Below are 53243 nucleotides of genomic sequence, written 5' to 3'. Positions count from 1 at the left end.
ATGACCACCCCAACCTTGGTTGGGGTACGACAAACATAAAAATAAATGGCACACTATTGAGTTCTCAAACAACATTCACATGCTCGACCGGGGTAATCTTTTGGTTGATTTCCGCTCTCAGCAGCTGAAGATTCACTATATTGCGTTCCGTTTAGGAAGTCAACTTCGATTTCATCTCCTTGTCACCTCGGTTCAACCACCGTCTCCCGTTGGGATGTGGTAGCTGCTCGCTGCGACTTGAACTAATTTACACACGACCGCCAGAACCCACAAACCCGCAGGTCATGGCATTAAAGACCCGCCACAACATTGTTGGGCGGGGATCTTTTCGTCGCAAAGCGCACAAAAGCCCGGGAACCAATGAGGTTCCCGGGCTCTTACCTACTTGATCTTCACGCCGGCAAAGTTCTTCTTCCCCTTGCGCAGCACCAGCCACTGGCCGTGCAACAGATCGGACTCGGAGGGCTCCCAGTCATCAGCGGTGATTCGCTCGTTGTTCACGTACGCGCCGCCTTCAGAGATGGTGCGACGGGCCGCGCCCCTCGAATCGACCAGGCCGGAGGCGATGAGCAGATCCACGATGGTGCGTGGCTCGCCGGCCGGGATCTCGGCGACCTCAGTCTCGGACACCGACGCGGCGAGGGTCTTCTCATCCAGGTCGCGCAGCTCGGCGCGACCGAAGAGTGCCTGCGCGGCCAGCTCCACCGCGGCGGTCGCCTCTTCTCCGTGGACCAGGTTGGTCATCTCGCGTGCCAGGCGGCGCTGCGCCTCGCGCTTGAAGGGGCGCTCGGCAACCTCGACCTCGAGCTCATCCAGCTCCTCCTTCGTCAGGAAGGTGAACCAGCGCAGGTACCGGATGACATCGGCGTCGGCGGCGTTGATGAAGTACTGGTACCAGCTGTACGGGCTGGTCATCTCCGGATCCAGCCACAGGGAGCCGCCGCCGGTGGACTTGCCGAACTTCTTGCCCTCGGAGTCGGTGACCAGGGGCACGGTGATGCCGTGGACGGACTTGCCCTGGACGCGACGGTTGAGGTCCACGCCGGAGACGATATTGCCCCACTGGTCGCCGCCACCGACCTGGAGGGTGCAGTCGAAGCGCCTGTTGAGCTCCACGAAGTCATTGGCCTGCAGCAGCATGTAGGAGAACTCGGTGTAGGAGATGCCGTCTGTTTCCAGGCGACGCTTGACCGTGTCGCGCGCCAGCATGGTGTTCAGCGGGAAGTGCTTGCCCACATCACGCAGGAAGGTGACCACGGACATGTTATTGGTCCACTCGGCGTTGTTGACCAGGCGGGCGGCGTGATCGCCGTTGAAGTCGACGAAGCGGCTGAGTTGGTCGGAGATGCGCTCGGCCCACTCGGCGACGGTGTCGGCGGAGTTCATGGTGCGCTCCCCCACGTCACGGGGATCGCCGATCATGCCGGTGGCACCGCCGGCGAGCACGATGGGATTGTGGCCGGCCTGCTGGAAACGACGCAGCATGAGCAGCGGGACGAGGTGTCCGGCGTGCAGGGAGGGCCCGGTCGGGTCGAAACCGCAGTACAGGGTGATCGGTTCCTGGGTGGCCTCACGCAGGGCGTCGATATCGGTGGACTGGTTGATCAGTCCGCGCCAGCTGAGCTCGTCAATGATATTGGTGGTCATGATGGTGTGGGGTGTGTCTTTCTTGTCTGATTCCGATTAGGAGGAGGGGGTCCACTCGGTGGCCTCGTCGATGAGCAGCACCGGGATGCCGTCGTCGATGCGATAGGCCAGTCCGAGGCGTTCATTCACCAGGAGCTGCTCGCTCTCCAGATATCGCAGTGGGCCCTTGTCCTTGGGGCAGGCCAGGACTTCAAGAAGCTTCGGATCAAGACTCATGCCGAACATCCTACTTGGCCCCGGGCGCACGCTTATCGACGCCTCCCCCGTCGCCGCCATCGCCACTGTCCCCGCGTTCCCCGCGTTCCAGCGGTAGCTGGCCGAACTGCATGTGCAGGATCCGGTTGTGGTCCTCCAGGCGGTTGAGGCTGTTGCGGGTGATGGCGTCATAGATACTGTCCGCCTCCCCGCGCAGCAGATCAAAGGATCCGATGATGTCCCCGATGGCCTGGGCGTTGCGTCGATCCGGGATGGCCAGGTAGGCCTGCACCACCGACGGGATGTAATCGAGGATCATGGAGCGCACCGTCACCTGGTGTTCGGGGAAATCCACCAGATGCCCCCAGTTGTCCAGCACCCGCTCCAGAGCGTGTTCCAGCTCTGCCATGGAGCTGGAGACAGGCTCGGGCACCCGGGTGTCCAGCAACACCCTGCGCTGGTCATGTACGCGCTGCCTGAGCTGATCGGGCTGTACCAATTCGACCCGTGGTGCCCGGTCCAGTGCCGGGGTGGTGCGGGCCGGGGTGAGCAGCACACCCGCGCCGTAACCGGCCACCGCCACCAGGGGCCAGAACACCCCGAGTCCCGTCACCAGATGCACGACGATGATCAGGGTGGCCACGAGCATGCCCACGATGTTTTTGCGGGAGGTGAAAAACCCGCTGTTACTGGTAGGCACGGATCTCCTTGAAGGCCTCCTCCAGGCCACCGTTCATGGCATCGAAGGTCTTGCCACCGGTGAGCCCGGCGAGGTTCTCCATCTCGGTGATGTTGGCTTCGCCGTAGAGGATGACAAAGACGGGGATGCGTTTCTTCTCCGTCGGCAGCTCGGAGTACAGGCGCTGGAAGTGACCGAAGCTGAGGCCACTGGTCTGTTCGCCGTCGGTCATCAACACGATGGAGGGGATGGAGGCGCCGGTTTCCACCTCGTCATAGGCCTGGATCAGTGCGTCGTAGATGCCGGTTCCGCCCTCTGCCTGGAGAGCGACCACCCCGTCGACAAGCTCCTGTCGCTGCGGGCCGCCCACCTCATCCACCGTGGCGGTGATGGACTCCCCGGGGGAGAAATTGAATGGGATGATGGTGACGTTCTCCCGCTCGCGCAGCGAGACATCCCCGGTCAGCGAGGAGGCCTCACCGGAGATCATGTCCAGCATCGTCGAGCGCAGCAGTTCCATCCGTGTCCCCGCCATGGATCCGGACACATCCAGCACGAAGGTGGTGTTGCCGGGGACACGGAGGTCATTGTTGTAGGCGGCGATGAGGGCATCGGTCACCGTCCGGTCGCCGGGGAAGGGCTGCTCGATGACAAACGCCTGGGCCAGTTCCGGTGGCAGGATCGCCATGGGATCCACCGGGCGGCGGAAGGTGTCGGTGAGGTGTTCCGGGTGGTCCAGCATCCAGTCGGCGAGCGCCTCCACCTGCTGGGTTGCCTCCGCATCGGCGGTGGCCAGGGGTGTCAGTGGATAATCGGCGCTCACCACCCCGTCCGCGGGCACGACCACCCGCAGGCCGGCGTTATCCTCTGCGTTGATGGTGTGCAGGACGGATTCATAGTTGATCAGCGCGTTCGCGCGGTTCGGATCCCGGAGGAAGGCATCCTTCAACCACCCGGAGGACCCCGAGGTCATGGTCTGACCCGACAGGAAGGACCGCAGTTCAGGCGCCACCTCATCAACATCCTCCAGGGTCAGGGCCTGACCGGTGTCGGCATAGGCCGTGGCCACCGACACCAGGGCGGAGAACCCGGAGTTGGAGGTGGAGGGATCCGTCATGCCGAACGTGAGCTGCCCACTGGCAGCAGCCGAACCGATCTCAGCCCAGGTGGGTTGCCGGTCAGCCCACCCGAGGCGCCTGGCGTGGTCACCGGCGACCCCCAGCGCCACAGGCGAGGACGCGATCTTGGTGGCCTCACCCAGCTTGTCCGATGCCCCGATCAAGTCCACATAACGGTTGGTGGCAAACCAGGTGGCATCGACATCATCATCGAAATCCCCCTGTTTGAGCCGTTCGCTGTTCTCCAGCGTGCCGCCGGGAAACTCCAGCTCGATGGTGAAACCGAGGTCCCCGGAGGCCTGCTCCACCACCGCCTCCAGATCACGGAGTTCGGTGGCGGCGACGATGCGGAGTGGGTCGTCGTCAAGCACCACCGAGGGCACGCCGGAGGTCTCCGAGGTGGCGGTGTCCGTACCCTGGGCGCAACCGGCCATGACGACGGTGGACAGCACCAGGGCGGCAAGGGGTAGAAGGCTCTTCATCACTGTTCATCCTCCGGAGACGCGTCAGGCCCTCCCGCTGGGCTGTAACTGGCGGAGACCCCCTCGATGAGGACCTCCAGGGTGTCATAGTCGGGCGGGTCGATGCCCAGCACCTGGTCCGGGATGACGTCATCGACATCGAGGTCAGCCATCACGCGGGTGAACACCTGACCATCCTGGGGGCGGAAACCATGGCGCGCAGCCAACTCCTGCAGCTGCGGATCCTCTGCGAGAAGTCGACCCACCTCCGCGCCCTCCTCCGTCAAACCGACGGCGGTGTGCTTGGTGAACACCGTGGGATACGGATACGCCAGCACCTTCCCGTCACCGGGTTCAATGCGGCCATCCTCCGAGGCGAGCTCATTGAGGAACTGGGCCTCGTAGATCACGACCATCGGCTTGGACCCCATGCCCTGGGAGAGATAATCCGCAAACGGCCCGGCGGAGGTGGACTCGGTGTATCCCTGCCCCAGGAAGAACTGGCTGAGCTCCGGCACCAGGGCGGTGGCGTCTGGTGCGCCGACCACCACCGCGCCGTCATTGGCCGCCCACGATAATAGCGACAGATACATGGCCGCCGAGTTGGAGGTGCGCACATCCGTGGAGGACAGCTGCACCCGGCCCGGCGAGGGGAACTCATCCCCCAGATCACGCCACCGCGTCCCCTCCTGCGCCAGCTCAAGATAGGCCACCATATCGATGTACCAGTGGCCGTTTTCCTGCCGTGCCACACCCGCGCGCTCCAACATGGTGAGGACGGGCTCGAAGGTGGCCACCGCTATCGACGAGTTGAAGGGGGTGTACTCACCGGTGGAGGTGACCTTCTCCAGCAACTTCTGCGCGGCAGGTGCCGACGAGGGGAAAGCAAGATCAAACCCGGAGAGATCGGTGTCCGTGGCGACTCTCCGCGACCCCGCGGTGGTCACCTCCACCCGGTAACCGTGCTCTGCGAAGACGTCCCGGACCCCGGGGTCATCGAAGAACGCCTTCTTCTCCGACCCGATCACGGCCTGAACGGTGGTGAGATCCGACTGGTCGGACAGGTGGGCTGCAGCACTGTCATCCTGGCCGAAACCGGGGATGGTGATGGTCCCCCTCCCCGCCAGGACCGCCACCACAGCGAGGACCAGCAGGATGATGCCCAACACAACAGAAACACCCCTGCCACGATTTCTTCCGGATCGCGCAGAGGTGTCAGTCATGGCCTGATGGTAAGTGCGCCCACCGGGGCCCGCAACCGCTCGAAAAAATACTCCGTGCCTGGTTACACCCGTGGTGCTACACCCGTGGCACCACGGCTGGAGCCCGCACCGGCACCGGCTAGGCGTCCGCCACGGTGAAACGGGTGCGGCGGTGCGCCGGGCTCTCGATCTCATCCAGGACAGCCACTGCGAAGGTTCCGGTGGTCACCCTGTCCCCGGCCGGGGCATCGTCGGACAGCACATAGGATTCTGCCTTCTCACCAGGGGCGATCTCCGGCGACGGTGCCAGCATGACCCAGTCCAGGTCCTTGTCTGCGGAACGGTAGAGGTTGAGGACCTCCACGAAACTGCGTGGCTCGTCGGCGTACTCCTCGGGAATGACCCCGGCGTTGATCAGCAGGGTGCCGTCGGGCATCTCCAATCCACCGGCACCGCCCACGACAAAGATGCGGGAGGTGGGGGCGGCGGCGATGAGATCGGCGTGCGCCCGGATGACGGGTCCGAAATCACCTGTTTCCCGGCCGCCGGGCACAGAGATGACCAGCACGTCCGACTCCACTGCGAGGGCCATGACGGCGTCGGTGTCGGTGAGGTCGAGGGCCCTGTAGGTCACGCCCTGGACCGGGTTGCTGGCGACGCCACTCCGGTTGGTGCCGATGACCTCATGGCCACGCTCCTGCGCCTCACGGGCGATGGCGCTGCCGATCATTCCTGTGGCTCCGATGATGCTGATCCTGCTCATGGGGTTCTCCTTCTCTCAGGGGGTTGAATGGTGTGGCATCCACCCTACCTGATTACTAACTAAGGGTAAGTGTTTCACTTACTAGTGGTTAGCTTTGGCGCGGTCCGCGCGATAAGCTGGATCTATGAGCAACGCGTCCCCTCCCTGGAACCCCCACAGTGCACACTGCGCCAGCCGCGACCTCCTTAGCGCCGTCGGCGAGAAGTGGGCGATCCTGATCCTCACCTCCCTGGGCACCGGAGCAATGCGGTTCGGTGAGCTGGGACAGTCCGTGGAGGGAATTTCCCAGAAGATGCTCTCCCAACGCCTGCAGCGCCTGGTCGCCGACGGACTGGTCGAACGCACCATGTATAAGGAGATCCCACCCCGGGTCGACTATGAACTGACCCCCCTCGGCCGTTCGGTCCTCCCCCTCCTGCAGCTGCTCGTCCAATGGACCATCGGGAACATGGATCAGGTGGTGGACAACCGTGAGCGGGTCTCCGAGTCAGAGGATGAGCTCAAGGGTTGATCGTATTCGTTGGTTTGTGGGCTGGGCGTCGGCATAACCCCAGGACGCCCAACGCAAACCAACGAAAACGTTCATGCCCCCACTCCCCCACCGGGACAACCCAGCACACCCGTTGGCAAAAACTGTTGGTTTGTGGGGTGCGCGCCCGCAAAACCCCAGGAGCCTGCACACAAACCAACAGTTTTTGCCACACCCCGGCCCATAGAAAAATCCCCGGTATCTGAACCAACAATGGTTCAGGTACCGGGGATTTACGTCAGTTGACGTTTACGCAGCCAGGAAGACCTAACCCCGCACCGGGGTGGTCGCCCAGGCCAGATGGTCGGCATTGGCCTGGTTGATGCGGTCGCGCTGTTCGCTGACACGGACGCCGGCGGTGCCACCTCGGGTGGCGCGGGAGGCCACGGCGCCTTCGATGGTGAGCACGTCGCGGACCGCGGGGGTCAGTCGGGAATCCACGCCGGCCAGTTCCTCATCAGTGAGGTCGACCAGGCCCACTCCCCTGCCCTCGGCGATGCGCACGCAGGCACCGGAGGCTTCATGCGCCTCGCGGAAAGGCACGCCTTCGCGGACCATCCACTCGGCCAGGTCGGTGGCCAGGGTGAAGCCGGCGGGTGCGAGTTCGCGCATGCGGTCGGTGTTGAAGGTCAGGGTGGAGACCAGTCCGGTCATGGCCGGGAGCAGCAGGTTGAGCTGGGCGACGGAGTCGACGATCGGCTCCTTGTCCTCCTGCAGGTCACGGTTGTAGGCCAGGGGCTGTGCCTTGAGGGTGGCCAGGAGTCCCGTGAGGTTACCGATGAGACGACCGGTCTTACCGCGGGTCAGTTCGGCAACATCGGGGTTCTTCTTCTGCGGCATGATGGAGGATCCGGTGGACCAGGCATCGGACAGCACGATGTAGCCGAATTCCGGGGTGCACCAGGCGATGATCTCCTCGGCCAGGCGGGACATGTCCACGGCGATCTGCGCAAGCACGAAGGCCGCCTCGGAGGCGAAGTCACGTGAGGAGGTGGCATCGATGGAGTTGTCGGCTGCGGAGTCGAAACCGAGTTCCTCGGCGATGGCCTCCGGGTTGAGCTGCAGGGAGGATCCCGCCAGTGCACCGGAGCCGTAGGGTGATACCGCCAGGCGTTTGTCCAGGTCACGAATGCGCTCGAGGTCGCGCAGCAGCGGCTGGGCGTGGGCCTGGAGCTGGTGTGCCAGCAGGACTGGCTGGGCTGCCTGGAAGTGGGTCTTGCCGGGCATGATGGCATCGGGGTGGGCTGCGGCCTGGGTGGTGAGGGCGTCGACAAGCTCGGTGACGCCGACGGCGATGCCACGGACGGCGTCGCGCACCCACATGCGGAAGAGGGTGGCCACCTGGTCATTGCGGGAGCGGCCCGCGCGCAGGCGACCGCCGACCTCGGGGCCGACGCGGTCGATGAGGCCGCGTTCCATCGCGCCGTGCACATCCTCATCGGAGGGCAGCGGGCCGAAGGAACCATCGGCGACATCGCGGCCGAGCTGGTCCAGGCCCTCGAGCATGGTGTTCAGGTCGGCGTCGCTGAGCAGACCCGCGGAATGCAGGACCTTCGCGTGGGCCTTGGAGGCCAGCACATCATAGGGGGCGAGCACCCAGTCGAAATGGGTGGACACACTCAGGGCGAACATGGCCTCGGAGGGGCCGCCGGAGAACCGGCCACCCCACAGGGCACCTTCGTTGGTTCCGTGCTTTTCCACGCGTTGATCCTCTACTTTCCGTCGTGTCAGAAATATTCAGCAACCAGGGGCGAACAGGGCCTAGTTGTCGCCGGCCTCGCGGTCGCGCTTGTTGGCGATCTTGGAGGACAGGCCGTGCAGCTGGACGAAGCCCTTGGCTGCGGTCTGGTCGAAGGTGTCGCCGGTGTCGTAGGTGGCCAGGTTGAAATCGTAGAGGGAGGAACCGGAACGACGGCCGTTGACGGTGACCTTGCCTGCGTGCAGCACGAGGCGGATATCGCCGGTGACGTGCTCCTGGGTGGACTCGATGAAGGCATCCAGGGAGCGCTTCAGCGGGCCGAACCAGAGACCGTCGTAGACCTCCTCGGACCAGCGGGCGTCGATGCCGCGCTTGTACCGGGCCAGCTCACGCTCGATGGTGACATCCTCCATGGCCTCGTGGGCGGTGATGAGGATGATGGCACCCGGTGCCTCGTAGATCTCGCGGGACTTGATGCCCACGAGGCGGTCCTCGACCATGTCGAGACGACCGACACCCTGTGCGCCACCACGGCGGTTGAGCTCCTCGATGGCCTCGAGCATGGTGACCGGACGGCCGTCGATGGCGACGGGCTTGCCGGACTTGAAGGTGATGATGACCTCATCCGGGGCGTTGCCCAGGGCGGGATCCTCGGTGTAGGCGTAGAGATCCTTGGTCGGTGGGTTCCACAGGTCCTCGAGGAAACCGGTCTCGATGGCACGGCCCCAGACGTTCTGGTCGATGGAGAACGGGGAGGCTGCGGACTGCTCGATCGGGACGTTGTTCTCCTCGGCGAACTCGATGGCCTTGTCGCGGGTCCATGCGTAGTCACGTGCCGGGGCGATGATCTCCAGATTGGGGTCGAGGTCCATGAAACCGACCTCGAAGCGGACCTGGTCGTTGCCCTTGCCGGTGCAACCGTGGGAGACGTGGGTGCCACCGTGCTCCTTGGCGGCCTGCACGAGGTGCTTGACGATCAGCGGACGCGAGATCGCGGACACCAGCGGGTACTGCTTCATGTACATGCCGTTGGCCTTGATGGTGGGCAGGCAGTACTCCTCGGCGAACTCATCCTTAGCGTCGATGACGATGGATTCGACCGCACCGCAGTCGAGCGCACGCTGGCGGACGGACTCCATGTCCTCGCCACCCTGACCGAGGTCGAGGGAGACGGCGACAACCTCGCCGCCGGTCATCTTGGACAGGTACGGGATGGCGACAGAGGTGTCCAGGCCACCGGAGTACGCGAGTACGACACGATTGGTCATGAGTTTCTAGCTCCTTATTAAGTGAAAAGTTCTAAAGAATGTGAAGTTGTTCCCGGAAGGCACGCGGTACAGCTCGGATAGACCCGCCTCATACCTTACCTTCCGGCCCGCGGGCCCCGGCACGACCACCCAGTAGTTCGCCGAGGTCGCGTCCGGTCAGGGGTTCGCGGGCGAGGACGAAGACGGTGTCATCGCCGGCGATGGTGCCCACGACCTCCTTGAGGCCCACCCGGTCAATGAAACTGGCCAGGTACTGGGCGGCTCCGGGGGGTGTGCGCAGCATGGCGATATTGCCGGAGTGGTCGGTGGAGACCAGCAGTTCATCGAGCATGCGTCGCAGTTTCTCCTGGGGTCCGCGCAGGTCCTCGCCGATGGTGGTGTCCACCGGTCCGATCGCGTAGAACGCGCGTCCGCGGTCGGGGCGGACCTTGCGGGCGCCGAGTTCATCCAGGTCGCGCGACAGGGTGGCCTGGGTGATGTCGACACCCTCGTCGAGAAGCAGTTCGGACAGCTGCACCTGGCTGGTCACCCGCTGCCGGTTGAGGATCTGCACGATCAGCGCCTGGCGTGCGGTGCGGGTCACCGGGGCGCTTGTCGACGCCCGCCCGTCATCCATGCTCATGGAATCAGTCCTCAGCCCGGCTGGTTTTCCAGAAGCCACACCAGCAGTGCCTTCTGTGCGTGGAGTCGGTTCTCCGCCTCGTCGAACACGCGGGAGGCGGGTCCGTCGATGACGGAGGCCGACACCTCGCTGCCGCGGTAGGCCGGCAGACAGTGCAGGAAGATCGCATCGTCGTTGGCCCGGGCCATGATTTCGTCATTGACCTGGTAGGGCACGAACGGGGTGGTGCGGTCGATGCCGTCGTTCTCCATACCCATGGACACCCAGGTGTCGGTGATCACGACATCGGCACCGGCGACCTCGTCGAGGCTGTCGGTGACGGTCACGGTCGCACCGGTCTCCTGGGCACGTGCCCGGGCGCGGTCGACGAAGACCTGCTTCGGCTGGAACCCTGACGGGGCGATGATGGAGATGTCCATGCCCGCGGTGGCGAAGCCAATCATGTAGGAGTTGGCCATGTTGTTGTCCCCGTCGCCGAGGTAGACGGCCTTCTTCCCCTTCAGCCCCGCAGGGCCCTGCTCGGGGCTGAGGTTCTCCACGATGGTCTGCAGGTCCGCCAGGATCTGGCAGGGGTGCAGGTCATCGGTGAGCGCGTTGACGATCGGCACGGTGGCGGTCTCTGCCATGTCGGTGAGGTTGGACTGGGCGTAGGTACGCCAGACGATCGCCTCGACATAACGGGACAGCACAGCACCGGTGTCCTGCAGGGTCTCCCCCTTGCCCATCTGGGAGCTGCCAGAATCCACCACGATGGCATGCCCACCAAGGTGCGCGATGCCGGCGTCGAAGGAGAAGCGGGTACGGGTGGAGGTCTTGTCAAAGAGCACCGCCACCGACAGTGGCCCCTCCAGCGGACGCTTGGCCAGCGGGTTCTTCTTCAGCTCGGCGGCCAGGGTCAGGACCTCGGCCTGCTCGGCCGGGGTGAGGTCATCATCGGCGAGGAAATGCCGAACATTCAGGTTGGTCATGTTTCAAGCCTTTACTTTAAGCGTTCAATTCGGCGAGCACCGCGGCCAGGGCACGGACGGAGTCCCTGATCTCGTCCTCGGTGATCACCAGCGGCGGGGTGAGACGAATGATGTTATCCGCCGGGGCGTTGAGGATGAGACCGTGCTTGAAGCCTGCGGTCACCGCCTGCTTGGCCACGGGCTGATCCAGTACCACACCGAGCATGAGGCCGCGTCCGCGGACATCAGCGACATCTGCAACCTCATGCAGCTGCTCCACGAAGAGCTCCCCCTTGCGGGTGACATCGGCGCAGAACTCATCATCGATCACCGAGAGCACCGCGCGTGCAGCCGCCGCGGAGACCGGGTTGCCACCGAAGGTGGTTCCGTGCTTGCCGGGGCCGAAGAGCTTGGCGGCCTCACCGGTGGCCAGGCAGGCACCGATCGGTAGGCCACCGCCCAGGCCCTTGGCCATGGTCACCACATCGGGTACGACACCCTCGTGCTGGTGGGCGAAGAAATCACCGGTGCGGCCGATGCCGGTCTGCACCTCATCGACGATGAACAGCAGGCCGTGCTTGTCGCACAGTTCACGCACACCGGTGAGGAAACCCTCGGGTGCGGGGATGACGCCGGTCTCGCCCTGGATGGGTTCCAGGATGATGGCGGCCGTGTCGGTGGGATCGGATTCCACCAGGGTGGTCAGGTAATCCAGGTCGCCGTAGGGGTAGAACTCCACGCCGCTGGGCAGGGGTGCGAACGGGGTGCGTTTGTCCGGCTGGCCGGTCAGCGCGAGTGAGCCCATGGTGCGGCCGTGGAAACCGTTGGTGGCCGCGAGGATGCGGTGGCGACCGGTCAGGCGTGCAAGCTTGAACGCAGCCTCATTGGCCTCGGCACCGGAGTTGCAGAAGAACACCTGCGTCTGGGAGGCAATGGTGGCGTCGTCAAGCGAGAAGCGTCGCACGAGCTCGGCCGCAACCTCGACGACCGGGCGGGTGGCGAACAGGTTGGAGACGTGACCCAGCTGGGAGAGCTGCGTGGTCACCGCCTCGATGATCGCGGGGTGCGCGTGGCCGAGGGCGTTGACTGCGATCCCGGCGAGCAGGTCGATGTAGACATTGCCGTCGACGTCGGTAACGGTGGAGCCCTTGCCGGTGACCAGTTCAACCGGTGGGGTGCCGTAGGTGTTGAGCAGTACCTGGGGCCAGCTGGTGAGCGTGTCCTCCACGGTGGCGCGGTTCTTCATCTATACGTGTCCGTCCTGGTTGTTCTTTCTAAATACGGTGCCCTCCGGGTAGTCCTCCCGGTCGTAGTTGTCGGGCAGCACCATGGTGCCGATGCCACCCATGGTGAGCAGCTCGAGGAGCACCGAGTGGGCGATGCGGCCGTCGATGACGTGAGCGGCACTGACTCCCCCGCGCACGGCGTTGAGGCAGGACTCCATCTTCGGAATCATGCCCGCATCAAGCCCCGGCAGAATGGCGTCAAGTTCGGAGGCGACGATCTTGGACACCAGCGAGCTCTTGTTGGGCCAGTCGGTGTACAGACCCTCGACGTTGGTGAGCACGAGCAGACGCTCTGCACCGATGGCGGAGGCCAGTGCGCCGGCGGCGGTGTCGGCGTTGATGTTGTAGACCTGGCCGTCGGCACCGGGGGCGATCGTGGAGACCACCGGGATGCGACCGGCGTCGATAAGGTCCATCAGCGAGGTGGCGTCAACGTTGACGATGTTGCCCACCAGCCCGATGTCGGTGGGGGTGCCGTCGATATCCACGAGGCGCTTCTCCGCGGTGAACAGACCGGCATCCTCACCGGAGGTACCCACCGCGTACGGGCCGTGGGAGTTGATCAGTCCGACCAGGTCGCGACCGACCTGGCCGAAAAGCACCATGCGAACAATCTCCATGACCTCCGGGGTGGTCACGCGGAACCCGCCCTTGAACTCGCCCTCCAGGCCCACGCGGCGAAGCATGTCGGAGATCTGCGGACCGCCGCCGTGGACCACGACCGGCTTGGCGCCGACGGTGCGCAGGAACACCATGTCCGCGGCGAAGGCGGCCTTGAGGCTGTCATCCACCATGGCGTTGCCACCGTATTTGACCACGACGATCTTGTCGCGGAAATGCTGGAGCCACGGCAATGCCTCAGCGAGCACATGGGCCCGCTCCTCATCGCCGAGGTTCTTGATCAATTCGTTCATGTCCTTCTCCCCACGTGTGCTTGTCGACGTTCCACCTCCCGGACGTTTCCCGTCCGGGGTGCGGTGGTGTTAGGTGCTGTACGCGGAGTTGATCTCCACGTAGGAGTAGCTGAGGTCGGTGGTGCGCACGGTGGCCTGCCCCTCGCCACCGGCACCCAGATCAACACGCACGGCGACGTCCGCGCCGGAGAGATCCACCTCGCGGGCACCCGGAGCGCCGGTGGAGTCAAGGCAGACGGCCTGATCATTGAAGTACACGGCGATGTGATCCGGGTCCATGTCCGCATCGGCCATGCCGACGGCAGCCAGGACGCGGCCCCAGTTGGGGTCGGATCCGAACATCGCGCACTTGAACAGGTTGTCGCGGGCGATGGTGCGTGCGGCGTTGATGGCCATCTCATCGGTGGTGGTGCCCGTGACGGTGACGCTGACGCGCTTGGTCACGCCCTCCGCATCGGCCTGCATCTGATCGGCCAGATCGGAGCAGGCGGCGAAGACCGCGTCATTGAGCTCCTCCTGGGTGGGCTTGATGCCGGTGGCGCCGGAGGCCAGCAGGAACACGGTGTCATTGGTGGAGGTGGAGCCGTCGATGTCGAGGGTGTCGAAGGTGACGGCGGTGGCCTTGGCCAGGGCGGTGCGCGCCATGGCCGGGGTGATGGAGGCGTCGGTGGTCAGGCAGACCAGCATGGTGGCCAGGGACGGGGCCATCATGCCCACGCCCTTGCCCATCGCGCCCAGGGTCCAGCCGTCGGCGAAGACGACGGTCTCCTTATCCACGGTGTCGGTGGTCATGATGGCGTGTGCGGCGGCTTTACCGTTGTCCCCCAGTGCGCCCTCGGCGGTGAGGGTCTCGATGCCGGCGGTGACCTTGTCCATGGGCAGCAGCTCACCGATGAGACCGGTGGAGCACACCCCGATGTCCTCCGGCGCGAGGTTCAGTTTCGTGGCGAGGGTGTTGACGGATTCGCGGGCATCGACATCACCCTGGGTGCCGTTGCAGGCATTCGCGTTGCCGGCGTTGTAGAGCACCGCCTTGAGCTGTCCGTCGGCGACGTTCTCGCGGCTGACCTTGACCGGTGAGGCGATGACACGGTTGCGGGTGAACACCGCGGCGGCGGTGTACTCGGGTCCCTGGTTGACCACGAGGGCCATGTCGGGCTTGCCCGAGGGTTTGATACCCGCGGTGGTCGCCGAGGCGACGAATCCCTGGGGTGCGGTGATGCCGGTCTGGGCCATCTGGTGCTCCGATTCCTGTTACTGGTGTGGTGGGGTTGTTAAGGTGCGACGCCGGTGCGTGGGAGACCGGCGGTCTCCTCGAAGCCGAGTGCGAGGTTCATGCACTGCACGGCCGCGCCACCGGTGCCCTTGGTGAGATTGTCGATGGCCGAGGTGACCAGCACCTTGCGGGCCACGGTGTCCACCTCGATCTGGACGTGGCACATGTTGGATCCGACCACGTTCTGGGTCTGGGGCTGAACCCCCTCTGGCAGGACGAGCACGAAGGGCTCATCGGCGTAGAAGTCCTCGTAGACCTTCCGGGCCTGCTCCTGGGTGACACCGTCGATCAGCGGTGCGGTGGCGGTGGTGAGGATGCCACGCGGCAGTGGTGCCAACACCGGGGTGAAACTGATGGTGACGTCCTTGTCGGTGACTTCCTTCAGGTTCTGGGTCAGCTCCGGGGTGTGGCGGTGCTTGCCGGAGGTGTTGTAGGCCTTGAGTGAACCCATGGTCTCCGAGCCGAGCAGCGGCACGGATGCCTTCTTACCGGCACCGGAGACACCGGTGATGGAGACCACCGAGATATCCGGTTCGATGAGGTCGGCCTGCACCGCCGGCAGCAGCGCGAGGGTGGCTCCGGTGGGGAAACATCCCGGGACAGCCACACGCTTGGAGCCCCTGAGCTGCTCGCGGTGGCCGGGCATCTCGGGGATGCCGTAGGGCCAGGAGCCAGCATGCTCGGAACCGTAGAACTTCGACCAGTCAGCGGCGTTGGTGAGACGGAAGTCGGCGGCACAGTCGATGACGGTGACATCCGGGCCCAGCTGATTGGCGATCTCCGCGGAGAAGCCGTGTGGCAGACCGAGGAAGACCACGTCGTGACCGGCGAGGACCTCCTTGGTGGTGTCCTCGATGACCCGGTCCGCCAGCTGCGGGAGGTGGGGCATCAGTTCGGCCACCGTGCTGCCCACCGTGGAGGCGGCGGTCAGCGCGCCGATCTCCAGTTCGCCTGATGCGTAGGCCGGGTGACCCAGGAGGAGGCGGAGAATCTCGCCGCCTGCGTATCCACTGGCTCCTGCTACTGCAACCTTGATCGTCATAGGCACCAACCTTACACGTTATGCATAACTATGCAAACTATTCATGCATTGGGGTGAGGTTTATGCAGACCTCACCGGATGCATCTCCTTCCCACCGATGGTATCGGCAAAACCCGCCCGGTGTCGCGGTTTATCCTCTCCCGACTACTCCCCCGCAGCCAGATCCGATAACGCATCACTGTCGAGGATGGACACCCACTCCCGCCCGGAGTCGATCACCCCGTCCTTCTTCATCTTCGACATCACCCTGGAGGTGGATTCCACGGTGGTCCCGGCCATGCCCGCGATATCCTGACGGCGCAGACGCACCTGCAGCAGGACAGAACCGTCGCTGAGCCGCTGCCCAATCTTCTCCGCCAGGTCCTCCAGCACGGCCGCCACCCGCTGCTGCACGGGATGCACGGTCTGCCCCACCTCCCTCTCCCGCGCCTGACGCAGACGCTCCTGCTGCATCTGGAGGATCTCCAGGGCGAATTCCGGATACGTGGACACCACCTCCGCCAGCGCCGTCGCCGGGATGAACAGCGCGCAGGTGGTCTCCATCGCCCAGGCGGAGTCAACAGCGGGTGTGGGCTCCGTGGACACCGGCCCCACAATGTCACCGGGTGCTGCGATGTCCAGGGTCAGCTCCCGGCCATCGATGGTGTCACGGGTGATCCGAGCCCGACCGGAGGCGATCATGTAGCTGCCGTCGGCCTCCTCGCCTGCCAGGAGCAGCGGGTCCCCCTCGTGCCAGGACCAGGCATCAAGCCCACTGGCGAGCGACACCATCTGTTCCTCGGACAGTCCCCGTGCCAGACGGGATCTCTTTATCACCGCGATGCGGGTATCAATCCCACACGGGTGTGGATGGGCGCAGTTGGAACGGACAGGATGGATCGACATACGGCCGAGTCTATCCGGGAACGGGAAGATCCCCCAGGGTTGGAGAAATCATCCAACCCGGGGGGATCATCGAGAATACTAACTCATGGTTTAGTAACCGGCGTGGCCGCCGCCACCACCGGGCAGCTGCGGTGGTGCCTGCTCTGCGGGGGCTGGTGCGGGTGCCGGAGCCGGGGCAGGTGCCGGAGCTGGCGCAGGGGCTGGTGCGGGTGCCGGAGCTGGCGCGGGCGCTGGTGCGGGTGCCGGTGCCTGCTGCTGAACCGGAGCGGGTGCGGGCGCCTGTTCCTGGACAGGAGCCGGTGCTGGCTCGTCCACGATGACCTCTTCTTCGATGATGACCTCAACCTCGGTGGTGGTCTCCTCCTCGGAGGTGGGGGTCGTCGAGGTGGTCGACGTCGTGGAGGTGGTGGAGGTGGTAGTCTCCTCGGCGTCATCCTCGGAGTCGCCACAGGCCACGAGGGATGCGGACAGTGCCAGGGCCGCGGCGGTGGCGGCGAGCTTACGGTAGGTGATCATGGTTGTTCCTTTTCTCAGCAGATAGTTGTAGTGAGTGTGGTTAGAGGGTTCTGGTCGCGGGTTCCTGGGTGACCGCGCCGGTGGCATCCACGGGCAGTCCGGTGGGTGCACCGCCGACCGGTGCCAGGTCCTCGGCCTCCACGGGCTGTCGGGGTTTGACACCGAAGAGGATCTTGAGGTCACGGACCAGGATGTTCTCCTTTCGCCCCTGCCTGGATTTGCGATACTTCTTCGCCTTGCCGGATCTCCGGGCGGTGGCCTTCATCAGGGGATCATCGACGAAGGTGAACAGCACCCAGCCGAGGATCACCGAGAGGATGAAGCTGAGGATGGAGACCATCAGCCAGCCAAGGAAACCCCAGGACTGCCCGGCGACGATATAGCGCTGGACGGCCACCATCACCGGGAACTGCACCATGTAGAAGGCGAAGGAGATATTACCCAGCAGCACCGCACGCGGTGAGGCGATCTCGCCGGAGACGCCCTTGATGTCCCGCACCGCGAGGGTGCAGACCACAAATGCCATCGGCAGGGACATGATGACCGACATCTTGAATGCCAGTGGGACGAACCAGGTGGCGATGTACGCGACCAGCAGACCCACCAGTGGCCACTTGATGTTGGTGTTGCGGAACATGCCCTCGGCCACCAGCTTGGCACCGAACACACCGAGGTAGAACTCGATGAGGCGGGTCAGCGGGAAGTAGTAGGACAGCCAGTAGGACTCCAGGACCGGGATCTCCCACTGCATGAACCAGACGGGGTCGGCGTGGACATCGGCCACCGGGGAGACATCGGTGTCCCACAGGCGTGGCACGAAGAAGTTCTCAATCCCCTTCGGCCCCTCGGCGAAGAAGTGGATGAAAGTGATCGCACTCAGGGACAGCAGGAAGGTGATGCCGAAGGCCCACCAGTTGCCCACTCCCCTGACCTTGCGCACCAGGGGGATGAACAGCGGGAAGGTCAGGTAGAACAGCATCTCCGCGGCCAGTGACCAGGAGGGGACGTTCATGCCGGACAGCGATGCCCAGTCGGGGTTCCAGGTGTGGATGAGCAGGGCGTTGGGCAGCCAGAACTTCAGGTCGGCGAAGTCGAGGACCCACTGCACGCCGGAGGCGGTGATCTTGGCCGAGGCCAGCAGGAACATCGCCAGGGCGATCAGGTGCATGGGGTAGATCTTGGTGATGCGCCGCTGGCAGTAGTACAGCGTGTTGCGCACCCCCTTGAGTTCACTGTTGGACCAGTAGATCAAAAAACCCGACAGGATGAAGAAGAAGGTCACACCGGCGGATCCCAGCTGCATGGGGATAAACGAGTGGATCGTAGCAAACAGATCCGACTTCTGGAACGGGTACACGTTGAGGAATACCAGCGCATGCAGAACAAACACGGCCACCGCGGCCAGCCAGCGCGCACCGGTCAGCGACGGCAGGTTGGGTCGCCGGACCTTCGCGCTTTGCGACGTGTGGTTACTCATTGTCTAGGCGTTGACCCGATCCCGGAGGATGCCGGCGGTGACGGCGTCACCCTTACCCGATGGGTGCCAGGGCCCACCGAGCATGTCGGTGCGGGCATCGAGCACACCGATGACCCAGGGGTCAGTGGAGCAGCTGGAGTGCCCCTCAGTGGCGGAACGCAGATCCACGTGGGAGACATCGAGGATGTCGGCTGCGCCGGCGATCGCCATGTCCAGGCGGTTCATGAAGTCCACGAGCGCGGGTGCGTCGTTCTTCACCAGGGGTGTGCCGCCGAGACGGACGCAGACCTGGCTGCCGCCGCGCGGGGTGTACTCCTGGTAGCCCACCAGGGTGATCTCGGCGTTGGGGGCGTAGTACTTCAGGTAGTCGACAACCGGCTTGACGCGCTCGGCGTAGTTCTCGGGCGTGACAGTGTCCGGGTTCTGCATCCGGCCGGCAGCCACGGCACGGTCACCGCAGCCGACACCCAGATCGAATAGGCAGGTCTGCACGGAGTCGAGCAGGTTCATGCCGTTGCCCCAGTGGTCGTTCTTGCCCAGCTGGACGAAGATGTGCTCGGTGCGCTCCCCGATGGCACCGCGTGCCTCGGCGTGGCGGACCTCATCGGAGAAGTGGAAACCATCGGAGTTGATGGAGGCTCCGGAGCAGGAGACGTCGATGAGCTCACCGCGCGGCAGACCGAGGTTGGTCTGCAGCTGCTCCGGCCAGGAACCGGTGCCCTTGATGCAGTTACGTTCATCGGTGCGCCACGGCATGGTGGTGCCGGAGGTGTGGGAGTCACCGAAGACGACGACCTTCGCCCCACCCTCGGGTGCGTGGCTGTCGCTGGCTCCGAGGCTGGAGGTGAGTGCCCGTCCCACATCGTTACCGCTGCTGCCACTGCTCTGGGCGGTGGCGGCCGGGGCGAACCCGGTGGCGAGCAGGGCGATGGACGCGGCCGCGGCCCCGACTTTCAAGGCCAGTTTGCGCATAGCCATGTTCTCTTCTCCTTCTGCCGCGCACATCGTTGACACAGGTGATGCCGGAACGCTGATGTGACGCTGGTAATTTGACCCTGAAAACAATAACAGGCATTGAGCAATCCGCTGTATTTGCCTGGGAACGACATAACTCAAGTCACAACAGTAACATCAGTAACAGTATTGCGCGTGGATATATCAAAAATGACCCATGGATGAATCCATGGGTCATTTCTTCAGCTGATGGACAGACTAGCCGCGCATCTCCGCGCCCAGGCGTTCCTTCGCCAGTTCCGCAGCCGCGAGGCGGGCCACGTTGGCCTCCTCATCGGTCAGGGTGCGATCAGGTGCGCGGAACAGCAGGGAGAAAGCCAAAGACTTCCTACCCTCGCCGAGCTGTTCGGAGCGGTAGACGTCGAAAAGCTCGACGGTTTCCACCAGCTCACCCGCGCCCTCCTCGACCACGGCGCGGACCTGCTCGGCCGGGACGGTCTCGTCGACGATCAGGGCGATGTCCTGGTGCAGCGCCGGGAAGGCGGAGAGCACCGGTGCCGGGAGGTTCTCCCGCAGTGGCAGCGCGTCGATGTTGATCTCCATGGCGCAGGTGCGGGCCGGCAGGCCGGCGCGCTCGAGGACCTGCGGGTGCAGCTCACCGGCGTGGCCGACCACGTGGCCGTCGACAAGCAGGGCGGCGCAGCGGCCCGGGTGCCACGGCAGCAGATCGGCGTTGGCCAGCTCCAGCTCGATGCCGGCGGCGCGCGCCACGATGCGGGCGGATTCGATGGCGTCGGCGTAGGTGTAGGCACGGCCCCCACTCCACGGCCCCTCGAACTCGATGTTGCCGGTGCCGACGGTTGCAGCGTGCAGCGGCTGCTCGGGCAGGGTGTCCAGCAACTCAGCAACCACCTCGGCGGACGGGCGCTGCTCCACGGACGGCATCGGGGAGACACCGTTGCCGCGCTCGAAGGACACCTGCTGGACGCCGAAGAGGGAGAAATCCCCCGTGCCGCGGGTGACATTGCGGCGCACCGCGTCAAGCATGGCGGGCAGCAAGGTGGTGGACAGGACATTGCTGTCCGCCTCCAGCGGGTTGAGCACGGTCACGGTGTTGCGGCGCTCATCATCGGTGTCCAGACCCCAGACGTCGAAGGTCTCCGGGTTCATGAAGGGGCTGGGGATGATCTCGGCATAACCGGCGTACGCCAGTGCATGGCCGACGGCGCGGCGGCGCTTCTGTGCATCCGACAGACCCCGGCCGGCGGGAGCGGTGGGCACGATCGTCGGGATGGCCTCCAGGCCCTCCAGACGCAGTACCTCCTCCACCAGGTCGGCCGCCATGGTGAGATCGGAACGCCAGGTGGGAGGCACAACAGTCAAGACATCACCGTTGACTTCCACGGTGCAGCCGACCTCCTCCAGGCGGGCCACGACAGTCTCAGGTGAGTACTCCACACCGGCCAGCTCGGACGGGCGGGTCACCGGCATGGTGATGCTCGGCATGGTGGGGACCTCGCCGATGAGGGTGCGACCCGGGTCGATGGTGCCGCCGGCGATCTCCACGAGCAGGGAGCAGGCCAGGTCGAGGGCGACCTCGACGATGGCCGGATCCACACCGCGTTCGAAACGACGGGATGCCTCGGAGCTCAGCTTGTGGCGGCGCGAGGTGCGGGCCACGGTCTTCGGGTCCCAGATGGCGGACTCGAAGTAGACCTCGGTGGTCTCATCGGAGATCTCGGAGGTGACGCCACCCATGACACCGGCCATGGACTGGATGCCGGTCTCATCACAGATGACCACGTCCTCCTCGGACAGGTCGCGGGTGATGTGGTCGAGGGTCTCGAACTTCTCCCCCGGCTGCGCATTGCGCACCGTCAGGCCACCGGTGACCTTGGCGGCGTCGAAGGCGTGCATGGGGGCGCCGAGCAGCATCATGACGTAGTTGGTGACATCGGTGGCGGCGTTGACGGGGCGCTGGCCGCACAGCATGAGTTCGCGCTGCAGCCAGAAGGGGGATTCCGCGGCCGGGTCAATGCCGGAGACTTTACGCAGCCCGAAACGGACGGTGTTGGTCTCCTCGCGGACATCAATGTTGATGAGCTCACCGGTGGGTTCCGGGGCGGTCAGTTCAATGCCCGCCACCCGGGTGTCCTCCGCGACATCGGTGAAGGTCAGGTTGAAGGCCGAGGCGAGTTCACGGGTCAGGCCACGGGCGGAGAGTGCATAACCGCGGTCCGGGGTGATGTTGACCTCGAAGACGGTGTCATCGAGTCCCAGGATGGCGCGGGCATCATCGCCCGGCTGGCCGGACTCAGCCGGCAGGGTGATGATGCCGGAGTTCTGCTTGTCTGCCAGGCCCAGTTCGGCCGCCGAGCAGATCATGCCGGCGGACATGCGGCCATAGGTCTCGCGTGCGCCGATGGCGAAATCACCGGGCAGCACCGCGCCGGGCAGGGCGACCACCACGGTGTCGCCCTCCTTGAAGTTGCGGGCACCACAGATGATGGATTGGTTCTCACCGGTGCCATTGGCCTGGCCGACGTTGACGAAGCAGTGGCGGATGGGCTTTTTGAACTCGGTGAGTTCCTCAATACTTTCCACGACACCCAGGACCAGGGGTCCGGTGGTGGCGGGGATGGCGGCGTAGCCCTCGGTCTCGAAACCGACGCGGACATAGCCGGCGTCCAGTTCCTCGGGTGTGACGGACCAGCCCGGGTTGGAGTGTCCGAGTAGTCCCGTCACCCAGTTCTGTGCAATGAACATGATGGATTAGCTCCTAAGAGATCGTGATGTGGGTGCTGGGACGTCTATGCCTGGATACCGAACGGCAGGGTGAAGCGGACATCGCCCTCCACCATGTCGCGCATATCAGACAGGCCGTTGCGGAACTGCAGGGTACGTTCAATACCCATGCCGAAGGCGAAACCGGTGTACTCCTCCGGGTCGATGCCCACGGCGCGCAGGACATTCGGGTTGACCATGCCGCAGCCACCCCACTCGATCCAGCCGGCGCCACCCTTCTTGTTCGGGAACCAGACATCCACCTCGGCCGACGGCTCGGTGAACGGGAAGTAGTTGGACCGCATGCGGGTCTTGGTCTCCGGTCCGAACAGCTCGCGGGCGAGGTGATCCAGGGTGCCGCGCAGGTGCGCCATGGTCAGGCCCTTGTCCACGGCCAGACCCTCGATCTGGTGGAAGACCGGGGTGTGGGTGGCGTCGAGCTCATCGGTGCGGAACACCCGGCCGGGGCAGGCGATGTAGAGGGGGACCTCACGGTCGAGCATGGAACGGATCTGCACCGGGGAGGTGTGGGTACGCAGCACCTGGCGTGAGCCTTCAGGTCCGATGTGGAAGGTGTCCTGCAGGGTGCGCGCCGGGTGGTCCGGCAGGAAGTTCAGGGCGTCGAAGTTGAAGTACTCGGCCTCGACCTCGGGACCCTCGGCGACCTCCCAGCCCATGCCGACGAAGATATCGGCGATCTGCTCGTTGAGGATGGTGATCGGGTGCAGTGCACCGACCTGCGCACGGGTGGTGGGCACGGTGACATCCACGCGCTCCTGCTCCAGCACCTCACGGTTACGCTTCTCCTCCAGCTCGGCCTTGACCTGGGAAAAGTGCTTTTCGACGCGCCCGAGCGCCATGTTGACGAACCGGCCGGCGTCCTTGCGCTGGTCCTTGGGGATGGTACCCAGTGCGCGGCGGGCCTGCGGGATGGGTGCGTTGTCACCGAGGTGGTCGCGGCGCAGGGCGGCGAGCTCCTCCAGGTTGTCTGCACCGTCGAAAGCCGTGATGGCGGCGGTGGCCGCCTCATTCAAACTGGCTTCGGTCAACTGAATTTCGGACACCGTGTAGTCCAGCCCTTCCCTTGGATTTTCCGTGACATATCGAGTGAATGGTTCCTTCGACAACTAACCCCGACATCATACTCCGTCCCGCTGCCGACAGCGGGGCGGGGGTCAGGCCTCGTTGGCAAACAGTGCCTTGGAGGATTCATACAGACAGATGGAGGCCGCGGTGGCCAGGTTGAGTGATTCCGCACGCCCCCGGATCGGGATCCGTACCCGGTGATCGGCCTTGTCCAGCAGCTCCTCCCCCAGCCCGTGGGCCTCATTGCCGAACAGCCAGGCCGTGGGCCGGCTGAGCAGCTCACCGGCTTCATCCAGGTCCACCTCCCCGTCGGCGGCGGTGGCCAGGATCTGCAGCCCCTGGGAGCGCAGCTGGCCGAGCACGTCATCGATGTTGACGTTGCGTGCCACCGGCACGTGGAACAGTGACCCCGCCGAGGCCCGCACAACCTTCGGTCCCTGGGGGTCGACGGTCTCGCCGGCGAACACCACGGCATCCGCACCCACGGCGTCCGCAACACGGATCAGGGTGCCGGCATTGCCCGGTTCGCGGGTCTCCACCGGCACGCTGACCAGCCGGGAGCGGGAGTTGACGGCCTTGCCGACGGTCCACAGCACGTCATTGCACAGGGCGAAGATGCCGGTGGTGGTGACGGTGTCACTGAGGGATTTCGCCGCCCGGTCGGTGATGGGGTGGGTGTAGACATTCATGTAGCCAGCGGTGCGGACGATCTCCTCGAATTTCTCCGCGGCCTGCTCGGTGACGAACAGGTCGGTGGCCGCGCCGGTGGCGATCGCCGCCTCCACGGAGTTCTCCCCCTCCGCCAGGAACTGATGGGTCTTCTTCCGTTGTGCTGTTTTCAGAAGTTTTGCTGCGTTGACGATACGGGGGGTGCGTTCGGTGAACGCCTCGGTGAAATCCAATGCCATGGCGTCAACGTTATCAGTCGGGGTGGACACGATAGATGCTCACGTGAAGTTCACGCGGCGGTCACCTGGGGCACGTAGATTTTCCCCCATGTATATCGTGGCGCACCGTGGTGCTGAAGACCTGGAACTGGAAAACTCGATGGCCGCCTTCCTGGCTGCCCCGCCCGCCGATGCCGTTGAGCTGGATGTGCACGCGAGCCTGGACAATCAGCTGGTGGTGATCCACGACCGCACCGCCGAGCGGGTGGCAGCACCGGACTCCCCGCACCGGGATGCGCCGATGGCCTCCCTGACGGTGGAGCAGATCAAGGAGATCACCTTGACCAATGGCGAGAATGTTCCCACCCTGGAGGAGGTCCTGGCAACCACCGACCTGCCCATCCAGGTGGAGATCAAGGTGCCGGGCGCGGTGGCCCCGGCGGCTGAGCTGTTCCGTCACCGGCCGGAACAGCTGGCGCGGATCCTGTTCATCTCCTTCCATGATGCCGCCCTGGTGGAGCTGACCGACCGGCTGCCCGGGGCCCGGGTGGGCGTGCTACGCGCCGAGCTGGCCCAGGATGTGGATGTCCTTGATGTGATCCCGGCGGCGAATCTGGCCGCCTTCCTGCCGCATTGGCAGATGATCACCCCGGAGCTGGTGGCCAACTACCACGCCCGCGGGGTGCGCGTGGGGTGCTGGACCATCCGTAATGAGCACGCCCTGGCCGTTGTAGAGGCCGCCGGTGTGGACTTTGCGACGGTCAGTGACCCCGGGCGTTTCCGCCCGGGGTCACCGGAATTCCACTCCCTGACCTGGTAGGTCTTGGTTAACCGACCAGGGTGCTGGCGCTCTCCCCCACCCGGCGGCCATGGGTGCCGTCGAAGAGGTGGACACTGTCGGCAGCCGCCACCACATGGACCACATCGCCCGGGTGCAGCCCGTGGTGGCGTTCCACCCGGATCCCCAGTTCCGCGGTGTCCCGCTGCGCGGCCGGGGAGACCTGGATCCGCATATCCTCCGGGATGCCCTCGCCCAGGACATCGGTGTTGGGGTTTTTCACCCCGGCAGCCCGGACATAGACCATGGAATCGGCACCGAGTTCATCGATGTGGCTGACCTCGCAGGCGATCGCCCCCGATTCATGGGGACTGGTCAGATACATCGCCTCGGGGCGCGCACCGACGATGACCGACCGGCCCTCATAATCGGCGCGGTTGCCGCGGATGTGGGCGGCGACCTCATCGGGCACCCGGATGGTGATGCCGGTGCCCAGCTCGACGGAATCGCCACGGATCGTGCCCTCGATGAGGTTCATCGACGGTGATCCGATGAAGCTGGCCACAAACGCGTTGACGGGGTGGTCGTAGAGGTTCTGTGGGGTGTCCACCTGCTGGAGCACCCCGTGGAGCAGCACTGCGACGCGGTCGCCCATGGTCATGGCCTCGATCTGGTCGTGGGTGACATAGACGGTGGTCACCCCCATGCGGCGCTGCAGTGCGGAGATCTCCGCGCGGGTGGAGACGCGCAGTTTCGCATCCAGGTTGGACAGTGGTTCATCCATGCAGAACACGGCGGGTTCGCGCACGATGGCACGCCCCATGGCCACGCGCTGGCGCTGGCCACCCGACAGGGCCGCTGGCTTGCGGTCCAGGTAGGGATCGAGCTGGAGGATGCGGGAGGCCTCGGTGACGCGCCGGTTGATCTCATCCTTGGGGTACTTCTGGTTCTTCAGCGCGAACCCCATGTTCTGCCGGACGGTCATGTTCGGGTACAGGGCGTAGCTCTGGAACACCATGGCCACATCGCGGTCCTGGGGGCGCAACCCGGTGGCATCGCGGCCGTCGATAAGCAGACGGCCCTCGTCGATGGGCTCGAGCCCGGCGAGCATGCGCAGGGAGGTGGACTTGCCACACCCGGAGGGGCCGACCAGGACGAGGAATTCCCCGTCGGCGATCTCCAGATGGAGTTTATCCACCGCCGGGCGCGCGCCCTTGGAGTAGATGCGTGAAACACCGTCGAAGACGATGGAAGCCATGGTGTTGTTTCCTTCTTGACTGACGAAAGCGGACGGTTCTTAGAGCAGTGGTTCGATGTCGCGCTTGTAGATGGTGTCGAGCTGCTGCTCGGTCTCGGCCAGGGTGACATCGATGTCAGCACCGGTCAGGCAGATCTTCTCCAGTGCGTCACCGATGGTGCGGTCACCGTTGGGCAGCAGCACACGGTAGTTGTCCTGCACGCGGGTGTCGGGCAGCTGCTCGACGGCGACGTTGTAGGCCGGGTTCTCATCGAGGAATGCGCGGTGCTCCGGATCCTCGGCGGCGTCCTTGCGGACCGGGACGTAACCGGTCTCGCGGGACCAGTAGCCGGTGTTGGCGGAGTTGGTGAGGAAGTCGATGAACTTGATGGCGTTGTCCTGACGCTCCTCGGAGATGCCGGAGGGGATGCCCAGGCCTGCGCCGCCGGTCGGGCAGGCGCCCTCACCGGTGGGGTTCGGCAGGGGTGCCACAGCCCAGTCGAAGGTGGCGGCCGCCTCGACGGAGGACAGGCTGCCGGTGGACTGGATGCAGGAACCGACGATGCCGGTGGCGAACTCGTTGGTGATGTCGGTGGAGACGGTGGCCCAGCCCTCGTCGACGGTGGACTTGAGCCACTCGACGGAGCGGATGGTCTCCGGGGTGGTCAGGCGGGATTCCCAACCCTCGGAGTAGTTGCCGCCGAGGGACCACATCGGACCCTCGAAGGTCCAGGACAGGTAGTTGACTGCGTCGCCCCAGCCGAGGGCGTGTCCGGAGTCCATGGCCTCCTGGATCTTCGGGCCCCACTCGCTGAACTCCTCCCAGGACTCCGGGCCGCGGTCCGGCAGACCGGCTTCGTTCCACAGTTCGCGGTTGTAGTAGAACAGCGTGGTGGAACGGGCGAACGGCAGACCGTAGTGGCCACCCTTGTGCTCATAGTCGTTGTAGAGGGAATCGACGTAGGAGGAGGTGTCGATGTTGTTGCGCTTGGCCACCTCATCGATGTTGGCGGTGGCGCCGTTGAGGGCGAAGTTGAACCACTCGGTGTCGGAGAGCACGACCACATCGGGGAGGTCACCGCCGGACAGGGCGGCGTTGAACTTCTGAGAGACCTCGGCGTAGTTGGCGCCGGCGTCGACAAGCTGGACCGTCAGGTCCGGGTTCTCCTCCTCGAAGCGGGCGATGATCTCCAGCTCCACGTCCTTGGAGTTACCGGGGTGGTTGGACCACCAGACGATGGTGTTGGTCGCGCCCTCGGCGGTGGTGGCATCGGCGGAATCGGTGCTGGCTCCGGTGCCGGCACAGGCGGTCAGGGTGGCGCCCGCTCCGGCGACACCGACGGCGGCGAGGAAGTGGCGGCGGCTCAGCTGTGGGTTGAAAGACATGGGTCTTCGGTGACCTTTCAGAAAGGGTGTTAAAAAGAGGTGGGTTATTCAGTTGTGGCGGGTGGGATCCCGGGCCGCTTTAGCCCTTGACCGCACCCGAGATCAGGCCCTTGATCATGTACTGCTGCAGGGCGAGGAACATCACCAGAACCGGGAGCATGGTCATGATGGTGGCCGCCATGACGGGACCCCAGTTGGAGACACCCTCGTTGTTCTGCAGCATGGTCAGGCCGATCGGCAGGGTCGCCGAGGCCTCGGTTTCCGCCATCAGGAACGGCCAGAGGTACTGGTTCCACTCGTTGACGATGGTGATCATGGAAAACGCCACGATGGTGGGCAGGGAGATGGGCAGCAGCACCTTCCACAGCAGCCGGAAGTGGCCGCAGTGGTCCATGCGCGCCGCCTCGATCAACTCGTGGGGAATCGACATGAAGTGGTTGCGCATGAGGAAGGTGCCGAATGCGATACCCGCCAGCGGGATGATGATGCCCTGGTAGGTGTCACGCCAACCGAGCTGGCTGGCCAGCGCATAGTTGGAGATCACCGTCACCTCGGAGGGCACCATCAGTGCGGAGATGACCAGGAGGAACACGAGGTTGCGGCCCGGGAAGCGCAGGATCGCCAGCGCGTACGCGGAGATGATGCCCAGGATGATCTTGATCGTGCACAGGATGACGGTGATCAGGATCGAGTTGCGGAAGTAGTCGAAGAACGGCACCCGGTCGAATACATTGCGGTAGTTGTCGAAGTTGAACTGCTCCGGCAGCCAGGTCACCGGCTGGGTGTAGATCTCGGACTGCTGTTTGAAGCTGGTGAGCACGATGAACACCAGGGGCAGGCCGATGAACACCACGGCGAGGATCATGCTCGCATAACCCATGATCTTGATGAGTGGACCGCGGTCGGTGGCAATCATTATTTTCTGGCCCCCCTATCCATGTAGCGGACCTGAATGGCGGTGATGATCAGGAGGGTGAGGAAGAGGATGGTGGACACTGTCGCGCCGTATCCGGCCCGGTAGTTGGTGAAGGTCTCGGTGTAGACCTGGTACACCAGCGTGGTGGTTCCGTTGCCCAAAGGGCCTCCCCTGGTCATCGTGTGGATGATGTCGAAGACCTGCACAGAGCTGAGCAGCACGGTGATGGACAGGAAGAACGTGGTGGGGCGCAGCTGCGGCAGGGTGACGCGCCAGAATCTGGTCCACGCACTGGCGCCGTCGACGGCGGCGGCCTCCGCGAGATCCCTGTTCAGCCCCTGCAGGGCGGCGAGGTAGATGACGAAGGAGTACCCCAGGTTCTTCCAGATGAAGGTGAAGGTCACCATGAACATGGCCCAGTTGGGGTCCTGATAGAAGTTGGGTGTATCCACCCCGATACGGCCGAGCAGATCCTGCACCAGGCCGAAGTTCGGGTCGAAGACGAATTGGAACGCCACACCGACGGCGGCACCGGAGATCACGAACGGCGCGAACACCATGGACCGGACGAAGTTCCGGCCTCGGAGTTTCTGATCCAGCAGCATTGCCAGAGCCAGGCCGAAGAACATTGATCCGGCGACCGCGAAGAAGGTGAACACCACGGTGTTGAACACCACCTGCGCGGTGTCCGCGCGGGTGAAGAACTCAATGTAGTTGTCCAGCCCGATGAAGGTGGAGGTCGGTGAGGAGATGTTCCAACTGAAAAAGGACAGACGGAAGTTGTCCAGAAGGGGACGATAGGTGAAAAGTGCCAGCAGCAGCAGGTTGGGCGCCAGAAGGACAGCAGCCAACCACCACTCGTTCCTACGGGAACGCTTGGCTTTCTTTCTGAGATCGTCCACTTCCGGCTCGAGAAGAGTTGTGGACACGAAGCGGAATACTATGGGGCCCAGGTGTCAGAATGGTGATCTCTATGTGAATTGATGAGGTTACAAATCTCTAGACCATGAGTTTGGGGTGAACGCCGGGTGAAATCCCCGTGACCGACGGTCACCGTCACGGCTTTTCGCTACCCTCGGCGGGGACACCCCCCATGAACAGATCAAGGAGATACCATGAGCAACATCAAAACCATGATCACCGCGCATCCGAATCCTACGGATGGTCTCGACGTCGACAAGCTCGTGGCGGCCCTGGAGGCCGCAACCGCATGCGCCCAGGCCTGCACCGCCTGCGCCGACGCCTGCCTGGCGGAGGACGCGGTGGCCGAGATGCGCAACTGCATCCGCACCGACCTGGACTGCGCAGACATCTGCGCCACCACCGTCGCGGTGCTCAGCCGACGCACCGGCAGCAACCTGACCGTGGTGCGCGCCCAGCTCAACGCCTGCATCGCCGCGTGTCTGGCCTGCGCCGAGGAATGCGAGCGCCACGCCGACCACGATGAGCACTGCCGGCTGTGCGCGGAGGCCTGCCGCCGCTGCGAGAAGGCCTGCATCGAGCTGCTGGCGACCATCAGCTAACACAAACAAAAAAGAACCTGTCCCCCACCGCGCGCCCGGATAGACCGGGTGACGGGGAGGGACAGGTTCTTAGTGTGCAGGCACTGCGTTAAGCAGTGTCTTATGCAGCAGCCTTCGGTGCGTTGACGTCCTCTGGCAGGGCAGCCTTGGCAGCCTCGCAGATGGCGGAGAAAGCAGCGAAGTCGTTGACAGCCAGATCGGCGAGGATCTTGCGGTCGACCTCGATCTCAGCAAGGCGCAGGCCCTGGATGAGACGGTTGTAGGTGATGCCGTTCATGCGGGCAGCAGCGTTGATGCGCTGGATCCACAGCTTACGGAACTCACCCTTGCGTGCGCGACGATCGCGGTACGCGTAGGTCATGGAGTGCAGCCACTGTTCCTTCGCCTTACGGTAAAGGCGGGAGCGCTGGCCGCGGTAGCCCTTTGCGGACTTCAGAATTTCGCGACGCTTCTTCTTAGCGTTGACGGACCGCTTGACACGTGCCACGGTGGTACTTCCTTAAATCTGATCTTGAAAAGTGGAATGGGTGCAGACGGGCGTCTGTTACGCCTTGCCGAGCAGTCGCTTCATGCGCTTGGTGTCCGCGGGGGAAACCTCGACAATGCCCTTCAGGCGACGGGTGCGGGTGGAGGGCTTGCCCTCGAGGAGGTGGCGACGGTTAGCCTGCTCGCGGACGAGCTTGCCGGAACCAGTCACCTTGACGCGCTTAGCGGTGCCCTTGTGGGTCTTGTTCTTCATGAAAGTTGTCCTTAAACCCTAATCGTGTTTAGTTCTTGCCCTTGCGGAGCGGACCGATGACCATCGTCATGTTGCGGCCATCCTGCTTCGCACGGGTTTCGACGACACCGTATTCGGCTACGTCATTTGCCAGACGCTCGAGGAGCCTGTAGCCAAGTTCTGGGCGGGCCTGCTCACGACCACGGAACATGATCGTGACCTTGACCTTGGATCCCTTCTCAAGGAAGCGGATCACATTGCTCTTCTTCGTCTCATAATCATGACTATCGATCTTGGGACGAAGCTTCTGCTCCTTGACTACGGTCTGCTGCTGATTCTTGCGTGACTCGCGGGCCTTTTGGGCTGCTTCGTACTTGAACTTTCCGTAGTCCATGATCTTGCAGACCGGTGGCTTGGCAGTGGGTGCAACCTCGACCAGATCAAGATCTGCGTCGAACGCGAGCTTGCGGGCGTCCTCGATACGGACGATGCCTACCTGCTCACCATTGGGACCGACAAGACGGACCTCAGGAACTCGGATACGCTCATTGATGCGAGCTTCAGCGCTGATGTGGACTCCTCTGTTAGCAGTGCGGGAAATTGATGACGTACCGTACCACTTGAGGTGATTGCCCCGTTACAGACCAAAAGCCCGCTCATCCACTGGGATGAACGGGAGATCTGACTTATCAAGAGTTGTACACGGGCACTAGTCCGTGTCAGCACTACTTGCTTTACCTGTATCCAACCGATTGCTCGGCGGCCTTAGGTGGGAAGATCTCCTCTTGCGGCCTGATCCGTATAAATACGCACCAGGCGGTAGTGGTAAGAACTCTAACAGCATAAACCACAAAAGGCAAAAACGTCCACTGTCCACAGCAACTTTTTCAGACAAACCCCATGCTTCTATAACAAACTGGTGACATCCCGGGCTGGCCAGTGGATATCGTCCTACCCTCAAGTTATGAACTTCACACAACGCGATCGGCTGGCCCTACGTTCGGCCCTGTCGAAGCTGTCCGCCTCGGCGTCCGCGATGGCGGAGGCCAGCCGGGAGATCGATGCGCTGGTGTCGCGCATGGACACCACCGAACAGCCGGCACGTACCGCCGTACCGCTTGGCGACGCCGCCCCCACCCAAACACAAGAGGTCTCCTCCGGGGTTGCGGGTGGGACGTCGGTCGCCGCTACCCCGCCAGTGATGCCACCGGTGGCGCCCCCGGTAACTTCCCCGGCCGCTCCCCCACAGCCCACGCCGCGGCCGTCGACCCCGATGGCCCAACGGGTTCCCAATCCGTATCCGCGCCCCGAGAAGCCGAAGCGTCCGGCGAAGCCTCCGATGACCACGGAGGAGAAGATCATGCGTGGCGTCGCCATCGGTGGCGCCGCGATCACCATCGCCGGCATCATCCTGCTGGTCTCCGTGGCCATCCAACGTGGCTGGCTGGGGCCACTGGGACGGGTCCTCGGCGCGTACCTGGTGGGTGCCCTGCTCTTCGGTGCGGCGGCGTGGTTGCGCAAACGCGGCACGCGCGTGGAGGGCATCATCGCCCTGATGGTGACCGCGCAGATCGCCTTCGTGGCCACTACCTCCGCCCTCATCTTCGTCCTCGAATGGTGGCCACCGGGCCTGGGATCCCTGGTGGTGTTGCTGGGCAACGCCGTATTCCTGGTCGTGGCTGCGACCTGGGCAGGCCTGGGCCGGAGGCTGGGGCTGGGGTCCGGTGGTGACCGTGAGGTCGGCCTCTCCGATGACAAGAAGGACGACAAGGCCCGCGCCGAGGCCCGATCCGTCCTGCTGGCAGTCGCCATTGTCACCGCACTGGTGGCCTGGATGTTCTCCGCCTCGTTCGATGCGTGGTGGCCGATCGCGGGCATCATTGTCGCGCTGCTGGCCAGTTACACCGTGGCGGACAACCGCATCCGTCTAGCGATGGCCATCATGGCCACGATCCTGCAGTTCATGCTCATCTCCTCCGCTGATGCCCTGATGCTCCCGGCCGCCAGCGTGGGCATCATCACCCCGGTGCTGCTGGTGGTGCTGACCCTGTGGGATCCGGTGAAGCCACGCGAGGGTGACAGCTCGGAAATCGCCCTGGCGGAATACTGGCGCAGTTTCGAAACGGATCCGGTGGCCGCCTGGGTGGGCGTGGTCCTCCCCGTGCCGATCGTCGCATGCCTGTCGGTCCCCCTCATCCGCCTGGATGCTGTGTGGTTCACCCTCCTGCCGGCGGTTCTCATCGCGGCGATCGGTGTGTTCGCGGTGCTGTCGGACCGGCCAACCCAGACGGACGGACTCTATGCCTCCACCACTCCGGTGGAATACCAGCGCATTGCACGCCTCATCGCCGTGATGGGCCTGGCACTGGTGGCCACCGTGCTGGTGGGCATCCGCTACAACGGCCCACCCATGGAACCGGGTCAGTTCCTCGACGGTTCACTGCCGGTGGTCGTCTATCTCATCGCCGGTTCCGCACTGTTTATCTGGTTGCGTCAGCTTCCCCGGGACAGGAACCTCGGTGTGGTGCCGTGGGTGGCCTGGCTGCTGGGTGCCGTGGCTATCACCGGTGTGCTGTTCCGCCATGTAATCGTGCTGGCGCCGGTCTGGCTGACCGACACCTCCGCGCTGATCCAGGCGGTGCTCATCCTCGGGTTCATCGCAGCAACGATCCTGGCCCGGGAGAGTTTCTACCACCGACCACTGTGGCTGCAGCTGCTCGTCGGAGCCACGATGCTGTATCTGTCCGCCACGGCGATCGTCACCCTCACCACCTACCTGGGCAACCTCATCGGCGGGAACACCGGCATGCATCTGGGTTTCCTCATCGGCCATGCCACGGTGTCCATCCTGTGGATGGCGCTCGCCGCGGTCCTCATGCTCCACCGCTCGCTGCTCACCGAACCCGGCGCCCTGTGGACCGGTGTGGGCCTGGCCGTCGCGGGCACCGTCAAGCTGGTCTTCTTCGACCTCGTAGCGCTCAGCGGTGTGCCACGCGCCATCGCGTTCCTGCTCTCCGGGCTGGCGTTGCTGGCCATCGCCTCCCTGCGCGGTCGGCGCACCGGGGCCACGACGCGTGACGACGCAACCCCAACCCCCGCCGAGACCACCACCGGTTAGGAACTGTTACGAAAGGCAGCACTACCAGCACCAACACATGGGGGTCAGCCGCGTCGATATCGGTTACTCCTGGTGGTGGGTCTACGTCCTATTCAAGGCCGGGCAGTGCGCGGGCATCTTGACATCGATCGAAGCCAAACCGCAGTTGCATGTCGATGCGCAGGAAAAACCCGGCCGGGACCTGGCGGTGGATCCCACCACTGCTCGCACCCGTGTCCATGTCGCTGGAGCGCAGCGGGACGCACCTGGGGGGAAGGCCAAGGTGTATGACGAAGCCCCGTGGGCAGGACGGCCCACGGGGCAAAAGTTCACAGCCGCGGTACTAGCTGGAACCGAAGGAGACAACGGAGGAACCGGACGGGCTGGACAGATCCGTGCTTCCGGAGGAACCGCTGCCCTTGACTTTCAGGTTGTAGGTACCTGACCTGCCGTCAACGCACGCCTGATCGACGATCCGCTGCCAGTCCCCCAGAGTGATCCGGAGGCGGTCAACGGCCTTGACCATGATGGCGCCAGCCGGAGCTGACCCCGGGTAGTCTCCCCCCACCCCGGACGTACCACTCGCGAGCCGTTCGGAAGCCTCCATCTTGCTGAAGGTGTCAGCCTCCAGCACTTCTGTGGACGATTCGTAGTGGGAGAATTGGATGCCCGCGTCGAGAATAGAGCGCGATTCACCCGCATTGAAGCTGGCGGCGACAGCTGCGGCATCAATGCGGGCGTAGACTGCTTCGCTGACATCACCGTCGTTGTCGATCACCAGGTCGATGTCACCTCTCACCGAGGGTAGGGCCTTCTTGAGATCTGCAAACACCCCTTCTCCCATCCCGTGATAGAGCTCCTCAAGTGCTTGAACGTCAATGTCGGAAAATGTGAGAGTGCAGGTATCACCAGCGACGTTGAGCTGTGCTGCGTTGGCAATCGGCGAGGTGAGGGCACTGGCGGACAGGACTGCGGTGATTCCGAGGGTGAGGGTTAACGCGCGGGTTTTCATGGGGACTCCTCAATGAGGTTGGTTTCGGATGGAAAGGGGAGCTCTTCAATGTTCACCCGTTGAGTGGCAGATGGCCAGACCCGGCTTGTTGGATCCCCCGAAGCTGTGTGCTGGCATCGGGCCACTAATCTGGATCCTCGTACCTGTTGTCTTCCGACCGTGTTGTCCCAACCGGTCAATCCTCCAGGGTGTCTACCTATTCCCGATTGTAAGGTTACCGCTCCTGTTGTTGCCACCGGCGCCATCCACACTTCTGGCAGCCCCATAAAACCGTCTGGCACGGTTCAGACGGACCCGGCCTGACGTCCCTAGCATGCCCGATGGGGCTCTTCGGGGCACTCCTGCGGGACAGTCTCGAGCCTCCGCGCAGGCGCCTGACCGCCGGGTCTCGGGCGCGGTGATAGGCGAAGATCACCCCACAAGAGTTGACTAGGTCTTACTGGGAGGTAACCGGCTGGAGCATCTCCTTGAGGAACTGCCCGGTATAGGAGCCCTCTACCTCGGCGACCTGCTCGGGCGTGCCCTCGGCCACGACCATGCCACCACCGGAACCACCCTCGGGGCCCATGTCCACGATCCAGTCGGCGGCTTTGATCACATCGAGGTTGTGCTCGATGACGATGACGGAGTTGCCCTTGTCCACCAGTCCCTGGATCACCATCATCAGTTTGCGGATGTCCTCGAAGTGCAGGCCGGTGGTCGGTTCATCCAGGATGTAGACGGTGCGGCCGTTGGAGCGCTTCTGGAGCTCGGAGGCCAGTTTCACGCGCTGTGCCTCACCACCGGACAGCGTGGTCGCCGCCTGGCCGAGACGTACGTACCCGAGCCCCACATCAACGAGGGTGGCCAGGTAGCGGTGGATGGATTTGATCGGTTCGAAGAACTCCGCCGCCTCGGAGATCGGCATGTCGAGGACCTCGGCGATGTTCTTGCCCTTGTAGTGCACCTCGAGGGTTTCGCGGTTGTAGCGCTTGCCCTCGCAGACCTCACACGGGACATACACATCGGGCAGGAAGTTCATCTCGATCTTCAGGGTGCCGTCACCGTGGCAGGCCTCGCAGCGGCCGCCCTTGATGTTGAAGGAGAACCGTCCGGGCTTGTAGCCACGGACCTTCGCCTCGGTGGTCTCTGCGAAGAGGTTGCGTACCTTGTCGAAGACACCGGTGTAAGTCGCCGGGTTGGACCGCGGGGTCCGGCCGATCGGTGACTGATCCACCTGCACGAGCTTGTCCAGGTGCTCCACTCCCTCGACGCGCTTGGCGCGTCCCGGTACCTGGCGGGCGCGGTTGAGCTGATTGGCCAGTACCTTCGCCAGGATCTGGTTGATGAGGGTGGATTTGCCGGAACCGGAGACACCTGTGATGCACACCAGAACACCGAGGGGGATCTCCACATCGACGTTTTGGAGGTTGTTCTCCCGGGCGCCGACGATCTTCAGCTTGCGGTCCGGGTCGATCTCCCGGCGGGTGTCGGGCACCCCCAGGGTGCGACGACCGGACAGGTAGGCACCGGTGATGGAGTCCTCACAATCGAGGATGCCCTTCGGCTCACCCTGGTAGACCACCTCGCCACCGTATTCACCGGCGCGGGGGCCGATGTCGACGAGGTAGTCGGCACGCCGGATGGTGTCCTCATCATGCTCGACCACGATGAGGGTGTTGCCGATGTCACGGAGATGTTCCAGGGTCTTGATCAGCTGCTGGTTGTCACGCTGGTGCAGGCCGATGGACGGTTCGTCGAGGACATAGAGCACGCCGGCCAGTCCGGAACCGATCTGGGTGGCCAGGCGGATGCGCTGTGCCTCACCACCGGACAGGGTGCCGGCGGCGCGGTTGAGGGTGAGGTAAGACAGGCCCACATCGAGCAGGAACTTCAGGCGTGCGCGGATCTCCTTGAGCACCGCACCCGCGATCATCTCCTCGCGCTTGCCCAGGGTCAGGCTGTTGAGGAATTCGAAGGCCTCGGTGACCGACAGGGCGGTCAGACCGGCAATGGACAGCTGGCCGTGGGACTCGGAATCCAGCCGCACGGCGAGGATCTCCGGCTTGAGGCGTGCGCCCTGACAGGTTGGGCAGGCCACCTCGCGGGTGTATCCGAGCAGACGGTCCTTCTGAGACTCGGAGTCGGTCTGCTCCAGCTTGCGATCGAAATACCCCATGACACCCTCGAAGGGGGCGGTCCAGGCGCGGACGCGTCCATAACGGTTCTTGTACCGGACGCTGACCTCCTGCTTAGATCCGTGGATCAGGGCCTTGCGCTGCGCGGCGGTGAGCTTGCTGTACGGGGTCTGGGGGTCGAAATCCAGTGCCGAGGCCAGACCCTCAATGAGCTTCTCGAAGTACTTGGAGTTGGGGCTGGAGTTCCACGGCTGGATCGACTTGACCGCGGGCGCATCTGGATCGGGCACGATGAGATCGATGTCCACCTCGGTGCGCACACCCAGACCGTCACAGGCCGGGCAGGCACCATAGGGAGAGTTGAAGGAGAAGGCGCGGGGTTCGAGCTCGTCGATGGCCAGGGTGTGGCCGTTCGGGCAGCTCATCTTCTCGGAGAAACGACGCAGACGGTTCGGGTCATCCTCCTTCAGGTCAACGAACTCGAGGACCACCACCCCGTCGGCAAGCCGCAGGGCGGTCTCGAGGGAGTCGGTGAGTCGCTGCTTCTGGCTGACCTTGACCTGGAGGCGGTCGACCACCACGTCGATGTCGTGTTTGATCTGTTTCTCCAGCGTCGGGGGCTCGCTGAGCGGGTACACCTCCCCGTCGACACGCACGCGGGAGTACCCCTGAGACGCGAGGTCGGCGAAGAGGTCGACGAACTCACCCTTGCGGGTGCGCACCACCGGGGCCAGGAGCTGGAATTTCAGCCCCTCCTCCATCTCGAGGATCTGGTCCACCATGTCCTGCGGGGTCTGGCGCTGCACGGGCGCGCCACATTCCGGGCAGTAGGCGGTACCCGCGCGGGAGAACAGCAGACGCAGGTAGTCATAGACCTCGGTGATCGTGCCCACCGTGGACCGCGGGTTGCGGTTGGTGGATTTCTGGTCGATGGACACCGCCGGGGAGAGACCATCGATCAGGTCCACATCGGGTTTATCCATCTGTCCCAGGAACATGCGGGCATAGCTGGAGAGGGACTCCACATACCTGCGCTGCCCCTCGGCGAAGATGGTGTCAAAGGCCAGGGAGGACTTTCCGGAACCGGAGAGACCGGTGAACACCACCATCGAATCGCGTGGCAGGTCAATGTCCACGCCCTTGAGGTTGTGTTCGCGCGCACCGCGCACTACGAGGCGATCAGCCACTTGCTCAACTGCCCTTCAGAAATAGTGTGGGGAGAAATGAATCCAATGAAAGCAATACCTTCGAACATACCAACGAAGAGAGAAATTTCGCTACTCTGGCCTGCATGACCAACGAGCTTAAATTGCACCGCATTTCCGTGTCCAAGATGGACAACAACTGTTACCTTCTGACCTCGGGCGATAAGGGTCTGCTCATCGACGCCGCCGATGACGCCCCGGCGATCCTGAAGATGGCAGAGGATGCCGGTGTGACCATCACCACGGTGCTGACCACCCACCGGCACGCCGATCATGTCCGGGCCCTGCAGCAGGTCCTCCAGGCTACCGGCGCAACCCATTATGCACCTTTCCTCGAGGTTCCCGCCCTGCCCGCCCCGGTGGATGTGGAGCTGGAACACGGGGACACAGTCGAGTTCGAGGGTCACCAGTTCCCCATCGCCATCCTGCGCGGGCACACCCCGGGTGGTGCGGCCCTCGCCGCGGAGATCGACGGTCGCGTCAACCTCTTCGTCGGCGACAGCCTGTTCCCCGGCGGACTGGGTAAGACCAGTAGTGAGGGTGATTTCATCCGCCTGTTCAACGACGTCAAGCAGCGCCTCTTCGATGTCTACCCCGATGATTCCATCGTGTGGCCCGGCCACGGCCGGGAAACCACCCTCGGGGATGAACGCCCCGAGCTCGAGGTGTGGTGGGAACGTCGCTGGTAGGACGTTAAATTCACCCCGTCTCCCCCGCCGGAGAGGCCACCACCGGGGGTTTTCTTATCGTTTCCTGAACGGTTACTGGCAAAGCAGCACATGTTCCGGGAATGATGGTCAGAGCCCGACGAACCGGTCATAACCTAGGTACGATTGGGCGTTAGAGAAAACCTCTGAGTAAAGACCCAGGCCGCCTGATGGTGGCGGATTGCCCTGGGAACAACGCGTTGAATAGGAGCATAGAATCATGATCCGCAAGATCGCCCGGCCCATGCTCGCATCGGTCTACATCGCCGATGGTGCAGATACCCTCTTGAACACCCAGGCACATGTGGAAGGCACCGAGGTGGTTCTGGACCGTATCCGCTATGTGCTCCCACGCAAATACGCCAAGCGCATCTCCAGCGATCCCGAGCTGGTGGCCCAGATCATCGGTGGCACCAAGGTCGGCGCAGGTTCCCTGCTCGCGCTGGGCAAGGCACCCCGTCTCTCCGCGACCACGCTCGCCGTGGTCACCGTTCCCACGATCCTGGCGCGCAACGCCTTCTGGGAGACCCAGGATGAGGAGGAAAAGCGCAACCGTCGCAACGGTTTCATGACCAACGTCGCCCTGCTCGGTGGACTGTTCATCACCTCCGTGGACACCCAGGGCAAGCCGGGTCTGAAATGGCGCGCCACCAAGGCTGCCTCCACCGGCAAGAAGCAGATCCAGCAGGCCCTGCCCACCAAGTCCGAGACCGAGAAGATGACCGACAAGGCATCCGACTGGTTCCATGACGCCTCCGACAAGGTCGCCGAGTACGCCCACGTGGCGCAGGAGTACGTCGAGGACAACAAGGATGACTGGCTGAAGATGGCGCAGGACAACGCCAAGACCGCCAAGAAGGGTGCCGTCAAGGCAGCCGGCAAGGCCCAGGAGCGCGCCAACTTCGCACTCAAGGTTGCCGGCGAGACCACCGGCAAGGCAGCCAAGAAAGCCAACAAGAACGCCGACAAGCTGCAGAGTCGCGCCGACAAGGCACTGAGCGCCGCGCAGAAGAAGGTCAAGAAGATCAACGTCTAGACCGTTCAATCGGCTCACACGCCACGATCACGCCACGGGACGGCCCCGGGGGATGCTCCACTCCCCTTCCGTTCCCGTGGCGTTTTCTCATGCCCAGCCAACCCCGTGCGCCGGTGCGCGGACGGGGTCTGGAATGATGGATGACTCTCCGGTGTTGAACAACCGATAGAGTGGATTGCCACTCGCACACCGTCGAAAACCCAGGAGGCCTTCCGGAGTGACCACTCAACGCCGCGCCGATCAGACGTCGGAAAGCACCGACCGCCCTGAGCTTGACTCCGCGATCCGGGAGGAACAGGCCTACGTGGACACCCTGTTCCAGCGCCTCGACGATGAGGTGGCCCGGGCGAATGAGCGTCTGGCGGATGTGATGAAGGACGTGGATCCGACCAACCCGGATCCGGAGGCCCTGGTGCGCCGTGAGACGGAGTACCACGGTCTGAACCAGAAGCTCGACCGGCTCAACCTGGCGCAGCTGGGTCTGGTGTTCGGTCGCATTGATGTGCAGGCGGAGCCTGAGGAGATCGACACCCCGGTCCCCGGGCGCCCGGATCTGGACCGTCGTTATATCGGGCGCATGGGTCTGGATGACCGCGAGGACAACTACCGCACGCTCCTGCTCGACTGGCGTGCGCCGATGGCGCGGCCGTTCTACCTGGCCACCACCGTGAAGCCGGAGGGCGTGGAGGTGCGTCGTCATATCCGCACCCGGGGTCGCACCGTCACCGGCATCGATGATGAGGTGCTGTCCGGCACTGTCGCCACAGCTGCCGTGCCCCAGAGCGGTGTGGGTTCGGAATCAGCCCTCCACCAGGCGTTACAGGCGGCCCGCACGGGCCATATGACCAATATTGTGGAGACCATCCAGCGTGAGCAGGATGAGATCATCCGCGATTCCACCCGCGGGGTGATGGTGGTCCAGGGCGGGCCGGGCACCGGTAAGACGGCCGTGGCGCTCCACCGGGTGGCCTACCTGCTCTACACCTGGCGGGAGCAGCTGGCCAAGTCCGGTGTGCTCATCATCGGACCCAACCGGACCTTCCTGGAATACATCTCCCGCGTGTTGCCGGAGCTGGGTGAAACGGGCGTGGTGCTATCCACCATCGGTGAGCTCTACCCGGGTGTCACCCCGACGGGCACGGAGGATCTGCTCACCCGCGAGATCAAGGGCTCTGCGGAGATAGCCGGTATCCTCCAGGAGGCGGTCAGGGCGTACCAGACCGTGCCGGAAACCCCGGTGGAGGTGACGGTGGATGGCATCGTCATCTCCATCGACGCGGCCACGGTGGCGAAATCCCGCACCCGCGCCCGCCGCTCCCGCCAGCCCCATAACCTGGCCCGCCCCGTCTTCCGCGCACACCTCACCGAGCAGCTGGCGCACCAGATGGCGGTGACCATCGGCGCCGATCCCCTGGGTGGGCGCAACCTGCTGTCGGGCGCGGACATCGATCAGCTCCACGACGACCTGCTTGACGACGCCACCCTCGTCTCCGTGGTCGACGGGTTCTGGCCGGAGCTGTCCCCACATCAGGTCCTGGAGGACCTGCTGACCGACCCCGCCCGCATCGACATCGCCGCCGCCGGATACGACGATGAAACCCGGTCGGCCCTGCTGCGCGCGCCGGGGTCCCCGTGGGCCCCGTCCGACGCGGCGCTTCTCGACGAGTTGGCCACCCTCATCGGTCTCCCCGACCCGGAGGAGGCCCGCGAGGAGGCGGAGAAGAAGTGGCGCCAAGAGATCGAAGACGCCCAGGAGGTCCTCGATGTGCTCAGTTCCTCCCAGTCCTCGGATATCGATGATGACGCCGACCTGGATCCCGATGCCGAGGTGCTCTCCGCCTTCGACATCATCGACGCCGAGACCCTCGCCCAGCGCCAGGAGGTCCGTGACATCCGCTCCACCGCCGAACGTGCGCAGGCCGATCACAAATGGGCTTACGGGCATGTCATCGTCGATGAGGCGCAGGAGCTCTCCCCCATGGAATGGCGCATGGTGTTCCGTCGTAGCCCGTCACGCTGGATGACCCTGGTGGGTGATATCGCCCAGACCGGGTCCCCCGCCGGTGTGGATGACTGGGCGGAGTCCCTGGCACCGTTCATCAACAACCGGTTCCGCCACCACGAACTGACGGTGAACTACCGCACCCCCTCGGAGATCATGGTCCTGGCCAACCGGATCCTCGCCCAGATTAATCCTCAGATGACGCCGGCCACCGCCATCCGTGACTCCGGGCACAAGGTGGGGTACGTGGGGGCGGGGGCGGACGTCGACAAGCTCAAGGAGGCTTTTGACGGCGACCGCCTGACCGCGGTGATCTCCTCCCGGGCGGCGTTTGTGGACGGCGTGCACCATTACGTGGTCGATGAGATCAAGGGCCTGGAATTCGACCATGTCATCGTGGTGGACCCGGCGGGCATTTTGGAGGAATCGCCGCAGGGCCTGCAGGATCTGTATGTGGCGGTCACCCGTGCCACCCAGAGCCTGACCATCGTTGGTGAGTGGGAGATGTAGGGATCAGATCGCTATAGGAAACGCCCGAAGAAGCTGATCAGGAGGATCAACCAGACCCTTATCTCCGGGGATCATGTCTGCAGTAGAGTTGAGGCAGACCCTAGCCAACCGCCTGACGGAGTCGTATATGTCCCACCCCATGATTACTGAACTGAGACTCGACGCGTTCAAATCCTTCAGGAATGCAACTCTCCCGATAGCAGACATTACCTTTCTCACGGGGAGGAATAGTTCTGGAAAGTCCAATGCACTTGATGGACTGGATGTTTTGTCCCGACTTGCCGGTGGGGAGGTGTTAGCGGATGCGCTTGATGGTCGGCGACGTCAAGCAGGGATGGTACGTGGTGGATCCCGTGGATGTGCTCCCCACGGTAGCCATGAATTCAGTCTGGGTTGCACTGTTATTCACGATGGACAAGATTTTTCTTACTCGATCTCAGTACAAGTTGATCCTGATCTGAAAATTGTCGAGGAGCGTCTGGAGGGGCCCGCAGTCGCGGCTAAGAGCGGAACGATGCATAAGGCGGTCAGCATATTCCAGACCAGGGACGCGTCACCAGACTCCCCCGGAATTGAAGTCGAGATCTACAGTGGAAAGAAGGGAGTGAATCCGGCACGGTACTTTCGTGATGATCGCCCTATACTCACCCAGATCGCCAATACTCTTCAAGGTGTAAATCAGACTGAAAGGTCAATCCTCACTGCTATTGGCATCGTCATTTCCGCACTTCGGGGCACTTTTCACATCGACCCTGTCCCTCACCTTATGCGTGCCTTTGTTCCTGTTCATGACACCACCTTGCGTAGAACCGGAGAAAATTTATCTCCAGCTCTATACCAACTCCAACAGCGTGACCTAAGCTCCTTTGATGAAATCGTCGACCTGACAAAGAAAATTGCAGATGAACAAGTTGTGGATATTTCTTTCGCTAAGTCCTCCCTGCAGGATGTCATGCTGCAACTGGAGGAGAAACGAGGACCGATCACAAGGTTGGTAAAGGAATTGACACCTGCTCGCGAGATGAGTGACGGTTTGCTACGCATTCTCGCGATTGCAACCACACTGAAATCAACTCGGGAAAGTCTAGATATAGACAACTTCATAGGTGTCGGGCGTATAGACTCCCCTGTTTCAGGAGGGGTCCTCATCGTCATCGAGGAGTTGGAAAACGGTCTGCACCCCTCCCAGGCACATCGTATTCTGGATCTGATCCAACAAAGCCATCATGAAACATCCGTACGTGTGCTGGCAACCACCCACAGCCCGGCGCTCCTTGATGCCGCCGAAGGCATCCTCAATGACAGCATCATCGTGTGTCACCGGGATCCGGATACCGGGTATAGCAGGTTGACTCCCCTGACCCAGCTTCCCGGTTACGCCCGCGCCTTGGCGGAAGGGACACTAGGAGACGCTGTCACCGCTGGAAAGCTGGTGGATGATGTTATCGAATCCCGTGATTTTTCTGAGTTTGAAAAATTTCTCGGGGTGAACTGATGCCTAAAGTAGTGTTTGTTGACACCTCTGTACTCTGCAATCTCCTTCCTGTACCGGGTTTGGACCAGCAGGCTTCCGAGATAAGCGCACAGATGGCTGACCGTCTCAGAGAGGATGATGCCCTTTATGTACTTCCCATAACCACTGTGATTGAAACTGGGAACCATATTGCCCAGATTAAAAATGGTGACCACCGGCGGAAGACAGCTGATCGCTTTTCGCAGATGCTCAGCTTGATCATTGAAAAGAAGGCTCCCTGGACACTACATGACATTGCCTGGAACAGGACCTTTTTGGAGATGCTGATGGCAGGAGCAGGCACAGGAACATCCTATATTGACCATGCTTCTGCGGGGGTGGGCACCGGTGACTTATGTATTCTCACCGAATGCTACCAATATCAGCAGCGAACTAAAATGGACGCAACAATTTGGTCTTTGGATCAAGCTCTAGCTGCCTACGGGACCTGATGAATCCGACCCCCGAGGAAGGGCTCGGAACCTGATCCAGTCCATCTGAATTTTTCCGATGTCCATTCGTATAGACCGGCATCGAATGCTCGGTGATGGTTTGCACATAGCAACCGCCCATTGTCAGGGTGGTAGTCAACCACGGTGGAGTGCGGAACCAGATGCGCAGCTTCGAGAACTTCAACGATATCAACCCCGCACACCGCACACTCTGCCGGATATGATTCCAAAAGTAGAGCACGAAATCGCTGCTGGCCAGTACGTTGACGTTGCATACGCCACACATCTTCAGCCGCATAATTCTCGGCCTGGCTGATGGATGAGCTTTCACGTGAGCTACTCACCTTTCCCTGACTGGCAAGATTCCACAGCCAGGGATTGTGCCAATCATTCCTCCGATACCGCTTCCTCCTGCTGCGCATCTTCGTCAGTCGGCGCACTATTGCATCTACCAGGCGGTGATCCTCAAGGGCGGTGATCGCATCACGCCCATGGTATTCGACCACCTGTCCCCCTCCATCAAGATGCGTATCGGAAATATCTCCTGACGACCAGTTCAGTGCCTCATCCGGTTCAAGGACAAAACGGACTTGAGCGAGCTTCCCCTCCTCCCGCGTCATGAAGACGATCAACGCCTCCACTGCGCCCGTATGGTGATTTGAGACAGGGTCTAGGAGAATTAGTTCCATGTCGAATCGCCGTATCTTCACCGAAGAATTCAAAGCAGGAGCTGTGCAACTCGTCGTCTCCTCAGGGCGCTCGGTCAAGGAAGTGGCCACCGAGTTGGGTATCAAAGAAGGAACACTGGGCGCGTGGGTAAGAACCTGGAGGGCCGAGCATCCAGACGCCGGTGTGGATGAACCAGGCCCAGTCGAATGGGCGAAATACAAGGCCCTGCAGGCAGAGAACGCCGCGTTGAAACGGGAAAACGAGTTTTTGGGAAAAGCCAGCGCCTTCTTTGCAGCGAAGCACCTGTAGAGGACTTCTATGCGTTCATCGAGCAAGAGAAGGCGTCACTTCCCATTACATGGATGTGCACAAAGTTGGGCGTGTCCAGAGCGTCGTATTACCGGTGGGCCAAGCCTGCGGGTCTGACTCCGACAGCCATAAGGCATTCAGAACTCAGGGCTGAGGTTGCCCAGGAGTTTGAAAAAAGCAACCAGATGGCTGGTAGGGATCAGCTGACCACGTTGCTCAACCAGCGTGGTGTCAAAGTTTCTACTGGGACTGTGGGATCAATTATGAACGAATTAGGAGTGCGTGCCAGACGAATGCGGGCCTGGAAGAACACCACGGTCAGTGACCCTTCTGCCCGGACCGAGCATATAAAAAATCATATACTCGATAGCCAAGGGAAACGAGACTTTACCGCTACCGTGCCTGGGACCAGGCTCGTTGGTGACATTACGTGACGCGTTCGGCTATTTAGTACTGGTTTTCTGCGTATCGGGAACCGCCGATCTGGATATCGGAAACCGGGGGTAATTATCCTGACTCACGTTGATGGACGACCTGCACGCTCTCAAGTACTGGGTCGCATTCCCCTCCAAGAGCCCCACAGCCAGTCAATATCAGACGGACTACTGGTATTCGGTGTTTGCTGACGCCGCGATCGCGGACGCGGTATTGAGCCGACTGTCCAACAACGGTGTGCTGTTTTGGCTCAAGGGTGAGGATATGAGGACTTTTCCTGACGTGGAGGCGGGAACCCAGGTGGCCTATACCACGATCCCTCGTCATGGGTGATGCTGGTTTTCGGCCGCGGGGGTAAAACAACCGGTACCGCATGCCCAGAACTGCAGTACCCCTTCATAAGAACAGCGGTTTCCAAAGAAAGCGCGGGTCAATTACGTACTTAAAGACGGGTTCCGGGTGGCTGTACTTGGCTACCGTGATCGATTTAGCTACGCGGATGGTGGTGGGGTGGTCTATGGATTCTAATATGCGCACACCGTTGGTGATCAACGCGCTGGCTATGGCGCGTGATCATGGGTGTCTTCATCCTGAAGGCGCAATTTTTCACTCCGATAGAGGATCGCAATACACCTCCGAGCAGTTCCAGACATGGTGCGCCGGCAACAAGATCACCCAATCCATGGGATTGACCGGGGTATGTTGGGATAACGCGGTCGCGGAGAATCTTTTCTCACATTTGAAGACCGAAATGTATCACCACTACGACTTTAAGAATCACCTGTCGGCCCGAACCGCGGTGATGGAGTACATCGAGGGTTGGTACAACCGGCGCCGCCCGCATAGCAATAACCAGGGGCTCTCACCGGCTAGTGCTTTGACCGCATATCAGCAGCAGTATGGATTAGCAGCAGCGTAAGAAGAAAAATCAATCAAGCTGTCTCAAAAACTTGACGAGCGCACACCATCCCAACAGAGACTACTGAGGCGCGGGTAGTTCCCCGTGGTGCCCTTCTATTTGCAGGCAGACATGTCAGGGAGAAGTCAACGTTATGGAAAAGACCAGACAGCCAACCAAATTTATGGATGAGTTCGAGAACGTCGGATGCGTCGGACGTCTGGACAAACCTTTCATACGCAGCATGAGAATTGGTGCGAGGCCGGTTCTTTGAACCTAAAGAAATTCTGGCATCAAGGTGGTAGCCGGAGTCTTTCAGGATCTCTAAGAAATCCCCGGCGACCAGGTACGGGCCGTCTGTCTCTGTCGATGTCATAGTGCCACTTCCGCTCGTTATGGCTATACCTCATCGTGGATGGGAGACCAGTCACTGTCCCCCTGAACCACTGAAAGCCGGAAACATATCGTTTCCGGCCTCCTGTCGCTATTTTTAGCTCACGGTGTGAACAATCATCACGTCACAGTCGGACTGGCGGGCGACGTCAGCGGGCACGGAACCCAGCAGACGGCCGGTGAGCGAGTTGATGCCTCGGTTACCCACCACGAGCAAATCGGCGTTGCGGTCGGTGACGATACCCATGAGGGCCTCAACCGGGGTGCCGGGGCGGATCTCGGTCTCGATCTTGGTGGCGCCGACATTGCGGGCGGCCTCGGAGGCCTTCTCCAGGTTCTCCTTGGCGGGATCATCACCGAGGATGGTCACGGAGTCCTGGCGGAGGGTCTTGGAGGCCTCATCCTTATTCTCGTAGTATGCGCAGCCGATGATGAGGGTGGCGTCGAAGGCCGCCGCGATCTTCGCAGCGCGTTCGACTGCGAGGATAGAAGACTTGGATCCATCGGTACCGACGACGATCTTGGAGTAATTCTCGCTCATGTGACAGTTCCTAATGCTCAGAGAGTTGGAAGTGATGTATTCGTTCAGCAGGGCCCGGATACTGCCCCGATTACGTTAGTGCCCCAGTCTAACAAACAATCCGGACGTCCCGGGGGTGTTTTTGACTACGGAACAGGCGGTTTTGGTCGGGCGTTACATTCGCTTTCCGCATGAAGCAGGGGTAACACCTTCTCCCCTTCTGCGCCCGGCCCCACCCCTTCCGTTGAACCCGGGCGGCGCACCGGTGGGTGTGGAGGGTTACCCTCCCGGCTGAGCAGTGGCACCCGCTTGTTCCCCTCCGACGGTACCCGTTTTCAGGATGGGTGTCAGCGCCCCCAAAAATCGGGGCAATACAGGACAGAGGTAGAAACATAATCTAGGAATGTACAGGTTATTTCAATCTCTCTGACAGCTTTCACCAATGGGAAGATTGGCGCTCGCCTCGATTCACGAGTACCTTCCTCCCCCTGCCCCATCCCGTTCCTCACTGAAGGATAACCATGAAACTCTCACCGCGTCTCAGAAGAATTCTGGTGACGATCCTCGCAATCCTCACCCTCGGTGCCCCAGTGGCTACAGCTCCCCAGGCGTCGGCTCTGGATACCTGCCACAGTACTGATTACTCCTGTCTCGCCCGCTGGGGTTATGGCCCCTACGTGGGAAACTACGCAGACAGGTACTACTACGGAGGACATCACAACTGCACCCGCTACGTGGGCCATCGCCTGGCACGCGTGGGAGTCCCGGATACCGGATCATGGGGTAATGGAAGCCAGTGGGGAGCGTCCGGGCGGGCCCGCGGTTACCAGGTCGATGGTAACCCCCGCCCCGGTTCAATTGGTTATGCCGGCCACGGCGGCTTCGGTCACGTGGCCGTCGTCGAACAGGTCAGTGGTGACAGGGTGCTGGTTTCCGAGGATAACGCCTCCGGAATCGACAGCGACCCCAGTGGTTACGCCAGGATCCACTGGTACCCCAAGTCCTGGTTCTCGGGCTACATTCATGTCCCACAGCTGGAGGCGGAGTACGGCTCAGGCGGTGGCGGTACACCCGGCAAAGATCCTGTAGGCAGTTTCGACACCGCAGTCGGTGGCACCGGAAACGTCCACGTCCGAGGCTGGTCCTACGACCCCGATGTCCTCTCCCACGACGTCCGCATCCACATCTACATCGGCGGACAAGCCGGGACCGCAGGAGCACAATCCACCGAAATCATCGCCAACAAGGCACGCGGCGACCTCCGCGGCACACCCGCCTTCGACAACGTCATCACCACCACCAAAACCGGCAACCAACAAGTCTGCGCCTACGCCATCAACGTCGGCGGCGGCAACAACAAATTACTCGGTTGCAAAAACGTCACCATCACCGCCACAGGATCAGACCCCGTGGGTAGCTTCGATACTGCCCAAGGAGGTGTAGGCACCGTCCACGTCCGAGGCTGGTCCTACGACCCCGACGTTCTCTCCCACGACATCCGCATCCACATCCACATCGGCGGACAAGCCGGAACCGCGGGAGCACAATCCACCGAGATCATCGCCAACAAGGCACGCGGCGACCTCCGCGGCACACCCGCCTTCGACAACGTCATCACCACCACCAAAACCGGCAACCAACAAGTCTGCGCCTACGCCATCAACGTCGGTGGCGGCAACAACAAACTACTCGGCTGCAAAAACGTCACCATCACAGCCAAGCCGTCTGCCACGAATACGCCCACACCGCCGCCCACGGATGATCCCTCAGACCCCGGCACCGGACTGGAACCAGTCGGGCGGGCAGGATCGTCTCTTTCTTCCTAATGTTCTCGGGAATCTTTCTGGTCTCCACTCCGGTTGAGTCACCAGCTCGGCCACCTGAAACACGACGATAAGCCACGAACAAAGCAAGTCCCGGATGTCTCCCTTGAGACATCCGGGTTTTCTTGTCCCGTCCTATTGCATACCCACTTCCTTCATGCCCTTGAGTTCCTTCCGCAGCTCGAAGACCTCATCGCGCAGACGGCCAGCCAGCTCGAATTTGAGCTCACGGGCGGCGGCGGCCATCTGGGCGGAGAGATCATCGATGAGTTTCTGCAGCTGATCCACCTGCATGCCGGACGTGTCCGGTTTCTCCACCACGGCGGCATCACCGGTCAGCCCCGGGGCACCGACGCCTGATTCCTGGTTCTCATAGACCTGGTCGAGGATGTCGGCGATCTTCTTGCGCAGTGGCTGCGGATCCACGCCGTGTTCCTTGTTGTACGCGACCTGCTTCTCGCGCCTGCGGTCGGTCTCCTCGATGGCGTACTGCATGGAGTCGGTGATCTTGTCGGCGTACATGATCACCTCGCCGGAGACGTTTCGGGCGGCACGGCCAATGGTCTGGATCAGGGAGGTGGTCGAACGCAGGAAGCCTTCCTTGTCGGCGTCGAGGATGGCCACCAGGGATACCTCCGGCAGGTCGAGGCCCTCACGCAGCAGGTTGATGCCCACCAGCACGTCGTATTCACCCAGGCGCAGCTGGCGCAGCAGTTCCACGCGCTGGAGGGTATCGATATCGGAGTGCAGGTAGCGCACGCGGATGCCGTTCTCCAGGAGGTAGTCGGTGAGGTCCTCGGCCATCTTCTTGGTCAGGGTGGTCACCAGGACACGCTCGTTCTTGTCGGTGCGGCCGCGGATCTCGTGGATGAGGTCATCGATCTGGCCCTTGGTGGGTTTGACGGTGACCTTCGGATCCACCAGGCCGGTGGGACGGATGACCTGCTCCACGAACTCACCACCGGCGGCGGCGATCTCGAACTTGCCCGGTGTGGCGGACATGAACACGGTCTGGCCGCGGCGCTCGTCGAACTCCTCCCAGGTCAGCGGGCGGTTATCCAGCGCTGACGGCAGCCGGAACCCGAATTCCACCAGGTTGCGCTTACGCGACATATCACCCTCGAACATGCCACCGATCTGCGGGACGGTCACATGCGACTCATCGATGATGGTGAGGAAATCCTCCGGGAAGTAGTCGATCAAGGTGGCCGGCGAGGTGCCGGGGCCACGGCCGTCGATGTGGCGGGAGTAGTTCTCAATGCCGGAACAGAACCCCACCTGTTCGATCATCTCCAGGTCATATTCGGTGCGCATGCGCAGACGCTGGGCCTCCAGTAGCTTGCCGCGGTTCTCCAGGTCGGCGAGACGGTCCTCCAGCTCGGCCTTGATGTCCGCGACGGCCTTTTCCATGCGTTCCGGGCCCGCAACGTAGTGGGTGGCGGGGAAGATGCGCACCTCTTTCACGTTGCGGACCACGTCTCCGGTCAGCGGGTGGATGTAGTAGAGACTGTCGATCTCATCACCGAAGAACTCCACCCGCACCGCCAGCTCCTCATACGCCGGGATGATGTCCACCGTGTCCCCTTTGACGCGGAAAGCGCCACGGGTAAAAGCGATGTCATTGCGGTCGTACTGGATATCCACCAGCAGGCGCAGGAAGCGGTCACGGTCGACCTCATCGCCGACCTTCAACACAATCGACCGGTCCAGGTAGGACTGCGGGGTACCCAGACCGTAGATACACGACACTGAGGACACCACCACCACATCGCGCCGGCTTAAGAGGCTGGAGGTGGCCGAGTGACGCAGCCGCTCCACATCCTCATTGATGGAGGAATCCTTCTCAATATAGGTATCGGTCTGCGCAATATAGGCCTCTGGCTGGTAGTAGTCGTAGTAGGACACGAAATACTCCACCGCATTATTGGGCAGCAGTTGGCGCAGCTCATTGGCCAGCTGTGCAGCCAGGGTCTTATTCGGAGCCATCACCAGGGTGGGCCGCTGTTGCTTCTCAATCAACCACGCAGCCGTGGCTGATTTACCGGTACCCGTGGCACCGAGCAGCACCACATCACGCTCTGCCTGCTTCAGGCGTTTATCCAACTCGGCGATGGCCGCCGGCTGGTCACCGGCTGGCTGAAACTCCGAGATTACCTCGAATTTATCGTCCGAGCGTTCAATCTCACCCACAGGGCGATGCTCGGAGTGGGACAGGACCGGTTGTTCAGCAGCGAAAGCCATATATACAGGGTACGCCAAGAGGTGGACAGGCTACACGGTCGTCTTTGGGATGCGGCGGGCGGGTGGTCGCCTGTGCTTGTCGACGGTTGAACTGTTAGGTTTTCTTTCACGACAGGGCAGGAAAATAAGATGAATCGTTGATTCTGAACTGGATGTGCCACATTCTTTAGGAGGCTTCCACTGTATCCACTTACTACTAGGAGAATGGGTCTACGGGGACCAGCAAATTAATTGGAAGACACCCCCTCCCAACGTGGTCGCCAGTTCTATTTTGCTCTTAAGCCATTATTTGGATATTACAGTGCTGAAAGTGCACTGAAATCGAGGGGTCAGATGGTTTGTGTGTGAGGGAATCCCCACACATCAAGGAGATGAACCAGAATGACTACCGTGGCTAAACGAGACCCAGAAGATTCCGCACGGATCAAAGCAATCGAAGAGAAACTGCTCGCCAATCCCGAAATGGCGAAGCTCATCGATGAGCTCGGTACCTCCACCAGCGATGCCAATGACCTGGTCAGGCCCATCAGATGGCGGTGGCGTTCCCAGACCGCTTCGAGGCTTACCTTTAACTTTTAAATCCGGGAGCCCCACACACAAACAACTTGACACGCTCCTGAAATCGCAAATGCGCTGATAAACCGATGAGTTATTGAATTCCACCAAGGTTTCCTAAAACACCCACCTGGGCCGTACTCAAGGGAACACGGAAGGTCCGTTCGTCGGGTCTGAGATCCGGTGGTACCTGGTGTTAGAAAATCCCATCATCATTCGCAACTCTTAATTAGCGTTAAGAACAGCTCAACCTAGATAGGCATCAATACTCCATCTCTTCATGCCTAGAAGATAATCCCGCTAAGCTTTCCATATGAAAAAACCATTTCCCCCAAAGGTATTTGTTTCATATGCTCACGTTTCCGAAGACCACAAAACTTGGGTGAGAGGCCTAGCTTCTCGTCTCCGTGCTGACGGCGTCGATGTGCAACTCGACCAGTGGCATAACACTCTTGGATCCAATCTTCCGTTTTTCATGGAATCAGGCTTACGGGGTGCAGATCGAGTGCTTGCAATCATCTCCGATGATTACCGAGAACGGATCGACAACAGGCAAGGAGGTGCAGGATTCGAGGGTCAACTATTATCTAGCGACCTACTTACAAATCAAACAGAGACGCGTGTGATTCCGGTCCTGCGTGACAACACCGTTCAAGATTTCAATACTGCCGTGCCGACTCTCTTACGTGGCTATATGGGAATCGACATGCGTGATTCCGATCTTTTTGAGGGGAGGTATGAAGAACTATTGCGGGATATACACGGGCGCCCTATGCATCAAGCTCCGCCTATCGGCGACAACCCATTCGACGGTGCCGCCGATTACATGCCCCTGCCGGTTTCACAACTTCCCAGCGCCTATTCTAACTTCGAGCCTGGGCCTGACCCCCGTTTGGTAGACACCTTGAAACCAGCATGATGCTGGGAAAGGTAATCTGCCACCATGCCACGCAA

Annotated in this window: 47 protein-coding genes and 2 pseudogenes; 16 read left to right on the top strand and 33 right to left on the bottom strand. The window is 62.4% G+C overall.

All coding sequences use genetic code 11. The features are described 5' to 3' along the window. Positions 1 to 381: 381 nt before the first annotated feature. The 6 genes from tyrS to H9627_RS13875 form a co-directional block, all read right to left on the bottom strand. The gene (gene tyrS, locus H9627_RS13900) at positions 382 to 1647 is read right to left on the bottom strand and encodes a tyrosine--tRNA ligase (protein ID WP_191734613.1); all 1266 of its coding nucleotides are present in this window, start codon (positions 1645 to 1647) and stop codon (positions 382 to 384) included. Between the two features lie 36 nt (positions 1648 to 1683). Then, positions 1684 to 1863, bottom strand: a complete 180-nt coding sequence (locus H9627_RS13895; protein ID WP_035110088.1) for a Trm112 family protein — start codon at positions 1861 to 1863, stop codon at positions 1684 to 1686. A 10-nt stretch (positions 1864 to 1873) separates the two neighbouring features. Then, positions 1874 to 2542 carry a hypothetical protein gene (locus H9627_RS13890; RefSeq protein WP_318247805.1) on the bottom strand — a complete coding sequence of 223 codons (669 nt, stop codon included), beginning with the start codon at positions 2540 to 2542 and terminating at the stop codon, positions 1874 to 1876. After that, complete coding sequence (locus H9627_RS13885) at positions 2529 to 4121, bottom strand: VWA domain-containing protein (protein ID WP_191734612.1); 1593 nt, start codon at positions 4119 to 4121, stop codon at positions 2529 to 2531. Before H9627_RS13885 ends, H9627_RS13890 begins: the two co-directional genes overlap by 14 nt. Then, positions 4121 to 5323, bottom strand: coding sequence for a hypothetical protein (locus H9627_RS13880; protein WP_191734611.1), 1203 nt, complete (start codon positions 5321 to 5323; stop codon positions 4121 to 4123). Before H9627_RS13880 ends, H9627_RS13885 begins: the two co-directional genes overlap by 1 nt. 118 nt (positions 5324 to 5441) lie before the next feature. Further along, on the bottom strand, positions 5442 to 6065 hold the full coding sequence (locus H9627_RS13875; protein WP_191734610.1) for an NAD(P)-dependent oxidoreductase: 624 nt from the start codon (positions 6063 to 6065) through the stop codon (positions 5442 to 5444). Positions 6066 to 6189: 124 nt separating this feature from the next. Between H9627_RS13875 and H9627_RS13870 the strand changes: the two genes are divergently transcribed. After that, positions 6190 to 6576, top strand: coding sequence for a winged helix-turn-helix transcriptional regulator (locus tag H9627_RS13870; RefSeq protein WP_191734609.1), 387 nt, complete (start codon positions 6190 to 6192; stop codon positions 6574 to 6576). Positions 6577 to 6861: 285 nt separating this feature from the next. Here the strand turns inward: H9627_RS13870 and argH are convergent, their stop codons facing one another. From argH to H9627_RS13795, 15 genes are all read right to left on the bottom strand, one after another. Further along, positions 6862 to 8295: an argininosuccinate lyase gene (gene argH, locus H9627_RS13865; RefSeq protein WP_191734608.1), complete on the bottom strand. Its 1434-nt coding sequence runs from the start codon at positions 8293 to 8295 to the stop codon at positions 6862 to 6864. A gap of 60 nt (positions 8296 to 8355) precedes the next feature. Continuing rightward, on the bottom strand, positions 8356 to 9561 hold the full coding sequence (locus tag H9627_RS13860) for an argininosuccinate synthase (RefSeq protein WP_191734607.1): 1206 nt from the start codon (positions 9559 to 9561) through the stop codon (positions 8356 to 8358). Between the two features lie 88 nt (positions 9562 to 9649). Further along, positions 9650 to 10183 (bottom strand): arginine repressor, encoded by a 534-nt coding sequence (locus H9627_RS13855; RefSeq protein ID WP_191734606.1) that lies wholly within the window; start codon positions 10181 to 10183, stop codon positions 9650 to 9652. 11 nt (positions 10184 to 10194) lie between these two features. Beyond that, complete coding sequence (argF, locus tag H9627_RS13850; RefSeq protein ID WP_191734605.1) at positions 10195 to 11151, bottom strand: ornithine carbamoyltransferase; 957 nt, start codon at positions 11149 to 11151, stop codon at positions 10195 to 10197. A 16-nt stretch (positions 11152 to 11167) separates the two neighbouring features. Continuing rightward, a complete protein-coding gene (locus tag H9627_RS13845) occupies positions 11168 to 12376 on the bottom strand; it encodes an acetylornithine transaminase (protein ID WP_191734604.1) in 1209 nt (402 codons plus the stop codon). Continuing rightward, positions 12377 to 13330, bottom strand: coding sequence for an acetylglutamate kinase (argB, locus tag H9627_RS13840; protein ID WP_191734603.1), 954 nt, complete (start codon positions 13328 to 13330; stop codon positions 12377 to 12379). 69 nt (positions 13331 to 13399) lie between these two features. Next, positions 13400 to 14566 (bottom strand): bifunctional glutamate N-acetyltransferase/amino-acid acetyltransferase ArgJ, encoded by a 1167-nt coding sequence (gene argJ / locus H9627_RS13835; RefSeq protein WP_191734602.1) that lies wholly within the window; start codon positions 14564 to 14566, stop codon positions 13400 to 13402. 38 nt (positions 14567 to 14604) lie between these two features. Then, complete coding sequence (gene argC, locus H9627_RS13830) at positions 14605 to 15648, bottom strand: N-acetyl-gamma-glutamyl-phosphate reductase (RefSeq protein WP_191734601.1); 1044 nt, start codon at positions 15646 to 15648, stop codon at positions 14605 to 14607. A 144-nt stretch (positions 15649 to 15792) separates the two neighbouring features. Next, positions 15793 to 16533: a Crp/Fnr family transcriptional regulator gene (locus tag H9627_RS13825; RefSeq protein WP_225213886.1), complete on the bottom strand. Its 741-nt coding sequence runs from the start codon at positions 16531 to 16533 to the stop codon at positions 15793 to 15795. A 90-nt stretch (positions 16534 to 16623) separates the two neighbouring features. Next, the gene (locus tag H9627_RS13820; protein WP_191734600.1) at positions 16624 to 17049 is read right to left on the bottom strand and encodes a hypothetical protein; all 426 of its coding nucleotides are present in this window, start codon (positions 17047 to 17049) and stop codon (positions 16624 to 16626) included. Between the two features lie 40 nt (positions 17050 to 17089). Beyond that, positions 17090 to 18526: an acyltransferase family protein gene (locus H9627_RS13815; RefSeq protein WP_191734599.1), complete on the bottom strand. Its 1437-nt coding sequence runs from the start codon at positions 18524 to 18526 to the stop codon at positions 17090 to 17092. Positions 18527 to 18529: 3 nt separating this feature from the next. Next, on the bottom strand, positions 18530 to 19504 hold the full coding sequence (locus tag H9627_RS13810; protein WP_191734598.1) for an SGNH/GDSL hydrolase family protein: 975 nt from the start codon (positions 19502 to 19504) through the stop codon (positions 18530 to 18532). A 234-nt stretch (positions 19505 to 19738) separates the two neighbouring features. Continuing rightward, a complete protein-coding gene (gene pheT / locus H9627_RS13805; RefSeq protein ID WP_191734597.1) occupies positions 19739 to 22246 on the bottom strand; it encodes a phenylalanine--tRNA ligase subunit beta in 2508 nt (835 codons plus the stop codon). Positions 22247 to 22290: 44 nt separating this feature from the next. Beyond that, positions 22291 to 23328 carry a phenylalanine--tRNA ligase subunit alpha gene (gene pheS / locus H9627_RS13800; protein WP_191734596.1) on the bottom strand — a complete coding sequence of 346 codons (1038 nt, stop codon included), beginning with the start codon at positions 23326 to 23328 and terminating at the stop codon, positions 22291 to 22293. A gap of 111 nt (positions 23329 to 23439) precedes the next feature. Then, positions 23440 to 24258 (bottom strand): TrmH family RNA methyltransferase, encoded by an 819-nt coding sequence (locus H9627_RS13795; RefSeq protein ID WP_191734595.1) that lies wholly within the window; start codon positions 24256 to 24258, stop codon positions 23440 to 23442. A gap of 88 nt (positions 24259 to 24346) precedes the next feature. On the opposite strand from H9627_RS13795, the gene H9627_RS13790 reads away from it, so the two are divergent. Continuing rightward, a complete protein-coding gene (locus tag H9627_RS13790; protein ID WP_191734594.1) occupies positions 24347 to 25057 on the top strand; it encodes a glycerophosphodiester phosphodiesterase in 711 nt (236 codons plus the stop codon). 7 nt (positions 25058 to 25064) lie between these two features. Here the strand turns inward: H9627_RS13790 and H9627_RS13785 are convergent, their stop codons facing one another. From H9627_RS13785 to H9627_RS13770, 4 genes are all read right to left on the bottom strand, one after another. After that, positions 25065 to 26273 carry an ABC transporter ATP-binding protein gene (locus H9627_RS13785; protein ID WP_191734593.1) on the bottom strand — a complete coding sequence of 403 codons (1209 nt, stop codon included), beginning with the start codon at positions 26271 to 26273 and terminating at the stop codon, positions 25065 to 25067. Positions 26274 to 26312: 39 nt separating this feature from the next. Beyond that, the gene (locus H9627_RS13780) at positions 26313 to 27638 is read right to left on the bottom strand and encodes an ABC transporter substrate-binding protein (protein WP_191734592.1); all 1326 of its coding nucleotides are present in this window, start codon (positions 27636 to 27638) and stop codon (positions 26313 to 26315) included. Positions 27639 to 27717: 79 nt separating this feature from the next. Continuing rightward, positions 27718 to 28554 carry a carbohydrate ABC transporter permease gene (locus H9627_RS13775; protein ID WP_191734591.1) on the bottom strand — a complete coding sequence of 279 codons (837 nt, stop codon included), beginning with the start codon at positions 28552 to 28554 and terminating at the stop codon, positions 27718 to 27720. Then, on the bottom strand, positions 28554 to 29483 hold the full coding sequence (locus H9627_RS13770; protein ID WP_191734590.1) for a carbohydrate ABC transporter permease: 930 nt from the start codon (positions 29481 to 29483) through the stop codon (positions 28554 to 28556). The genes H9627_RS13775 and H9627_RS13770 overlap by 1 nt, the downstream gene beginning before the upstream one ends. A 186-nt stretch (positions 29484 to 29669) precedes the next feature. Here H9627_RS13770 and H9627_RS13765 point away from each other — a divergent pair, with 186 nt between their 5' ends. Then, entirely contained in the window at positions 29670 to 30077 is a 408-nt protein-coding gene (locus H9627_RS13765) for a four-helix bundle copper-binding protein (RefSeq protein ID WP_191734589.1), read from the top strand. Between the two features lie 100 nt (positions 30078 to 30177). On the opposite strand, the gene rplT is transcribed toward H9627_RS13765, so the two are convergent. The 3 genes from rplT to infC are packed head-to-tail and all read right to left on the bottom strand — an operon-like array spanning position 30178 to position 31348. Next, positions 30178 to 30564 (bottom strand): 50S ribosomal protein L20, encoded by a 387-nt coding sequence (gene rplT, locus H9627_RS13760; RefSeq protein ID WP_006770418.1) that lies wholly within the window; start codon positions 30562 to 30564, stop codon positions 30178 to 30180. Between the two features lie 57 nt (positions 30565 to 30621). After that, positions 30622 to 30816, bottom strand: a complete 195-nt coding sequence (gene rpmI, locus H9627_RS13755; RefSeq protein ID WP_006770417.1) for a 50S ribosomal protein L35 — start codon at positions 30814 to 30816, stop codon at positions 30622 to 30624. Between the two features lie 28 nt (positions 30817 to 30844). Next, positions 30845 to 31348, bottom strand: coding sequence for a translation initiation factor IF-3 (gene infC / locus H9627_RS13750; protein ID WP_404826220.1), 504 nt, complete (start codon positions 31346 to 31348; stop codon positions 30845 to 30847). A gap of 411 nt (positions 31349 to 31759) precedes the next feature. On the opposite strand from infC, the gene H9627_RS13745 reads away from it, so the two are divergent. Then, on the top strand, positions 31760 to 33913 hold the full coding sequence (locus tag H9627_RS13745) for a DUF2339 domain-containing protein (RefSeq protein WP_225213885.1): 2154 nt from the start codon (positions 31760 to 31762) through the stop codon (positions 33911 to 33913). Positions 33914 to 34235: 322 nt separating this feature from the next. Here H9627_RS13745 and H9627_RS13740 read toward each other — a convergent pair whose 3' ends face one another. Together H9627_RS13740 and uvrA are read right to left on the bottom strand one after the other, a co-directional pair. Next, the gene (locus tag H9627_RS13740) at positions 34236 to 34904 is read right to left on the bottom strand and encodes a hypothetical protein (RefSeq protein WP_191734588.1); all 669 of its coding nucleotides are present in this window, start codon (positions 34902 to 34904) and stop codon (positions 34236 to 34238) included. A 436-nt stretch (positions 34905 to 35340) separates the two neighbouring features. Then, a complete protein-coding gene (gene uvrA, locus H9627_RS13735; protein ID WP_191734587.1) occupies positions 35341 to 38208 on the bottom strand; it encodes an excinuclease ABC subunit UvrA in 2868 nt (955 codons plus the stop codon). 104 nt (positions 38209 to 38312) lie between these two features. Here uvrA and H9627_RS13730 point away from each other — a divergent pair, with 104 nt between their 5' ends. The 5 genes from H9627_RS13730 to H9627_RS13710 all read left to right on the top strand — a co-directional run bounded on the left by H9627_RS13730 (position 38313) and on the right by H9627_RS13710 (position 44446). Further along, complete coding sequence (locus H9627_RS13730; RefSeq protein WP_191734586.1) at positions 38313 to 38915, top strand: MBL fold metallo-hydrolase; 603 nt, start codon at positions 38313 to 38315, stop codon at positions 38913 to 38915. Between the two features lie 238 nt (positions 38916 to 39153). Then, complete coding sequence (locus H9627_RS13725) at positions 39154 to 39969, top strand: DoxX family protein (RefSeq protein WP_191734585.1); 816 nt, start codon at positions 39154 to 39156, stop codon at positions 39967 to 39969. 217 nt (positions 39970 to 40186) lie between these two features. Further along, complete coding sequence (locus H9627_RS13720) at positions 40187 to 42481, top strand: HelD family protein (RefSeq protein ID WP_191734584.1); 2295 nt, start codon at positions 40187 to 40189, stop codon at positions 42479 to 42481. 139 nt (positions 42482 to 42620) lie between these two features. Then, a complete protein-coding gene (locus tag H9627_RS13715) occupies positions 42621 to 43976 on the top strand; it encodes an AAA family ATPase (protein WP_225213883.1) in 1356 nt (451 codons plus the stop codon). Next, entirely contained in the window at positions 43976 to 44446 is a 471-nt protein-coding gene (locus H9627_RS13710) for a hypothetical protein (protein WP_191734583.1), read from the top strand. Before H9627_RS13715 ends, H9627_RS13710 begins: the two co-directional genes overlap by 1 nt. Here H9627_RS13710 and H9627_RS13705 read toward each other — a convergent pair. Next, the gene (locus H9627_RS13705; protein ID WP_191734582.1) at positions 44434 to 45135 is read right to left on the bottom strand and encodes an HNH endonuclease; all 702 of its coding nucleotides are present in this window, start codon (positions 45133 to 45135) and stop codon (positions 44434 to 44436) included. The two genes, H9627_RS13710 and H9627_RS13705, sit on opposite strands and share 13 nt — an antisense overlap. Between H9627_RS13705 and H9627_RS13700 the strand changes: the two genes are divergently transcribed. The 4 genes and pseudogenes from H9627_RS13700 to H9627_RS13690 form a co-directional block, all read left to right on the top strand. Then, positions 45134 to 45424 (top strand): transposase, encoded by a 291-nt coding sequence (locus H9627_RS13700; protein WP_191734581.1) that lies wholly within the window; start codon positions 45134 to 45136, stop codon positions 45422 to 45424. The two genes, H9627_RS13705 and H9627_RS13700, sit on opposite strands and share 2 nt — an antisense overlap. After that, positions 45322 to 45858, top strand: coding sequence for an IS3 family transposase (locus tag H9627_RS14410; RefSeq protein ID WP_404826219.1), 537 nt, complete (start codon positions 45322 to 45324; stop codon positions 45856 to 45858). Before H9627_RS13700 ends, H9627_RS14410 begins: the two co-directional genes overlap by 103 nt. 91 nt (positions 45859 to 45949) lie before the next feature. After that, positions 45950 to 46192: a hypothetical protein gene (locus tag H9627_RS13695; protein WP_191734580.1), complete on the top strand. Its 243-nt coding sequence runs from the start codon at positions 45950 to 45952 to the stop codon at positions 46190 to 46192. 94 nt (positions 46193 to 46286) lie between these two features. Next, a pseudogene (locus H9627_RS13690) lies at positions 46287 to 46778 on the top strand (IS3 family transposase); the annotation flags it as partial. 469 nt (positions 46779 to 47247) lie between these two features. Here H9627_RS13690 and H9627_RS13685 read toward each other — a convergent pair. Beyond that, the gene (locus H9627_RS13685; RefSeq protein WP_191734579.1) at positions 47248 to 47691 is read right to left on the bottom strand and encodes a universal stress protein; all 444 of its coding nucleotides are present in this window, start codon (positions 47689 to 47691) and stop codon (positions 47248 to 47250) included. Between the two features lie 500 nt (positions 47692 to 48191). Here H9627_RS13685 and H9627_RS13680 point away from each other — a divergent pair, with 500 nt between their 5' ends. Beyond that, positions 48192 to 49496 carry a CHAP domain-containing protein gene (locus tag H9627_RS13680; protein ID WP_191734578.1) on the top strand — a complete coding sequence of 435 codons (1305 nt, stop codon included), beginning with the start codon at positions 48192 to 48194 and terminating at the stop codon, positions 49494 to 49496. Between the two features lie 132 nt (positions 49497 to 49628). Here H9627_RS13680 and uvrB read toward each other — a convergent pair whose 3' ends face one another. Next, the gene (uvrB, locus tag H9627_RS13675) at positions 49629 to 51734 is read right to left on the bottom strand and encodes an excinuclease ABC subunit UvrB (RefSeq protein WP_191734577.1); all 2106 of its coding nucleotides are present in this window, start codon (positions 51732 to 51734) and stop codon (positions 49629 to 49631) included. Between the two features lie 381 nt (positions 51735 to 52115). Between uvrB and H9627_RS13670 the strand changes: the two are divergent. Together H9627_RS13670 and H9627_RS13665 are read left to right on the top strand one after the other, a co-directional pair. Continuing rightward, positions 52116 to 52256 (top strand): annotated as a pseudogene (locus H9627_RS13670) (IS256 family transposase); the annotation flags it as partial. Positions 52257 to 52602: 346 nt separating this feature from the next. Beyond that, complete coding sequence (locus H9627_RS13665) at positions 52603 to 53208, top strand: toll/interleukin-1 receptor domain-containing protein (protein WP_191734576.1); 606 nt, start codon at positions 52603 to 52605, stop codon at positions 53206 to 53208. The last annotated feature ends 35 nt before the right edge of the window (positions 53209 to 53243 follow it).

Source organism: Corynebacterium gallinarum (genome assembly GCF_014837045.1).
GTDB lineage: Bacteria > Actinomycetota > Actinomycetes > Mycobacteriales > Mycobacteriaceae > Corynebacterium > Corynebacterium gallinarum.
This window is presented reverse-complemented; position numbering and strand designations above follow the sequence as displayed.

Bases quoted from the DNA above. Each gene is read 5' to 3' on its own strand.
- tyrS (WP_191734613.1), bottom strand. From the start codon at position 1,647: ATGACCACCAATATCATTGACGAGCTCAGCTGGCGCGGACTGATCAAC.
- H9627_RS13895 (WP_035110088.1), bottom strand. From the start codon at position 1,863: ATGAGTCTTGATCCGAAGCTTCTTGAAGTCCTGGCCTGCCCCAAGGAC.
- H9627_RS13885 (WP_191734612.1), bottom strand. From the start codon at position 4,121: ATGAAGAGCCTTCTACCCCTTGCCGCCCTGGTGCTGTCCACCGTCGTC.
- H9627_RS13880 (WP_191734611.1), bottom strand. From the start codon at position 5,323: ATGACTGACACCTCTGCGCGATCCGGAAGAAATCGTGGCAGGGGTGTT.
- H9627_RS13875 (WP_191734610.1), bottom strand. From the start codon at position 6,065: ATGAGCAGGATCAGCATCATCGGAGCCACAGGAATGATCGGCAGCGCC.
- H9627_RS13870 (WP_191734609.1), top strand. From the start codon at position 6,190: ATGAGCAACGCGTCCCCTCCCTGGAACCCCCACAGTGCACACTGCGCC.
- H9627_RS13860 (WP_191734607.1), bottom strand. From the start codon at position 9,561: ATGACCAATCGTGTCGTACTCGCGTACTCCGGTGGCCTGGACACCTCT.
- H9627_RS13855 (WP_191734606.1), bottom strand. From the start codon at position 10,183: ATGAGCATGGATGACGGGCGGGCGTCGACAAGCGCCCCGGTGACCCGC.
- argF (WP_191734605.1), bottom strand. From the start codon at position 11,151: ATGACCAACCTGAATGTTCGGCATTTCCTCGCCGATGATGACCTCACC.
- H9627_RS13845 (WP_191734604.1), bottom strand. From the start codon at position 12,376: ATGAAGAACCGCGCCACCGTGGAGGACACGCTCACCAGCTGGCCCCAG.
- argB (WP_191734603.1), bottom strand. From the start codon at position 13,330: ATGAACGAATTGATCAAGAACCTCGGCGATGAGGAGCGGGCCCATGTG.
- argJ (WP_191734602.1), bottom strand. From the start codon at position 14,566: ATGGCCCAGACCGGCATCACCGCACCCCAGGGATTCGTCGCCTCGGCG.
- argC (WP_191734601.1), bottom strand. From the start codon at position 15,648: ATGACGATCAAGGTTGCAGTAGCAGGAGCCAGTGGATACGCAGGCGGC.
- H9627_RS13825 (WP_225213886.1), bottom strand. From the start codon at position 16,533: ATGTCGATCCATCCTGTCCGTTCCAACTGCGCCCATCCACACCCGTGT.
- H9627_RS13820 (WP_191734600.1), bottom strand. From the start codon at position 17,049: ATGATCACCTACCGTAAGCTCGCCGCCACCGCCGCGGCCCTGGCACTG.
- H9627_RS13815 (WP_191734599.1), bottom strand. From the start codon at position 18,526: ATGAGTAACCACACGTCGCAAAGCGCGAAGGTCCGGCGACCCAACCTG.
- H9627_RS13810 (WP_191734598.1), bottom strand. From the start codon at position 19,504: ATGGCTATGCGCAAACTGGCCTTGAAAGTCGGGGCCGCGGCCGCGTCC.
- pheT (WP_191734597.1), bottom strand. From the start codon at position 22,246: ATGTTCATTGCACAGAACTGGGTGACGGGACTACTCGGACACTCCAAC.
- H9627_RS13795 (WP_191734595.1), bottom strand. From the start codon at position 24,258: ATGGCATTGGATTTCACCGAGGCGTTCACCGAACGCACCCCCCGTATC.
- H9627_RS13790 (WP_191734594.1), top strand. From the start codon at position 24,347: ATGTATATCGTGGCGCACCGTGGTGCTGAAGACCTGGAACTGGAAAAC.
- H9627_RS13785 (WP_191734593.1), bottom strand. From the start codon at position 26,273: ATGGCTTCCATCGTCTTCGACGGTGTTTCACGCATCTACTCCAAGGGC.
- H9627_RS13780 (WP_191734592.1), bottom strand. From the start codon at position 27,638: ATGTCTTTCAACCCACAGCTGAGCCGCCGCCACTTCCTCGCCGCCGTC.
- H9627_RS13775 (WP_191734591.1), bottom strand. From the start codon at position 28,554: ATGATTGCCACCGACCGCGGTCCACTCATCAAGATCATGGGTTATGCG.
- H9627_RS13765 (WP_191734589.1), top strand. From the start codon at position 29,670: ATGAGCAACATCAAAACCATGATCACCGCGCATCCGAATCCTACGGAT.
- rpmI (WP_006770417.1), bottom strand. From the start codon at position 30,816: ATGAAGAACAAGACCCACAAGGGCACCGCTAAGCGCGTCAAGGTGACT.
- H9627_RS13745 (WP_225213885.1), top strand. From the start codon at position 31,760: ATGAACTTCACACAACGCGATCGGCTGGCCCTACGTTCGGCCCTGTCG.
- H9627_RS13740 (WP_191734588.1), bottom strand. From the start codon at position 34,904: ATGAAAACCCGCGCGTTAACCCTCACCCTCGGAATCACCGCAGTCCTG.
- H9627_RS13730 (WP_191734586.1), top strand. From the start codon at position 38,313: ATGACCAACGAGCTTAAATTGCACCGCATTTCCGTGTCCAAGATGGAC.
- H9627_RS13725 (WP_191734585.1), top strand. From the start codon at position 39,154: ATGATCCGCAAGATCGCCCGGCCCATGCTCGCATCGGTCTACATCGCC.
- H9627_RS13715 (WP_225213883.1), top strand. From the start codon at position 42,621: ATGATTACTGAACTGAGACTCGACGCGTTCAAATCCTTCAGGAATGCA.
- H9627_RS13710 (WP_191734583.1), top strand. From the start codon at position 43,976: ATGCCTAAAGTAGTGTTTGTTGACACCTCTGTACTCTGCAATCTCCTT.
- H9627_RS13700 (WP_191734581.1), top strand. From the start codon at position 45,134: ATGTCGAATCGCCGTATCTTCACCGAAGAATTCAAAGCAGGAGCTGTG.
- H9627_RS13705 (WP_191734582.1), bottom strand. From the start codon at position 45,135: ATGGAACTAATTCTCCTAGACCCTGTCTCAAATCACCATACGGGCGCA.
- H9627_RS14410 (WP_404826219.1), top strand. From the start codon at position 45,322: ATGGGCGAAATACAAGGCCCTGCAGGCAGAGAACGCCGCGTTGAAACG.
- H9627_RS13695 (WP_191734580.1), top strand. From the start codon at position 45,950: ATGGACGACCTGCACGCTCTCAAGTACTGGGTCGCATTCCCCTCCAAG.
- H9627_RS13685 (WP_191734579.1), bottom strand. From the start codon at position 47,691: ATGAGCGAGAATTACTCCAAGATCGTCGTCGGTACCGATGGATCCAAG.
- H9627_RS13680 (WP_191734578.1), top strand. From the start codon at position 48,192: ATGAAACTCTCACCGCGTCTCAGAAGAATTCTGGTGACGATCCTCGCA.
- uvrB (WP_191734577.1), bottom strand. From the start codon at position 51,734: ATGGCTTTCGCTGCTGAACAACCGGTCCTGTCCCACTCCGAGCATCGC.
- H9627_RS13665 (WP_191734576.1), top strand. From the start codon at position 52,603: ATGAAAAAACCATTTCCCCCAAAGGTATTTGTTTCATATGCTCACGTT.